The sequence below is a fragment of the Nocardioides eburneus genome, assembly GCF_040838215.1.
GTDB classification, from domain to species: domain Bacteria; phylum Actinomycetota; class Actinomycetes; order Propionibacteriales; family Nocardioidaceae; genus Nocardioides; species Nocardioides eburneus.
Genome location: NZ_JBFPJR010000015.1, coordinates 56,756 through 103,292, shown reverse-complemented (window position 1 = coordinate 103,292; position 46,537 = coordinate 56,756). Strand labels below are relative to the sequence as shown.

Annotated in this window: 44 protein-coding genes, 2 tRNA genes and 1 pseudogene (1 of these 47 only partly in view); 31 read left to right on the top strand and 16 right to left on the bottom strand. The window is 71.5% G+C overall.

The window, feature by feature from the left end:
- The 7 genes from AB3X52_RS10660 to AB3X52_RS10630 form a co-directional block, all read left to right on the top strand.
- Positions 1-472: NUDIX hydrolase (locus tag AB3X52_RS10660; protein ID WP_367994044.1), on the top strand; the 472-nt coding region annotated here is incomplete at its 5' end.
- A 79-nt stretch (positions 473-551) separates the two neighbouring features.
- On the top strand, positions 552-3,383 hold the full coding sequence (locus AB3X52_RS10655) for an FAD-binding and (Fe-S)-binding domain-containing protein (protein ID WP_367994043.1): 2,832 nt from the start codon (positions 552-554) through the stop codon (positions 3,381-3,383).
- 170 nt (positions 3,384-3,553) lie between these two features.
- Entirely contained in the window at positions 3,554-4,114 is a 561-nt protein-coding gene (locus AB3X52_RS10650; protein ID WP_367994042.1) for a Uma2 family endonuclease, read from the top strand.
- Positions 4,115-4,271: 157 nt separating this feature from the next.
- Positions 4,272-5,489, top strand: a complete 1,218-nt coding sequence (locus tag AB3X52_RS10645; RefSeq protein WP_367994041.1) for a class I SAM-dependent methyltransferase — start codon at positions 4,272-4,274, stop codon at positions 5,487-5,489.
- Positions 5,486-6,478 (top strand): hypothetical protein, encoded by a 993-nt coding sequence (locus tag AB3X52_RS10640; protein WP_367994040.1) that lies wholly within the window; start codon positions 5,486-5,488, stop codon positions 6,476-6,478. Before AB3X52_RS10645 ends, AB3X52_RS10640 begins: the two co-directional genes overlap by 4 nt.
- Positions 6,479-6,563: 85 nt before the next feature.
- Positions 6,564-7,571 carry a DNA topoisomerase IB gene (locus AB3X52_RS10635; RefSeq protein ID WP_367994039.1) on the top strand — a complete coding sequence of 336 codons (1,008 nt, stop codon included), beginning with the start codon at positions 6,564-6,566 and terminating at the stop codon, positions 7,569-7,571.
- 17 nt (positions 7,572-7,588) lie between these two features.
- The gene (locus AB3X52_RS10630; protein ID WP_367994038.1) at positions 7,589-8,080 is read left to right on the top strand and encodes an O-acetyl-ADP-ribose deacetylase; all 492 of its coding nucleotides are present in this window, start codon (positions 7,589-7,591) and stop codon (positions 8,078-8,080) included.
- A 73-nt stretch (positions 8,081-8,153) separates the two neighbouring features.
- On the opposite strand, the gene serC is transcribed toward AB3X52_RS10630, so the two are convergent.
- On the bottom strand, positions 8,154-9,269 hold the full coding sequence (gene serC, locus AB3X52_RS10625) for a phosphoserine transaminase (RefSeq protein ID WP_367994037.1): 1,116 nt from the start codon (positions 9,267-9,269) through the stop codon (positions 8,154-8,156).
- Positions 9,270-9,460: 191 nt separating this feature from the next.
- Positions 9,461-10,564 carry a citrate synthase 2 gene (locus AB3X52_RS10620; RefSeq protein WP_367994036.1) on the bottom strand — a complete coding sequence of 368 codons (1,104 nt, stop codon included), beginning with the start codon at positions 10,562-10,564 and terminating at the stop codon, positions 9,461-9,463.
- 67 nt (positions 10,565-10,631) lie between these two features.
- Between AB3X52_RS10620 and pdxH the strand changes: the two genes are divergently transcribed.
- From pdxH to AB3X52_RS10585, 7 genes are all read left to right on the top strand, one after another.
- Positions 10,632-11,288 carry a pyridoxamine 5'-phosphate oxidase gene (gene pdxH, locus AB3X52_RS10615; RefSeq protein WP_367994035.1) on the top strand — a complete coding sequence of 219 codons (657 nt, stop codon included), beginning with the start codon at positions 10,632-10,634 and terminating at the stop codon, positions 11,286-11,288.
- 29 nt (positions 11,289-11,317) lie between these two features.
- Positions 11,318-13,321 carry a beta-galactosidase gene (locus tag AB3X52_RS10610; RefSeq protein WP_367994034.1) on the top strand — a complete coding sequence of 668 codons (2,004 nt, stop codon included), beginning with the start codon at positions 11,318-11,320 and terminating at the stop codon, positions 13,319-13,321.
- Positions 13,322-13,490: 169 nt separating this feature from the next.
- Complete coding sequence (locus tag AB3X52_RS10605; RefSeq protein ID WP_367994033.1) at positions 13,491-14,108, top strand: TetR/AcrR family transcriptional regulator; 618 nt, start codon at positions 13,491-13,493, stop codon at positions 14,106-14,108.
- A complete protein-coding gene (locus AB3X52_RS10600) occupies positions 14,108-15,853 on the top strand; it encodes an ABC transporter ATP-binding protein (protein WP_367994032.1) in 1,746 nt (581 codons plus the stop codon). The genes AB3X52_RS10605 and AB3X52_RS10600 overlap by 1 nt, the downstream gene beginning before the upstream one ends.
- A complete protein-coding gene (locus AB3X52_RS10595) occupies positions 15,850-17,892 on the top strand; it encodes an ABC transporter ATP-binding protein (protein WP_367994031.1) in 2,043 nt (680 codons plus the stop codon). The genes AB3X52_RS10600 and AB3X52_RS10595 overlap by 4 nt, the downstream gene beginning before the upstream one ends.
- Positions 17,893-18,424: 532 nt before the next feature.
- Entirely contained in the window at positions 18,425-20,065 is a 1,641-nt protein-coding gene (locus tag AB3X52_RS10590) for an MFS transporter (protein ID WP_367994030.1), read from the top strand.
- Positions 20,062-20,502 (top strand): MarR family winged helix-turn-helix transcriptional regulator, encoded by a 441-nt coding sequence (locus tag AB3X52_RS10585; RefSeq protein WP_367994028.1) that lies wholly within the window; start codon positions 20,062-20,064, stop codon positions 20,500-20,502. Before AB3X52_RS10590 ends, AB3X52_RS10585 begins: the two co-directional genes overlap by 4 nt.
- A gap of 6 nt (positions 20,503-20,508) precedes the next feature.
- On the opposite strand, the gene AB3X52_RS10580 is transcribed toward AB3X52_RS10585, so the two are convergent.
- A complete protein-coding gene (locus tag AB3X52_RS10580) occupies positions 20,509-22,338 on the bottom strand; it encodes a glycoside hydrolase family 13 protein (RefSeq protein WP_367994026.1) in 1,830 nt (609 codons plus the stop codon).
- Between the two features lie 22 nt (positions 22,339-22,360).
- Between AB3X52_RS10580 and AB3X52_RS10575 the strand changes: the two genes are divergently transcribed.
- Positions 22,361-23,047, top strand: coding sequence for an iron-dependent transcriptional repressor DtxR (locus AB3X52_RS10575; RefSeq protein ID WP_367994024.1), 687 nt, complete (start codon positions 22,361-22,363; stop codon positions 23,045-23,047).
- 7 nt (positions 23,048-23,054) lie between these two features.
- Here the strand turns inward: AB3X52_RS10575 and AB3X52_RS10570 are convergent, their stop codons facing one another.
- From AB3X52_RS10570 to AB3X52_RS10555, 4 genes are all read right to left on the bottom strand, one after another.
- Positions 23,055-23,903: a Sir2 family NAD-dependent protein deacetylase gene (locus AB3X52_RS10570; RefSeq protein WP_367994022.1), complete on the bottom strand. Its 849-nt coding sequence runs from the start codon at positions 23,901-23,903 to the stop codon at positions 23,055-23,057.
- On the bottom strand, positions 23,900-24,169 hold the full coding sequence (locus tag AB3X52_RS10565) for a DUF2277 domain-containing protein (RefSeq protein ID WP_367994020.1): 270 nt from the start codon (positions 24,167-24,169) through the stop codon (positions 23,900-23,902). The genes AB3X52_RS10570 and AB3X52_RS10565 overlap by 4 nt, the downstream gene beginning before the upstream one ends.
- 69 nt (positions 24,170-24,238) lie before the next feature.
- Complete coding sequence (locus tag AB3X52_RS10560; protein ID WP_367994018.1) at positions 24,239-26,236, bottom strand: beta-propeller domain-containing protein; 1,998 nt, start codon at positions 26,234-26,236, stop codon at positions 24,239-24,241.
- Positions 26,233-26,757 (bottom strand): SigE family RNA polymerase sigma factor, encoded by a 525-nt coding sequence (locus AB3X52_RS10555; RefSeq protein ID WP_367994016.1) that lies wholly within the window; start codon positions 26,755-26,757, stop codon positions 26,233-26,235. Before AB3X52_RS10555 ends, AB3X52_RS10560 begins: the two co-directional genes overlap by 4 nt.
- A gap of 153 nt (positions 26,758-26,910) precedes the next feature.
- Between AB3X52_RS10555 and AB3X52_RS10550 the strand changes: the two genes are divergently transcribed.
- Positions 26,911-27,810: a sensor histidine kinase gene (locus tag AB3X52_RS10550; RefSeq protein ID WP_367994014.1), complete on the top strand. Its 900-nt coding sequence runs from the start codon at positions 26,911-26,913 to the stop codon at positions 27,808-27,810.
- Between the two features lie 107 nt (positions 27,811-27,917).
- Here AB3X52_RS10550 and AB3X52_RS10545 read toward each other — a convergent pair whose 3' ends face one another.
- Both AB3X52_RS10545 and AB3X52_RS10540 read right to left on the bottom strand, forming a co-directional pair.
- Positions 27,918-28,724 carry a glycerophosphodiester phosphodiesterase gene (locus tag AB3X52_RS10545; protein WP_367994012.1) on the bottom strand — a complete coding sequence of 269 codons (807 nt, stop codon included), beginning with the start codon at positions 28,722-28,724 and terminating at the stop codon, positions 27,918-27,920.
- A 52-nt stretch (positions 28,725-28,776) separates the two neighbouring features.
- Positions 28,777-29,511: a response regulator gene (locus AB3X52_RS10540; protein ID WP_367994010.1), complete on the bottom strand. Its 735-nt coding sequence runs from the start codon at positions 29,509-29,511 to the stop codon at positions 28,777-28,779.
- A gap of 72 nt (positions 29,512-29,583) precedes the next feature.
- On the opposite strand from AB3X52_RS10540, the gene AB3X52_RS10535 reads away from it, so the two are divergent.
- From AB3X52_RS10535 to AB3X52_RS10520, 4 genes and pseudogenes are all read left to right on the top strand, one after another.
- Positions 29,584-30,789 (top strand): saccharopine dehydrogenase family protein, encoded by a 1,206-nt coding sequence (locus AB3X52_RS10535; protein WP_367994008.1) that lies wholly within the window; start codon positions 29,584-29,586, stop codon positions 30,787-30,789.
- 57 nt (positions 30,790-30,846) lie between these two features.
- Positions 30,847-31,038, top strand: a pseudogene (locus tag AB3X52_RS10530) (DUF3099 domain-containing protein); the annotation flags it as partial.
- A gap of 21 nt (positions 31,039-31,059) precedes the next feature.
- Positions 31,060-32,049 carry a TIGR03557 family F420-dependent LLM class oxidoreductase gene (locus AB3X52_RS10525; protein WP_367994006.1) on the top strand — a complete coding sequence of 330 codons (990 nt, stop codon included), beginning with the start codon at positions 31,060-31,062 and terminating at the stop codon, positions 32,047-32,049.
- Positions 32,046-32,234, top strand: coding sequence for a hypothetical protein (locus AB3X52_RS10520; protein WP_367994004.1), 189 nt, complete (start codon positions 32,046-32,048; stop codon positions 32,232-32,234). The genes AB3X52_RS10525 and AB3X52_RS10520 overlap by 4 nt, the downstream gene beginning before the upstream one ends.
- Positions 32,235-32,256: 22 nt before the next feature.
- On the opposite strand, the gene AB3X52_RS10515 is transcribed toward AB3X52_RS10520, so the two are convergent.
- Both AB3X52_RS10515 and AB3X52_RS10510 read right to left on the bottom strand, forming a co-directional pair.
- Complete coding sequence (locus AB3X52_RS10515) at positions 32,257-33,150, bottom strand: SGNH/GDSL hydrolase family protein (protein WP_367994002.1); 894 nt, start codon at positions 33,148-33,150, stop codon at positions 32,257-32,259.
- Positions 33,151-33,319: 169 nt separating this feature from the next.
- Positions 33,320-33,395, bottom strand: a tRNA-Arg gene (locus AB3X52_RS10510).
- Between the two features lie 226 nt (positions 33,396-33,621).
- Here AB3X52_RS10510 and AB3X52_RS10505 point away from each other — a divergent pair.
- Both AB3X52_RS10505 and AB3X52_RS10500 read left to right on the top strand, forming a co-directional pair.
- On the top strand, positions 33,622-34,884 hold the full coding sequence (locus AB3X52_RS10505) for an LCP family protein (RefSeq protein WP_367994000.1): 1,263 nt from the start codon (positions 33,622-33,624) through the stop codon (positions 34,882-34,884).
- Positions 34,881-35,129, top strand: coding sequence for a hypothetical protein (locus AB3X52_RS10500; protein ID WP_367993998.1), 249 nt, complete (start codon positions 34,881-34,883; stop codon positions 35,127-35,129). The genes AB3X52_RS10505 and AB3X52_RS10500 overlap by 4 nt, the downstream gene beginning before the upstream one ends.
- A gap of 27 nt (positions 35,130-35,156) precedes the next feature.
- On the opposite strand, the gene AB3X52_RS10495 is transcribed toward AB3X52_RS10500, so the two are convergent.
- From AB3X52_RS10495 to AB3X52_RS10480, 4 genes are all read right to left on the bottom strand, one after another.
- Positions 35,157-35,525 (bottom strand): MscL family protein, encoded by a 369-nt coding sequence (locus tag AB3X52_RS10495; protein WP_367993996.1) that lies wholly within the window; start codon positions 35,523-35,525, stop codon positions 35,157-35,159.
- A gap of 66 nt (positions 35,526-35,591) precedes the next feature.
- Positions 35,592-36,233: an SAF domain-containing protein gene (locus tag AB3X52_RS10490; RefSeq protein ID WP_367993994.1), complete on the bottom strand. Its 642-nt coding sequence runs from the start codon at positions 36,231-36,233 to the stop codon at positions 35,592-35,594.
- A 75-nt stretch (positions 36,234-36,308) separates the two neighbouring features.
- Positions 36,309-36,572 (bottom strand): FmdB family zinc ribbon protein, encoded by a 264-nt coding sequence (locus AB3X52_RS10485; RefSeq protein ID WP_367993992.1) that lies wholly within the window; start codon positions 36,570-36,572, stop codon positions 36,309-36,311.
- Positions 36,573-36,631: 59 nt separating this feature from the next.
- Entirely contained in the window at positions 36,632-37,234 is a 603-nt protein-coding gene (locus tag AB3X52_RS10480; RefSeq protein WP_367993990.1) for a 5-formyltetrahydrofolate cyclo-ligase, read from the bottom strand.
- 23 nt (positions 37,235-37,257) lie between these two features.
- On the opposite strand from AB3X52_RS10480, the gene AB3X52_RS10475 reads away from it, so the two are divergent.
- The 7 genes from AB3X52_RS10475 to AB3X52_RS10445 all read left to right on the top strand — a co-directional run bounded on the left by AB3X52_RS10475 (position 37,258) and on the right by AB3X52_RS10445 (position 42,701).
- Complete coding sequence (locus tag AB3X52_RS10475; RefSeq protein WP_367993988.1) at positions 37,258-38,652, top strand: UTP--glucose-1-phosphate uridylyltransferase; 1,395 nt, start codon at positions 37,258-37,260, stop codon at positions 38,650-38,652.
- Positions 38,653-38,701: 49 nt separating this feature from the next.
- Complete coding sequence (gene glp, locus AB3X52_RS10470; protein ID WP_437440547.1) at positions 38,702-39,922, top strand: molybdotransferase-like divisome protein Glp; 1,221 nt, start codon at positions 38,702-38,704, stop codon at positions 39,920-39,922.
- Positions 39,922-40,413 (top strand): cyclic pyranopterin monophosphate synthase MoaC, encoded by a 492-nt coding sequence (gene moaC, locus AB3X52_RS10465; RefSeq protein WP_367993984.1) that lies wholly within the window; start codon positions 39,922-39,924, stop codon positions 40,411-40,413. The genes glp and moaC overlap by 1 nt, the downstream gene beginning before the upstream one ends.
- A 65-nt stretch (positions 40,414-40,478) precedes the next feature.
- The gene (locus AB3X52_RS10460; RefSeq protein ID WP_367993982.1) at positions 40,479-40,985 is read left to right on the top strand and encodes a MogA/MoaB family molybdenum cofactor biosynthesis protein; all 507 of its coding nucleotides are present in this window, start codon (positions 40,479-40,481) and stop codon (positions 40,983-40,985) included.
- A gap of 46 nt (positions 40,986-41,031) precedes the next feature.
- The gene (locus AB3X52_RS10455; protein ID WP_367993980.1) at positions 41,032-41,592 is read left to right on the top strand and encodes a GNAT family N-acetyltransferase; all 561 of its coding nucleotides are present in this window, start codon (positions 41,032-41,034) and stop codon (positions 41,590-41,592) included.
- A gap of 92 nt (positions 41,593-41,684) precedes the next feature.
- A complete protein-coding gene (gene sepX / locus AB3X52_RS10450; protein ID WP_367993978.1) occupies positions 41,685-42,560 on the top strand; it encodes a divisome protein SepX/GlpR in 876 nt (291 codons plus the stop codon).
- 68 nt (positions 42,561-42,628) lie between these two features.
- Positions 42,629-42,701 (top strand) — tRNA-Ala (locus AB3X52_RS10445).
- Positions 42,702-42,762: 61 nt separating this feature from the next.
- Here the strand turns inward: AB3X52_RS10445 and AB3X52_RS10440 are convergent.
- A complete protein-coding gene (locus AB3X52_RS10440) occupies positions 42,763-43,845 on the bottom strand; it encodes a tyrosine-type recombinase/integrase (RefSeq protein ID WP_367993976.1) in 1,083 nt (360 codons plus the stop codon).
- 352 nt (positions 43,846-44,197) lie between these two features.
- On the opposite strand from AB3X52_RS10440, the gene AB3X52_RS10430 reads away from it, so the two are divergent.
- Complete coding sequence (locus AB3X52_RS10430; protein WP_367993974.1) at positions 44,198-44,914, top strand: hypothetical protein; 717 nt, start codon at positions 44,198-44,200, stop codon at positions 44,912-44,914.
- 182 nt (positions 44,915-45,096) lie between these two features.
- Positions 45,097-46,537 carry the beginning of a MobF family relaxase gene (gene mobF / locus AB3X52_RS10425; RefSeq protein ID WP_367993972.1) on the top strand. It continues 2,183 nt past the right edge of the window, so the window shows 1,441 of its 3,624 coding nt (coding positions 1-1,441); the start codon lies at positions 45,097-45,099; its stop codon lies beyond the right edge, outside the window.

The window sequence follows — 46,537 nt, the reverse complement described above, 5'->3', positions numbered from 1 at the left end:
GGGGCACCGGCCGGCGCGGATGCAGCGGTTGGCGGCGTACGCACTCATCACCCGGCCGACTGCGGAGCACACCGCGCAGGGGGAGGAGCAGGTGCTGCTGACCAGGATCTCGGCGCGCGGCTTCCACTCCGGCTCCTGGACGCTGCCCGGCGGCGGGGTCGACTTCGGGGAGCATCCGCGGGCGGCGCTCGTCCGGGAGGTGCGTGAGGAGTGCGGCCTGGACTGCGAGGTGGGGACGATTCTCGAGGTCGACGACGTCGCGGTGACCGGGACGGCGCCGAACGGGCGCCACGAGGAGTTCCACGGCGTCCACCTCGTCTTCGCGGCCACGGTCCCCGCGGGGGCCGAGCCGCAGGTCACCGAGGTGGACGGCACCACCGACGCGGTGGCGTGGGTGCCGGTCGCGCGGGTGCTCGGCGGTGAGCTGCCGGTCCTCCCGGTGGTGCGGGCCGCGCTCGCCGCTCGGCGGTGACGGGTCGAGCGGGCCTTCCCGGCCGACCTGTCTGGGACGGCCGCTCGACGCGGATGAAGCGTCTGGGAGAATCGCCCGCGTGACGGTGACTGCGGTGGATGTTGCGGCGGAGCTCAGGTCGCGCGGGATCGGTGGCGTCGACGACTCGGCTCTCGCGCGGGCGATGTACGCCGGCGACGCGAGCCTCTACCGGATCCTTCCGCAGGTCGTGGTGCGCCCGCAGCGCACCGAGGAGCTCCTGGCGATCCATGCGGCCTCGCGTGAGCTGCGCGTCCCGGTGACGATGCGCGGCGCAGGCACCTCGATCGCCGGCAACGCGGTCGGGCCCGGCATCATCGTCGACACCCGGGACCTGAAGCGGATCATCAGCATCGACCCCGAGGCGCGCACTGCCACCGTCGAGCCGGGGGTGGTCCACGCCGACCTGCAGCGAGCGGCGGCGTCGTACGGCCTGCGTTTCGGGCCTGACCCCTCGACCCACACCCGCTGCACGATCGGCGGGATGATCGGCAACAACGCCTGCGGCTCGCGCGCGCTCGGATACGGGCGGACCGTCGACAACGTCGAGGCCATGACCGTCCTGTTCGGCAACGGCGAGCAGGCGACGTTCGGCGGCGCTCACGGCGCGACCGACGTGGCGGGGGCGACCGCGGAGCGGCTGCACCAGCTCGGGCAGGCCAACCTGGCCCACCTGCGGACGGAGTTCGGCCGGTTCGGGCGGCAGGTGAGCGGCTACAGCCTCGAACACCTGCTGCCGGAGAACGGCGGTCGGATCGAGCGCTTCCTGGTCGGCAGCGAGGGAACGCTCGCGACCGTGCTGGAGGCCACCGTGCGGCTCGTCACCGACGAGCCCGGTCGGCTCCTGCTCGTGCTGGGCTACCCGACGATGGCGGAGGCGGCCGACGCCGTCCCGGCTCTGCTGGCGGCGGCTCCCGGACGCCTCATCGCCTGCGAGGGGATGGATGCGCGGATCGTCGAGCTGGTCCGCGCCAAGGGCAAGCCGGTGCCCGACCTCCCGAAGGGGGCCGGCTGGCTCTTCGCCGAGGTCGCCGGCGCCGACGCGCGCGACCTGACGGACCGGCTCGCCGCCGTCTCGGGGGCGTTGGAGTCGCGCCTGGTCACCGATGCCGGTGAGGCGGCCGCGCTGTGGCGGATCCGCGAGGACGGCGCCGGTCTGGCGGGCGTGAGCCTGCCGACCCCCGCCCACTCCGGCTGGGAGGACGCGGCCGTCCCGCCCGAGCACCTCGGCTCCTGGCTGCGCGACTTCGATGAGATCCTCGGCTCCTACGGGCTGCACGGCTATCCCTACGGCCACTTCGGCGACGGGTGCATCCACTGCCGCATCGACTTCCCGTTCGAGGCCGGGAAGCCGGAGAGCGCCCAGGTCTTCCGCGAGTTCATGACGCAGTGCGCGACCACGCTGAAGAAGTACGGCGGCTCGCTCTCCGGCGAGCACGGCGACGGCCGGGTCCGCTCCGAGCTGCTGCCGATGATGTACGACGCCACCTCGATCGGGCTGTTCGAGCAGGTCAAGACGGTCTGCGACCCCGACGACCTGCTCAACCCCGGCAACATCGTGCGGCCGGCCTCCCTCACCGACGACCTGCGGCCGGTGCGGCCGCGTGCGACGCTCACACGCCCGGGCCTGCGGATGATCCACGACGGGGGCGACCTCGGCGCGGCCGTCCACCGCTGCACCGGGGTCGGCAAGTGTGTCGCGCCCAAGACCACCGGGGTGATGTGCCCGTCCTATCTCGCCACCCGTGACGAGAAGGACTCCACCCGCGGCCGCGCCCGCGTGCTCCAGGAGGCCATGGACGGGTCGCTGGTCGGGGGCCTCGGCCACGACGCGGTCGGCGAGGCGCTCGACCTGTGCCTGGCCTGCAAGGGTTGCGCCTCCGACTGCCCGACCGGCATCGACATGGCGACGTACAAGTCCGAGGCGCTCTACCAGACCTATGACGGTCCCGGCGCCACCAAGCGGCGTCCGCGTTCCCACTACCTGCTGGGCCGGCTGCCGAAGTGGGCCCGTCTGGCGGCCCCGATGGCCGGGATGGCCAACGCGTCGATGAGGCTCGGGCCGGTCGCGAGGCTGGCCAAGAGGACCGCCGGCATCGACCAGCGGCGCTCGATCCCGACCTTCGCCACGAAGACTCTCAAGCGCTCCGCGAAGGCGGCGGCCGCCGGTGCGCCGGCCGTCGAGCGGCCCGACGTCTGGGTGTGGGCGGACTCGTTCACCGACCACTTCTTCCCGCAATCGGGATCCGCTGCGATTCGTTTCCTGGAGAGCCAGGGGCTGACGGTCCGGGTCATCTCCGACGACGCCTGCTGCGGCCTGACCTGGATCACGACGGGACAGCTCGACCAGGCCCGGGCGATCATGGACCGGACGGTGAGGACGCTGGCGCCGTACGTCGCCTCGGGTGTCCCGGTCATCGGGCTGGAGCCGTCCTGCCTGGCCACGCTGCGCAGCGACTCGCTCGAGCTCACGGACGCGCCCGAGGCGAAGACCGTGGCCGACCAGATGCTCACCTTCGCCGAGCTGGTGACGCGGCTGGTGGGGGAGGGGCGGCTCGCGCTGCCCGACCTGCACGGCGTCGAGGTCGTCGCGCAGCCGCACTGCCACCAGAGCGCCGTCCTCGGCTGGGCCGCCGACCAACGGCTCCTCGAGCAGGCCGGCGCCACCGTCACCAAGGTGGCCGGCTGCTGCGGCTTGGCCGGCAACTTCGGCGTCGAGGAAGGGCACTACGAGGTCTCGGTCGCGATCGCGGAGACGAACCTGCTTCCCGCCGTGCGGGAGCACCCCGACGCCGTCGTCCTCGCCGACGGCATGTCGTGTCGCGTCCAGCTCGACGACCTCGCCTCGGTGCCGACGATGCACCTCGCCGAGCTGTTCGCCTCGCGCGTCTGAGGTTGTTTCAGGCCACCTGCTCTTCACAGGCGGTGTCGGTGGCCCGCTCATGCACAGGCCGGGCCGGCGGCGGCCGAGGCGGTCGGCGAGTTGCGCGAGCCTTCCTTCCACGCCCGCGAGAGGCGAGACTGGGAAGGAGCCCGAATGTGTCAGCACCCTCAGGAGCAGCCATGGTCACCGAGACCGCCGAGCCGAGCCTGCGGTACGTGCCGATGTCGTGGGAGGACTACCTCGCGCTCCCGGAGGGCACCCGCGCGGAGTGGGTCGACGGGGTGGCGGTGATGTCTCCTCCTCCGGTCGCTGGCCGCTGGCGGGCTCAGGTTCGGTTGACCGCGCTCTTCGAGGCGCACCTGCCTGGGCTCGATGTCATCGGTGAGGTCGCGATCCGTCTGCCGCGCAACCGGGTGCGGGTTCCGGACCTGTCGGCCTACTCCGAGACCATGTCGGAGGATGACTGGCTGATGCCGGCAACCCCCGTGCTCGTCGTCGAGGTTCTCTCGCCCTCGACCAGGCGTGAGGATCTTCTTCGGAAGGCACCGGAGTATCTCGAGGCAGGGATCTCGCAGTACTGGGTCGTGGATCGGCAGGCGCGGACGATCGAGGTCCTGACGAACGCCGGTGACCGCTGGGAGACGGTCGCGGTCGCGGACGACGCACATCCGGCTGCCGAAGTCGGTGTCGGCGAGTGGGGAAGCGTCCCGGTGGAGCTCTCGGCGCTCCTGGGGAGCTGAGGCGACACTCGTGAGGTCGGCGAGCGAGCGCCGATGCGGACGGGGCGCGGTGGCCCTCCTAGAATCGAGGGGTGAATCCCCACCACCGTCGCCTGATCATCCCGACGGCGTTGGTGGTCCTGCTCCTGATCGTCATCATCGCCTCGGTGGTCAACCGATGAGCCGTACGTCCGAGCCGCTGCTGCGGGCACTCAACCGGCTGCGCTCGGTGATCCTCGACCCCGACCAGCTGGTCAAGGCGGTCGCGTCCGGCAAGCAGCGTGGCACGACCCCGCCATGGCGGCGGGCGGAGCTGCGCTACGTCGACCTCAAGGCAGGCCGTCACCTGCAGATCACGACCTACGACGCCACCCAGGCTTTCACCGCGAACCACCCGGTCGGGTCGACCGACGCGCTCGATGCGCTGCTCGACCTGCCCTTCGCGAACTGGACCGTGACCACGCCGACCGAGCAGATCAGGGTGCAGGCCAAGACGTCGCTCACCGCGTTCGTCACGACCACCGAGCAGCAGGCGGCGCCGACCCCGCGCACCCACGACCAGGCCAAGGAGCGCCTGCTCCCCGAGGATGACGAGCTCTTCCGGGTCCTCGGTCTCTCCGACAAGGAGGGGCGGCTCAAGCCGAGCCGGCAGGCGAAGTTCCGTCAGGTCGAGGAGTTCCTGCGCCAGCTCGACGCGGCGATCACCGACGCCTCGAAGTCCGGCAAGCTGCGCACGCCGACCTCCGAGGAGCCGCTGCGGATCGTCGACCTCGGCTGCGGCAACGGCTACCTCACCTTCGCTGCGCAGCGCTACCTCACCGAGGTCAAGGACCTGCCCGTCGTCGTCACCGGCGTCGACGTCAAGCAGCAGTCCCGGGATCACAACAGCTCGGTGGCGGCGGAGCTCGGCATCAACGCGGAGTTCGTCGTCGGCACCATCGGGGGCGTCCAGCTCGCGGAGCGGCCCGACGTCGTCCTCGCATTGCACGCCTGCGACACCGCCACCGACGACGCGCTGGCCCGCGCGGTCGAGTGGGAGACGCCGCTCGTTCTCGCCGCCCCGTGCTGCCACCACGACATCGCGGCGCAGCTGCGCAAGGCGCCGACCCCGGCGCCGTACGCCATGCTCACCCGACACGGCATCCTCCGCGAGCGCTTCGCCGACACCCTCACCGACGCGCTGCGCGCGTCGCTGCTGCGGCTCGCGGGCTACCGCGTCGAGGTCGTCGAGTTCGTCGAGAGCCAGCACACCCCGCGCAACACCATGCTCCGCGCCGTCCGTACCGGCGGCCCCGTGAAGGGGGGCGCCGTCCGGAAGGAGTACGACGACCTGGTGACCGCCTGGGGCGTCCGGCCGCAGCTCGGCGAGCTGCTCGGGGTGAGTCCCCAGCAGTGAGCCCGGCGGTGGTCGTGCGGATCCTGGCGGGGCTGGCCGTGGTGCCCTTCCTCCTCGGGGCGGCCGCCGCCCCGACCGGCCGCGAGCACATCGCCTTCACCTTCGCGGATCCTCGGATCGACGAGGCCAGCGCGCTCGTCGCGCTGCCGGACGGCCTGTTCGCGACCACCAACGACTCGGGGGACACCGGGCGGGTCTTCGTCGTCGATCCGTCCGGTCGGACGGTCGGCGTCACGCGCTGGGGCAGCGCGCGCGACGTCGAGGCGCTGGCGCTGGCCCCTGACGGGGACGTCTGGGTCGGTGACATCGGCGACAACCGTTCCGCGCGCGACACGGTCCGGGTCGCGAAGGTGCCCGTGGGCCGCGGCGACCGGACGGTGGCGCCGACGGTCTATGACCTGGTCTACCCGGACGGAGCCCACGACGCCGAGACGCTGCTCTGCGATCCCGGGAGCGGCCGGCTCTATGTCGCCAGCAAGGGCTGGCTGGGCGGCACGCTCTACGCCGCGCCGGCCCGTCTCTCCACCGCTCATCCGAACCGCCTCCGGTCCGTCGCGCCGGTGCTGCCGATCGCGACCGATGGCGCGTTCTTCCCCGACCGGCGGCACGTGATCGTCCGCGGCTACGTCTCCGCGGACGTCTACACCTGGCCGGCGATGACGAAGGTCGCGTCCTTCCCGCTGCCGTCCCAGCCGCAGGGCGAGGGCATCGGTGTCGCGGCCGACGGCACCGTCTATGCCAGCAGCGAGGGGCTGCACTCCGCCGTCGTCACCGTCCCGCTCCCGGCCGCCGTCCGCACCGCGCTCACGTCGACCAGCCCGTCGTCCGGTCCGTCGCCCGCGCCCGCCGCGGCGAGTCCGGTCACCCGTCCGGCGCAGGAGCAGTCGGCGCACGAACGGACCGGGCGCTCGTGGTGGCCCTGGGCGCTCGGCGGCCTCGTGGGGACCGCGGCGGTCGTCGTCCTGCTTCGCTCCCTGCGGCCGCGCTGACCGGCCTGCCGACGGTGTGACACCCAGCGTGCGCCTGGGCGCACGCTGGGTGTCACACCGCGGCCCATTGGCTACTTGATGCGGCATGGTCCGGCTGCGACGCACCTCTCCCGACCAGCCGGGCTGGACGCGACGACGGTCCGGCAGGGGCTTCGTCTACCTCGACGAGCACGGTGAACGGCTCCCGCCCGACGCCGTCGAACGGATCACGGGACTGGCGATCCCGCCGGCGTGGACGGACGTCTGGATCACGCCGTACGACAACGGTCATCTGCAGGCGGTCGGGACCGATGACGCGGGGCGGCGACAGTACCTCTACCACCCGGACTGGCGGACCCGCCGGGACGCCGCGAAGTTCGACCGGGTCCTACTCTTCGGCCAGGCGCTGGCGCAGGCCCGGGAGCAGGTCCTCGCCGACCTCGGCCGGGACGGCATGCCCCTCGAGCGGGCATGTGCGGTCGCCGTACGCCTGCTCGACCTCGGCTGCTTCCGGATCGGCAACGACGTGTACGCCGACCGGCACGGCTCGTTCGGGCTGACGACTCTCCAGCGGCAACACGTCCGGCGCCGCCAGGACCGCCTGGTCTTCACCTTCACCGGCAAGTCGGGCGTCGAGCACCACGTCGAGATCGACGACGCGACCGTCACGGAGGCGATCGACGTGATGCGCCGGCGCCGTGCGGACGACCCGACCCTGCTCGCCTACCGCGAGGGTCGGCACTGGCGGGCGATGCTGCCCCAGTTGGTCAACGACTACGTGCGGGAGACGACCGGCGCGGAGGCGACGGCGAAGGACTTCCGGACCTGGCACGCCACGGTGCTGGCGGCGGCCGCGCTGGCGGAGACCGAGGAGCCCGGCCGGTCGAAGGCCTCACGGAAGCGCGCGATCAGCGCCGCGATGCGCGAGGTCGCGGAGTTCCTCGGCAATACCCCGACGATGGCGCGCACCTCCTACGTCGATCCACGGGTGGTGTCGGCGTACGAGGAGGGCCGCACGATCGCGGACGCGACGCGGCGTAGGTTCGACACCGTCGACGAGCGCCAGGCCGCCCTCGAGCGGGCGACGCTGCGGCTCATCCGCCAAGAGGACTGACTCCGCCAGGAGGACTCATGCAGATCACCGTCATCGAGGGTGACATCACCACCCAGGACGTGGACGCCGTCGTCAACGCCGCCAACAACGCCATGCGTGGGGGCGGAGGGGTCGATGGTGCCATCCACCGCGCGGGCGGGCCGGCGATCCTGGCGGACTGCGTACGCCGGTTCCCCGACGGACTCGCCACCGGCGACGCCGGCTGGACGACCGCCGGAGACCTGCCCGCCCGCTGGGTGATCCATGTCGTGGGGCCGGTCCACGGGGTCGGAGGCCGAGAGTTGCTCACCTCGTGCTACGTGCGCGCCCTCGAGGTGGCCGACGAGCTCGGCGCCGGTTCGGTCGCGTTCCCGCTCGTCAGCGCGGGCGTCTACGGCTGGCCCAAGGACGACGCGATCGCGGCAGCGCTCGAGGTCTTCCGCTCCGCGTCGACCGCGGTCGAGGAGGCCCGTCTGGTGGCCTTCGGCCGCACGACGTACGACGCCATCCGGGTGCAGCTCGAGAATTGACCGCCTTGGAGTCGGCGCCTGCCTGTCCCGTGGGGTTGTGAGTGTCAGCGAGGGCCATGGTCCTCGCTGACACTCACAACCGCTCGACGACCCAGTCGAGGCAGGCGGTCAGCGCGGCGACGTCGGCGGCGTCGACCGAGGGATACATCGCGATGCGCAGCTGGTTGGTGCCGATCCCGCGGTAGGCGTCGAGGTCGACGACACCGTTGGCGGCCAGCGTCGCCCGGACGGCGTCCTTGTCGATCGCGGGGTCGAGCTCCACCGTCCCGACCACGAGCGAGCGGTGGGCCGGATCGGGCACGAAGGGCGTGGCGTAGTCCGACTTCTCCGCCCAGGTGTAGAGCGCCTCCGCGGACGCGGTCGTGCGCGCGACCATCCCGGCGAGGCCACCCTGCGCGTTCATCCAGTCGAGCTGCTCGGCCATGAGGAAGAGCGTCGCGACCGCCGGGGTGTTGACCGTCTGCCCGGCGCGCGACTGCTTGATCGCAGCGGTCAACCCGAAGAAGGAGGGGATGTGACGCCCCGACGCGGCGATCTCCTCGGCGCGCGCGAGCGCGGCGGGGGAGAGCAGCGCCAGCCACAGGCCGCCGTCGGAGGCGAACGACTTCTGCGGCGCGAAGAAGTAGACGTCGGCCTGGATGGGGTCCAGCGGCAGCCCGCCCGCTGCCGAGGTGGCGTCGACGATCGTGAGCTGGTCGGCCGAGGCGCCCTCCGGACGCGCGACCGGCGCCATGACACCGGTCGAGGTCTCGTTGTGGGTCCAGGCGTAGACATCCACCCCGGCGTCGTACGACGGCACGGCGAGCGCCCCGGGCGCCGCCTCGACCATCACGGGATCGGCCAGCCACGGCGCGGCCTTCGTGGCCTTGGCGAACTTCTTGCCGAACTCGCCGAAGACGGCGTGCTGGCTGCGCTCGCGGACGAGGGCGTAGGTGACGAGGTCGAAGAACGCGACCGAGCCGCCGTTGCCGAGGACGACCTCATAGCCGTCGGGCAGCGCGAAGAGCTCGGCCAGCCCGGACCGGACCCGCTGGACCAGGTCCTTGACCGGCTGCTGCCGGTGAGAGGTGCCCATGAGCGAGACCCCGGTCGCGGCGAGCGCCTCGAGGCGCCCGGCCGGCACCTTGGACGGTCCGGAGCCGAACCGCCCGTCGGCGGGCAGGAGGTCGGCGGGGATCTGCAGGGTCATCGGGCACCTCGGGTCGTGCTGCGGCGGTCGGGCCCATTCTCCCAGGCCCGCCCTCACGACGCTGCGGGTGTCCAGCGGAGTCTGGTCAGCGGCGGGGTAGTCCGGGACGTCCGGGTCGGTTACTCGCGAGTAGAACGACGCGAACGTCCCGGACTACCGCCGGGGGTCACAGGGTGATCCGGGCCTGATGCTCAGGCGCCCCAGGCCGGGTTCCAGCCCTCGACGGAGTCGGCCGGCCGCGCGGCGGGGCCGGTGTAGACCGCGGAGGGACGGATGAGACGGCCGGTCTTGACCTGCTCGAGGATGTGGGCCGACCACCCACCGGTGCGCGCACAGGTGAACATCGAGGTGAACATGTGGGCCGGGACCTGGGCGAAGTCGAGGACGATCGCCGCCCAGAACTCCACGTTCGTCTCGAGCACCCGGTCGGGGCGGCGCGCGCGCAGCTCGGCGAGCGCGGCCTTCTCGAGCGCCTCGGCCACCTCGTAGCGCGGTGCGCCGAGCTCCTTGGCCGTCCGTCGCAGCACCCGTGCCCGCGGGTCCTCGGCGCGGTAGACCCGGTGGCCGAAGCCCATCAGGCGCTCGCCGGAGTCGAGGAGGCCCTTGACGTAGGCCTCGGCGTCGCCGGACTGCTCGACCTCCTCGATCATGCCGAGCACGCGGGAGGGGGCGCCGCCGTGGAGCGGACCGCTCATCGCGCCGATGGCGCCGGAGAAGGCGGCAGCGACGTCGGCACCGGTCGAGGTGATGACCCGCGCGGTGAAGGTGGAGGCGTTCATGCCGTGCTCGGCGGCCGACGACCAGTAGGCGTCGATCGCGTGGGCGTGCTTGGGGTCGGCCTCGCCGCGCCAGCGGATGAGGAACTTCTCCGCGAGCGTCCGGCCCTCGTCGACGACCGACTGGGGCACGACCGGCTGGTGGAGGCCGCGGGCCGACTGGCCGGCGTACGACAGCACCATGACCGCGACGCGGGCGAGGTCCTCGCGGGCCTGCTCGGGGGTGATGTCGTAGGTCGCGCGGAAGCCGAACGTCGGCGCGAGCATCGCGATGGCGGCCTGCACGTCGACGCGGACGTCACCGGTGTGGACCGGCAGGTTGAACGCCTCGGCCGGCGGCAGCCCCGGCGTGTAGGCGCCGTCGATCAGCAGCCCCCAGACGTTCTCGAACGGGACCCGGCCGACGATGTCCTCGATGTCCACTCCGCGATAGCGGAGGGCGGAGCCTTCCTTGTCGGGCTCGGCGATCTCGGTCTCGAACGCGACGACGCCCTCGAGTCCGTGGTGTACCTCGGTCATCCCTGCTCCTTCTCGTCATTCGTCGTCCGGCATTCTGCACCACCTCGCGCGTCAGTAGGGTCGGGGCATGGAGCAGGTCACGCTGACCGAGGAGCTCGCGGCAGCCCGCGAGAACTACACCCGCGGCGGCCTCACCGAGGCCGACCTGGCGCCGGACCCGATCACGATGTTCGGGCGGTGGTACGCCGAGGCGCGCGACGCCGGGATCCACGAGCCCAACGCGATGGTGGTGGCCACGGTCTCGGCCGCGGGCGCGCCGTCGTCGCGGATGGTGCTGCTCAAGGGCGTCGGTGCCGACGGCTTCCGCTTCTTCACCAACCTCGGCTCCCGCAAGGGCCACGACCTCGCCGCCGAGCCGCGGTGCGCGCTGCTCTTCCCCTGGCATCCGCTGGAGCGGCAGGTGCGGATCGAGGGCGTCGCGCAGCCGCTGCCGCGTCCCGACGTGGACGCCTACTTCGCCACCCGTCCGCGCGGCTCCCAGCTCGGAGCCTGGGCGTCGCCCCAGTCGACGGCCGTCGCCGGCCGGGACGAGTTGGCGGCGTCGTACGCCGAGATCGAGGCCCGCTTCGCGGACCAGGACGTCCCGGTGCCGCCGACCTGGGGTGGGTACGTCGTCCGGCCGGACGTGGTCGAGTTCTGGCAGGGCCGGCCGGGCCGGATGCACGACCGGCTGGTCTACCGCCGTGCGCGGTCGGGGTGGGCGACCGAGCGGCTCGCGCCGTGACCAGAAACGCTGTGACCCGAAACGAGGGGATGGCCGCCGTGACGGCCGCGCTCGGGGGCCGGCTGGCGTTCGGCGCCGACTACAACCCCGAGCAGTGGCCGGAGGAGGTCTGGGCCGAGGACGTCGCGCTGATGCGGGAGGCGGGCGTGACGATGGTCAGCCTCGGGATCTTCTCCTGGGCGCTGCTGGAGCCGGAGCCCGGTCGGTTCGACCTCGGCTGGCTCGACCGGGTCCTCACGCTCCTTCACGAGGGCGGCATCGCCGTCGACCTCGCGACGGCGACCGCCTCCCCGCCGCCGTGGTTCCTCCAGGCGCATCCCGAGGCCGCCTTGGTCGACCGCGCCGGCGTACGACGGGCGTTCGGCAGCCGGCAGGCCTACTGCGCCTCGTCGCCGGCGTTCCGTGAGGCGGCGACCCGGCTCGCCGGCGTGATGGCCCAGCGGTACGCCGACCATCCCGCCGTCGTCATGTGGCACGTCTCCAACGAGTACGCCGACCACAACTGGCACTGCTACTGCGACGTGTCCGCCGCCGCGTTCCGGGACTGGCTCCAGGCGCGCTACGGCACCCTCGACGCCCTCAACGCAGCCTGGGCGACGGCGTTCTGGAGTCAGCGCTACACCGCGTGGGAGCAGCTTCAGCCGCCGCGGGAGGTCTCCTACAACTCCTTCGCCAACCCCGGCCAGCAGCTCGACTGGTGGCGGTTCTCCTCCGACGCCCAGTTGGACCTCTTCCGCGCTGAGGCGGCGGCGGTCCGGTCCCACTCCGACAAGCCGCTGACCACCAACTTCATGGGCTTCTTCAAGCCGTTGGACTACCGCTCCTGGGCGGCCGACCACGGCATCGACGACTACGTCGTCTCCAACGACCACTACCTGATCGCGGCCGAGCCGGACCGCACCCAGCACCTCGCGATGACGGCCGATCTGCTGCGATCGCTCGCGGGCGGGCGACCGTGGCTGCTGATGGAGCACTCCACGTCGGCGGTCAACTGGCAGCCGCGCAACCTCGCGAAGTCCCCCGGGGAGATGCGGCGCAACTCCTTCCAGCACCTCGCCCGTGGCGCCGACGGCGCGATGTTCTTCCAGTGGCGTGCCTCCCGCGGCGGTGCGGAGAAGTTCCACTCCGCGATGGTGCCCCACGCCGGCACCGACAGCCGGCTCTGGCGCGACGTCGTCCGGCTCGGCGAGGACGTCGCCGCGATCGCCGAGGTCGCCGGGACGCGCGTCGAGCCGGCGTCGGTGGCGCTCCTCTTCGACTGGCCGTCGTGGTGGGCCGCGACCCACGACTCCCACCCCTCGGTCGACGTCGACCCGCTCCGGACCGCGCGTGCCTGGCACCACGTCTGCTGGTCGCGCAACATCGGCGTCGACGTCGTCGGCACGACCGACCCGCTCGACGGCTACCGCGTCGTGGTGCTCCCGGTGCAGTACCTCCTCGACGACCCGACCGTCGCACGGCTGCGGGCCTTCGCCGAGGCCGGCGGCACCCTGGTCGTCACCTACTTCTCCGGCATCGTCGACGAGCACGACCAGGTCCGGCTCGGGGGCTATCCCGGGGCGCTCCGCGACCTGCTCGGCGTCCGGATCGAGGAGTTCCACCCGCTCCTCGAGGGTGAGCACGTCGCGCTCACGCGCACCGGGGAGGGCCGGATCTGGAGCGAGCTCGGCCGCACCACCGGCGCCGAGGCCTGGGCGACGTACGCCGTCGGCCCCTGCGCCGGGTCACCGGCGATCACCCGGCACGCGGTGGGGGAGGGCACGGCGTGGTACGTCGGCACCGAGCTGACCGCCGAGTCACTCGCGGAGCTGGCCGAGGAGGTCCTCGCCGACGTCGAGCCGGTCACTGCCGGGCTGCCCGAGGGCGTCGAGGCTGTCCGCCGGGTCGGCGAGCAGGCGTCGTACCTCTTCGTCGTCAACCACACCCACGAGGCCGTGATCCTGCCGGTCGACGGCGTCGACCTGCTCAACGGCAACGACGGCGCGCCCCACCTGGTCAAGGCCGGGGACGTCGCCGTCATCCGCGAGTCCTGAGCGGCAGGCGCGGGCGCCGGGGTCGAGCGCACACCGCCGCCAAAGTGTCACCGTGACAGTTGGCGCCACGGGAGACACTTCGTAACTGTCACCCGACGCGCAAAGGGTCACGGTGACACTTCGCGAATCCGCTTGTGAGTGAGTGCTCACTCACTTAGGCTGGGTCGACGTGGAGACCCGTCGGACCCGAGCAACCCCGCTCGCCCCCGAGGAGCGCCGCGCGGCGATCGTCGCCGCCACCCGGCCGCTCCTCATCGAGCACGGCAGCGCGGTGACGACGCGCCTGATCGCGGAGGCGGCCGGCATCGCGGAAGGCACCATCTTTCGGGTGTTCGCCGACAAGCGCGAGCTGTTCCACGCGGTCGCCGAGGCGTCCGTGAACCCGCCCGGTGCCCAGGAGCAGATGGCGCGGGAGCTCGCGGCGCTGCCCGACCTGCCGAGCAAGCTCCGTCACGTCATCGACCGCCTCGCCGCCCGGTTGCAGGAGAGCCTGCTCGTGCTGATGGCGGTCCGCTCCGCGCTGCTGAACGAGCCTCATCAGCCGGCGTCGGGTCCGCCGACCTTCCTCCTCGAGGCCAACAAGGCGCTCGTCGACAACCTCACCGATCTGCTCTTCACGCCTCACGCGGAGGAGCTGAGGCTGCCTCCGCGCAAGGCCGCGCTCGTGCTGCGCAGCCTCACCGTCGGCACGTGGATGCCCGGGCTCAACCGGGGCCAGCAGCCCCTGTCCACCGACGACGTCATCGACATCCTGCTCTCCGGCATCCTGCGGAAGGACGACCACTGATGCTGCTGAGACTCCTGCGGGAGTACCTCCGCCCCTACCGACGCCTGTTGGCGGCCATCGTCGCGCTCCAGTTCCTCTCGACCGCGGCGATGCTCTACCTGCCCAACCTCAACGCCGACATCATCGACCACGGTGTCTCCACGGGGGACACGGACTACATCGTCCGCATCGGCGGTGTCATGCTCGCCGTCAGCCTGCTCCAGATCGTGTGCTCGCTGGGCTCGGTGTGGTTCTCCGCCCGCACGGCGATGGCGTTCGGGCGTGACCTGCGCGCCGCCGTGTTCCACCGGGTCGGCTCGTTCAGCGGCCGGGAGGTCGCTCGCTTCGGCGCCCCGTCGCTCATCACCCGCAACACCAACGACGTGCAGCAGGTGCAGATGCTGGCCTACCTCAGCTGCACGCTCGCGGCGACCGTCCCGATCATGATGGTCGGCAGCGCGCTGATGGCGCTGCACCAGGATGTCCACCTGTCCTGGCTGCTGCTCGTCGTCGTCCCCGTTCTGGTGTGCTGCGTCAGTCTGGTCGTGTGGCGGCTCGTCCCCAACTTCCGGCTCGTGCAGAAGCGGATCGACGTGGTCAACCGGGTCCTGCGCGAGCAGATCACCGGAATCCGCGTGGTGCGCGCCTTCGTGCGGGAGAAGGTCGAGAGCGACCGCTTCGGCCGCGCGAACGACGACCTGACCGCGGTCTCCCTGGCGGCCGGGCGATGGCTCGCCACGCTGTTCCCGCTGGTCATGCTCGTCGTCAACGTGTCCAGCGTCGCGGTCATCTGGTTCGGCGGTCACCGGGTCGACTCCGGCCAGATGCTGGTCGGTCCGCTCACGGCGTTCCTCTCCTACCTGCTGCAGATCCTCATGAGCGTGATGATGGGGACCTTCATGCTGATGCAGGTCCCGCGCAGCGCCGTCTGCGCCGACCGCATCGCCGAGGTGCTCGACACCGAGTCGAGCGTCGTCCCGCCGGCGTACGGCGTCCGGGACCTGCCGGTGCGTGGCCATCTCGACCTCGAGCGGGTCGGGTTCACCTATCCCGGTGCCGAGCAGCCCGTGCTCCGGGACGTGTCGTTCCGGGCGCGGCCGGGGCAGACGGTGGCGATCATCGGCTCGACGGGCGCAGGGAAGAGCACGCTCCTCAACCTGGTGCCGCGGCTCTTCGACGCGACGGCCGGGCGCGTGCTGGTCGACGGGGTCGACGTCCGCGAGCTCGACCCGGACGCGCTCCACGCGCGGCTCGGGCTGGTCCCGCAGAAGGCGTTCCTCTTCACCGGCACGGTCCGCTCGAACCTGCTCCACGGCAAGCCGGACGCCACCGACGAGGAGCTCTGGCACGCGCTCGAGATCGCCCAAGCGCGCGACTTCGTCGAGACGATGGGCACCGAGGGGGCCCGCGGTCTGGACGCCCCGATCGCGCAGGGCGGCACGAACGTCTCCGGTGGCCAGCGGCAGCGGCTCGCGATCGCGCGCGCCCTCGTACGCCGGCCCGAGATCTACCTCTTCGACGACTCCTTCTCGGCGCTCGACGTCGCGACGGACGCCCGTCTCCGGGCGGCGCTGCGCCCCGAGACCGCCGATGCCACGGTCGTGGTCGTCGCCCAGCGCGTCTCCACGATCCGCGACGCCGACCTGATCGTCGTGCTCGAGGACGGCGTCGTGGTCGGCGCCGGCACCCACGAGGAGCTGCTCGCCGACAACGAGACCTACCAGGAGATCGTCGCGTCCCAGCTCAGCGCGGAGGAGGCAGCATGAGCCAGTCCGAGAGCGGCCGGAGCGCCGCGCAGAAGCCTGGCACGATGAAGGAGACCGAGCGCATCCAGCAGACCGGCGGCGGCCCCGGCCGTGGCCCGATGGGCGGCGCGATGGTCGGCCAGAAGGCGATGCAGTTCGGCCCGTCGGCGCGCCGCCTGGTGCGACGCATGGCGCCGTACCGTCTCCAGGTGCTCGCCGTGCTCGTCCTCGCGATCGGCAGCGTCGTCCTCACGACGCTGGGGCCGCGCCTGCTCGGCCACGCGACCAACCTGATCTTCGAGGGCTCCTTCGGCAAGCAGCTGCCAGAGGGGATGACGACCGGTCAGGCGGAGGAGTGGCTGCGCCAGCACGACCACGGCCAGCTCGCCGACATGCTCGCAGGCATGGACCACGTCGTGCCCGGGCATGGCGTCGACTTCGCAGCCCTGCGGAACGCGCTGCTGCTCGTCCTCGTGGTCTATCTCGCCGGCTCGCTCCTCGCCTGGCTCCAGGGGTTCGTCCTCAACGGCGTCGTCCAGGGGACGGTCCGCCGGCTGCGCTCGGACGTCGAGGCGAAGGTCCACCGGCTGCCGTTGGAGTACTTCGACCGGCAGCCGCGCGGCGAGCTGCTCTCGCGCGTCACCAACGACATCGACAACATCAGCCAGACGCTGCAGCAGACGATGAGCCAGCTCCTCACCTCGCTGCTGACCGTCGTCTCGGTGCTCGCGATGATGCTGTGGATCAGCCCGCTCCTGGCGCTGATCGCGCTCGTGTCGGTGCCGATCGCGATGGTGATCAGCGGTCAGGTCATGAAGCGGTCGCAGGGGCAGTTCGTGACGCAGTGGCGGCGTACGGGCGCGCTCAACGCGCACATCGAGGAGACCTTCTCCGGCCAGGACCTGGTGACGGTCTTCGGTCGGCAGCAGGAGGTCGAGCGGACCTTCGACGAGCAGAACACGGGCCTCTACGACGCGGCCTTCAAGGCGCAGTTCATCAGCGGGCTCATCATGCCGCTGATGATGTTCGTCGGGAACCTCAACTTCGTCGCCGTGGCCGTCGTGGGCTGTCTCCGCGTCGCGAACGGCCAGCTCTCGCTCGGTGACCTGCAGGCCTTCATCCAGTACTCCCGCCAGTTCACCCAGCCGCTCACCACCGTCGCGTCGATGATGAACCTGCTGCAGTCCGGGGTCGCCTCCGCCGAGCGCGTCTTCGAGCTGCTCGACGCGGAGGAACAGGTCCCGGACCGAGCCGGCGTGCATGGACGCCGACTCGACGGAGCAGCCGGTGCCGAGTCGGCGCAGATGGCGGGCGAGGTCCGCTTCGAGCACGTCACATTCCGGTACGACGCCGACAAGCCGCTCATCGAGGACCTCTCCCTCGTCGCGCGGCCGGGGCAGACCGTGGCCATCGTCGGGCCCACGGGCGCCGGCAAGACCACGCTGGTCAACCTCGTCATGCGGTTCTACGAGCTCCGCGGCGGTCGCATCCTGCTCGACGGGGTGGACATCACCGACATGCCGCGCGCGGCACTGCGTGCGCGCACGGGCATGGTGCTGCAGGACACCTGGCTCTTCGAGGGCACGATCCGCGACAACATCGCCTACGGTCGGCCCGGCGCGACGGAGGAGGAGATCCTCGAGGCGGCGCGGGCGACCTTCGTCGACCGCTTCGTCCACTCCCTGCCGGACGGCTACGACACCGTCATCACCGGTGACGGCGGCCAGCTCTCCGCGGGGGAGCGGCAACTCGTCACGATCGCGCGCGCGTTCCTCGCCGAGCCGGACCTGCTGATCCTCGACGAGGCGACCTCCTCGGTCGACACCCGGACCGAGCTGCTGCTCCAGCACGCGATGGCGGCGCTGCGCACCGACCGGACCAGCTTCGTCATCGCCCACCGGCTCTCGACGATCCGCGACGCGGACCTCATCCTCGTCATGGAAGCCGGCTCGATCGTGGAGCAGGGCACCCACGCCGAGCTGCTCGCCGCCGACGGCGCCTACGCCCGGCTCTACCGGTCGCAGTTCTCCGCCCCGATCGAGGCGGAGGAGGTCGCCTGAGTGCGGCACCGGCTGCTCGGCGAAAATCCGTTGGCCGACCGTGCGGCCCGGCCTACCGTGGTGGCACACGGGAAAGGAGGTGATCCGAGGAATGAATTCTGATCGGACGCGTGAGGTGGCTGCTCGCTAGGCGACCACGCGAGCGCCAGCGCCGAGTGAGGCACGAGCTCGAAGCGCTGCGCGAGCGCGGGAGCCAGGTGCGAAGCACCTTGCAGCCCCGGCAGTGCTGAGGAGGGGTGGAGCCACCCCTGACGCTGCTGGCGAATCCTCTGGCGGCAGCGTGGCGCCCGCCGCGAAGCGGCACGGGCGAAGCCCGTTTGCGACACGCTCGGCGAGAAGGACATCGCAGCTCACCCGACCCGCAGGCGAACCGGGCACGTCCCCCGGTGCGGTCCTCCCGGACCACGCCTGCGGGTCGCTTCATTGCGGCGCGATGTGAGGCAGACCGCATCGGGGGAAAGTTGTTGCCGTCAACCAATTGGCGATATAGTTGACCGCAACAACCAGTCTTTGCATCCCTGAATCGAGTCACATGGCCAACCTCTCCACCACGCTGCCGGACGAGCGGGCGCCGATGAGTCACCGCGAGATCCTGCAGGCCATGTCGGGCCTCATGCTCGCGATGTTCGTCGCGATCATGTCCAGCACGATCGTCTCCAACGCGCTCCCGCGCATCGTCGCCGAGCTCCACGGCACCCAGACCGGCTACACCTGGGTCGCTGCGTCGACGCTGCTGACCATGACGGCGTCGACCCCGATCTGGGGCAAGCTCGCCGACCTGTTCTCCAAGAAGCTCCTCATGCAGCTCGCCCTCGGCATCTATGTCGCCGCCTCGCTGGTGGCAGGTCTGAGCCCGTCGATGGGAATGCTGATCGGCTCCCGCGCGGTGCAAGGCGTCGGCGTCGGCGGTGTCATGGCGATGGTCCAGATCGTGATGGCCTCGATCGTCAGCCCGCGCGAGCGGGGGAAGTACTCCGGCTACATCGGCGCGACCTTCGCGCTCGCGACCGTGCTCGGCCCGCTCATCGGCGGCGTGATCGTCGACTCGAGCGTCGGCTGGCGCGGCTGCTTCTACGTCGGCGCGCCGATCGCCGTGATCGCGTTCCTCCTGCTTCAGCGGACCCTGCACGTGCCGACCATCAAGCGTGAGGTCCACATCGACTACCTCGGCGCGTTCTTCATCGTCGCCGGCGTCTCCGTGCTCCTCATCTGGGTCAGCCTCGCCGGCCAGCAGTTCGCGTGGGGGTCGTGGCAGACCGGCGCCATGGTCGTCGGCGGGCTCGTCCTGCTCGCCATCGCGATCTTCGTCGAGGCCACAGTGGCCCGCGAGCCGATCATCCCGCTGCCGCTCTTCAAGGACCGCACGGTCGCCCTCTCCACGACCGCCTCGATCTTCATCGGCTTCGCCATGATGGGCGCGACCTACTACACCTCGGAGTACTTCCAGCAGTCGCGGGGCCTGTCGCCGACGAAGGCCGGCCTGATGTCGATCTTCATGGTCGGCGGGCTCTCCTTCTCCAGCATCGTGGTCGGGCGCATGATCACCAAGACCGGCCGCTGGCGGAAGTGGCTCATCTCCGGTGGCGTCCTCGTCGTCGTCGGGCTGGGCCTCCTCGGCACCATCGACGGTGAGACCGGCAAGCTCTGGATCGGTCTGTTCATGATCCTGCTCGGCATGGGGCTGGGGGCGACCAACCAGAATCTCGTCCTGGCCGTTCAGAACAACGCCAAGCAGGAGGCCGTCGGCGCGGCCACGGCGGTCGTCTCGTTCTTCCGCTCGATGGGCGGCGCGATCGGCGTCTCCGCGCTTGGCGCGGTGCTCAACAGCCAGACGACCAGCGGCTTCCTCCACCACGTCGACGTCCTTGCGGCCGCCAAGCAGCTGACCCCCGCGGACCAGAGCGCACTGGCGAAGATGGCGAGCGGCGGTGTTCCGGAGGTCAGCACCATGCCCGACCATCTGCGGGCCGCCTTCGAGTCGGCCTTCGGAGCCGCGACCGGCCACCTGTTCCTCATCGCCGCGCCGTTCGCCCTGGCCGCGCTGGTCTGCATCCTCTTCATCAAGGAGCAGCGTCTGCGCACCTCGCTCAAGGACCTCAGCGACGAGCGGATCGACCCCGAGGTCGCCGTCGAGCTCGAGCTCGGAGAGCTCAGCGAGCGTGTGCGGTCATGAGCCAGACCCGGGCAGCCGCCCTGCACGACCTCGAGGGTGAGGTCGGCGTCCTGCTCCGTCGGATCAAGCGCGTGATCGCCGACCGCGCGGCGTGCGTGCACCCCGACCTCCAGCCGGGTGCCTTCCACATGCTCATCTGGATCGCCGAGCACGGGCCCGTGCGGTCGAGCGCACTGGTCGAGGAGTTCCACGTCGACAAGGGCGCAGTCAGCCGCACGCTCCAGCACCTCTGCGAGCTGGGTCTGATCGACCGTGCACCCGACCCGGCCGACGGGCGCGCCGCGCTCATGTCCGCCAGCCCGGACGCCGTACGCCGGCTGCGGGAGGCCGACGACCAGCGCCGAGCCTGGGTGCAGGAACGGCTCAAGGGCTGGAGCGCCACCGAGCTCGCCGAGCTCGCCGCCCAGCTCGGCCGCTACAACGACGCGCTCACCTGAGCCCGGTCACCCGAGCCACACGCAGGTGTTCGGCGGGAGGGCACCCGCCTCGAGCTCCCCGCTCGCGATCAGGACGTCGCGAGCGGGGAGCCTCGTCGTCTCCTCGCCGGCGTTGAGCACGACCGTGAGCGGCCCGCGGCGGAAGGCGAAGAGGTCCTCCCCGAGGTCGAGCAGCTCGACCTCGTCGCCGGCGCTCAGGGCATGGGTACGCCGGGCGGCCAGCGCCCTGCGGTAGAACTCCAGCGTCGAGGCCGGCGCACCCGTCTGGGCCTCGACGGTGAGGGCGGCCCACGCGGCCGGCTGGGGTAGCCACGGCTGGCCGGCCACCGCGCTGAAGCCGTACGGCGGCGTGGTCCCCGACCAGGGCAGCGGGACCCGGCACCCGTCCCTGCCCGGGTCCGGCGTCTGGGTGTGGCGGGTGCGGAGCCAGGCGGGGTCCTCGCGGGCGTGGTCGGGGACGTCGACCTGCTCGAGGCCGAGCTCCTCGCCCTGGTAGAGGTAGGCCGAGCCGGGCAGGCCCAGCATCGCGAGGGTCGCGGCGCGAGCCCGGTCGAGTCCGACCCGACCGCCGCCGTACCTCGTCGGATGACGGACGACGTCGTGGTTCGAGAGGACCCAGGTGGGGGAGGCGCCGACCGGGGCCAGGGCTTCGAGGGTGCCGCGGACGACCTCCTCGAACTCCTTCGCCGACCAGTCGGCGAGCAGCCAGGCGAAGTTGAACGCCTGCTGCATCTCGTCGGGGCGGACATAGCGGGCCAGCGACTCCGGGGTCTGCGTCCACGCCTCGGCCACCAGCATCCGGTCGTGGCCGTCGGTGGAGTAGGAGTCGAGCAGCCGCCGCCAGGAGCGGTAGATGTCATGGACCTCCGGCTGGTCCCACATCGGCTCGTCCTTCGCGGTCCGCTCGACCATCGCGTGAGGCTCGTCGTTCTGCGCGGGCGACGGCGCCTCCCCGGGCGACTCGGCCTCCGAGACGATCTGGTCGCGCAGCGACGCCTCCTTGACCAGCCCGTGGGCCACGTCGATCCGGAAGCCGTCGACGCCGCGGTCGAGCCAGAACCGCAGCACGCCCTCGAACATCGCCTCGACCTCGGGGTTGCGCCAGTCGAGGTCGGGCTGTGAGGAGTCGAAGAGGTGCAAGAACCATTGCGCCGTTCTCTGGGGCGAGCGTGTCGGCTCCGCGGCCACGCTGTCGTGCTCGCCGGATCTTGCGCCGGTGGGCTCCGCCGCCACGCTGCCGCCCGCGGCGACGTCGCCTTCCGCCGCCACGCTGCCACCCTGTGGTGTGCCATCGGGCTCGTCCACGCGCGTCCAGGCCGGTCCGCCGAAGACCGAGCGCCAGTTGTTGGGCGGCTCGGCGCCGTGCGGGCCGCGCCCGTCGCGGAAGAGGTAGCGGGCCCGCTCCGGGCTCCCGGGCGCGGCGGCCAGCGCCGCCCGGAACCACGGATGCGCCGACGAGGTGTGGTTGGGCACCAGGTCGACGATGACACGGAGGCCGAGCCGGTGCGCCTCGGCGACGAGGGCATCGGCGTCGGTCAGCCGCCCGAACAGCGGGTCCACGTCGGTGTAGTCCGCGACGTCGTACCCGTGGTCCTTCTGCGGCGAGGTGTAGAACGGCGTCAGCCACACGGCGTCGACACCCAGGTCCCGGAGATAGGGCAGCCGCGACGTGATGCCGGGCAGGTCGCCGATCCCATCGCCGTCGCCGTCGGCGAAGCTGCGGACGTAGACCTGGTAGGTCACCGCCTCGCGCCACCAGTCCGGGCGAGTGCCGTCGGACGTGCTGTCGAACACAGGCACGGCGGGGGTGCGCTCCGCGGGATCGGGGAGGCTCATCCCTTCACCCTAGAATGTGGGTGTGAGCGACCTGATCGACACCACCGAGATGTACCTCCGGACCATCTATGAGCTGGTCGAGGAGGGGATCGTGCCGCTGCGCGCGCGGATCGCCGAGCGGCTGCACCAGAGTGGTCCGACCGTGTCGCAGACCGTCGCGCGGATGGAGCGCGACGGGCTCCTGACCGTCGAGGGCGACCGCCACCTGCAGCTCACCGACGAGGGCCTCCGACTGGCTACCCGGGTGATGCGCAAGCACCGCCTCGCCGAGCGCCTCCTCACCGACGTCATCGGGCTCGACTGGGAGCTCGTGCACGAGGAGGCGTGCCGCTGGGAGCACGTCATGTCCGAGACGGTCGAGAGGCGGCTGCTGGCCCTGCTCGACCACCCGACCGAGTCGCCGTACGGCAACCCGATCCCGGGCCTCGGCGAGCTCGGTGGTGACGCCGCCGAGGAGGACTTCATGACGGGCGTCGAGCCGCTGTCGAAGGCGGCGATGACCGAGAAGGGTACGGTCCTCGTCCGGCGCATCTCCGAGGAGATGCAGAAGGACGAGACCCTGATGAGCGCGCTGCGGCGTGTCGGCGCACTGCCGGACAAGACCGTCGCCGTCCAGGCCACGCCCGACGGCGTCCTGCTCGGCTCCTCCGGCGAGACCGCCGAGATCGTCCCCGAGGCGGCCGACCACATCTTCGTCCGCCGGATGTGACCCGGACCTACCGCCCGTCGCGTCTCGCCGCGGCGAGGTCGGTGAGGAACTCGCTCGTCCCGCTCCAGAGCGTGTACGTCGCCAGCTCGTCGCCCCGGGTCGTGCCGCGGTTGACGATGACGACCGGCGTCGCGGCCTTGGCGGCGCGGCGTACGAACCTCAGGCCGCTCATGACCGCGAGGCTGCTGCCGGCGACGAGGAGGGCGCCGCCGTTCTCCCGCAGCCGGTCGACGGCGGCATAGCTCCGCTCGACTCGGTCCTTCGGGACGTTCTCCCCGAAGAACACGACGTGCGGCTTCAGGATGCCGCCGCACACGTCACAGTCGGGGACCACGAAGCCGGCGGTCTCCTCGAGCGCCACGTCGCCGTCGGGGCGGACCTCCACGTCGGCGTGGGCCGCGACCCAGCCCGGGTTGAGCTCCTCGAGCCGACGATGGAGATCGGCGCGTCGGCTGACCGTGCGGCACGCCAGGCAGACGACCTCGTCGATCCGGCCGTGCAGGTCGACGACCCGTCGCGACCCGGCGGCCTCGTGGAGCCCGTCGACGTTCTGCGTGATGAGCAGGTCGGGATCGATCGCGGCCAGTGCGCGGTGGCCCTCGTTCGGCTCCGCCGCCGTCATCCGGCCCCAGCCGACGTGGCTGCGGGCCCAGTAGCGCTGGCGCGCCGCCGGACCCGAGACGAACTCCTGGTAGGTCATCGGCTGGCGGTTCGGGCTCCCAGGCCCGCGATAGTCGGGGATACCGGAGTCGGTCGACAGGCCGGCGCCGGTCAGCACCACGAGGGGCCGTCGCGTGAGCAGCGCGAGCGCGGCGTCGTACGCCTCATCGGCCCGCTCGACCGGCGGCGCCGTCATCGGGCGTAGCGCGCTTCAGCGCGCGCCCGGGCCTTGGCGGCCTCCACCTCACGGCTCTTCTTCGGCGCGGTGCTCACGAGGTCGTCGAGCAGGTGCTGCGTCACGTGGGCGATCTCGGCGACGGCCCGCTCGAAGGCCGCCTGGTTGGCCTGGGAGGGCCGGGTGGTGCCGCTGACCTTGCGGACATACTGCAGCGCCGCCGCCGTCACCTCGTCGGTCGTGGCCGGGGGCTCGAAGTTGTGGAGCGGGCGGATGTTGCGGCACATGCCTTTACGGTACGTCGCTGTGCCGCATCGCGGCGCGCAGCAGGCGGGATCGATCAGTGGTTCCCTAGGTCAGGGATGCGGTGGCAGGTCGAAGAAGCGGACGCTCTCGCCCGTCACCAGCAGGACTCGGCCGTCGGCGGTGCCGATCGTGCGCACGGCCGCCACGTCGTCGCCGTACTCCACCAGCGTGCGGCTCGTGTGGAAGCGGCCGTGATGGAGCCACAGCGTGACGAGGTAGCCCTTGCGGCCGTGCTGGACGACCGTGAGGACGGTGCGGTGGTCGGGGAGCCAGGTGAACGAGCGCGCGTCCTCGGCCGCGAGCGCGGTGGCGCCCGGGGCGAAGTGAGCGACGTCCATCCGCCGGACGTGGGTCAGGTCGCGGACGTTGAAGAGGCCGATCTGCGGTGACCAGCGGCCGCGGCCGTCGGGACCGCTGCCCACGCCGATCATGCGCCAGCCGCCGAGCGGGTGGAGGTAGGCGGAGAAGCCCGGGATCTTCAGGCTGGAGACCAGCCGCGGCCGGCGCAGGTCGCGCAGGTCGACGACGTAGAGCGGGTCGACCTGGCGGTACGTCGTCAGGATGGCGAGGTCGTCGAACCAGCGGACGGACGCGATGTCCTCGCCGACGCCAAGATGGCCGATCCGGCCGAGGGGCACGAGGCGCGTGCCGTGCCGCCGGAGGGTGACGACGGCGTTGAAGTTCCCGGTCTCGCTGGAGCGCCCGAGGGCGACCCGGAGCACCCCGTCGGCGGAGTCCATCGACCACCGGTCGGCGAGGGTGCCCTCGACCTCGCCGGAGGCGACGTGGGTGGCGCGGACGCCGTCGAGGGCGAAGTCGAAGACGTACGTCGTGCCGCCGGTCGGGGCGATCGTGTCGCCGAGGCAGGCCGGACACCACGCCTGCGTCACGAATCCGGGGGACGCCGTCGGCGAGGCGGCGAGGTAGAGGTCGTCGACGGACTCGTAGGCGACGTTCGTGGCGCCGGCGAGGCCGATCGCCTGCGGCTCGGTCGGCGTCGCGGCGTCGAAGCCGACGACGCTGACGGTGTCGAGCCCGAGCCTGTCCGGCGGGATCGCCACGTCACGGCAGTCGAGCAGCCGGTGGGCGCCCGCCCCGGCGTCGTACGTCGGCAGCCAGGCGGTCACGGGGGCGTTGCGGACCAGGCGGCGGTTGATGGCGAGCGCCTGCTTCTGCGTGCGCTTGTTGGTGGGCCGCATGAAGCCGAGGTCGGGGAGCCCGGCGGAGAGCACGAGCCGGACGGTGCTGCCGTGCTGGCGCGCCGACATGAGCCGAGCGGTGTAGCTGACGTCATTGGTGATCGTCGGCGTCGCGCGGTCGGCGAGCGAGACGGTCAGGACGCGGGTGCCGCGGCGGGCGCCGTAGCCGGCCGGAGAGCGGGGGGCGGTCGCGTCCGTTCCGAGCGCGACGACGGTGTCACCGGTGAGGAGCAGCTCGCCGTCCTCGAGCCCGGGGAGGGCGACCTGACCGAGCCGGTGGACGCGCGGCCCGCTCACGTCGTAGACGAGCAGCTCGTCGTCACGCAGCCGCACCAGCGTCGTGCCGTCGGTCTTCACCGTGTCGGGCTCGTCGACCGCCTCCTCCTGCACGTTGGTGCCGGTCGCGCTCGCGGTCTGGCGGGAGGTCTCCAACGGGGTGTGCGCCGGCGTCCTGACCTTGGCGCTCGCCAGGGGAGAGAAGTCCTTCGCGAGCGCCTCGCCGCTCTCGTCCGCCCAACCCCAGGCGGTGACATGACCGAGGGCGCGGTCGACGTAGGCCGCCCTGAGCTGCGTGCAGGACTGCGCGGGGGGCAGGTCGGCCTGGAATGCGACCGGCCGCGGCGCCTGCCCCCCCGGCGCCTCCGGGCGTCCCGGCGTGGAGCCGCCGCCGACCAGGATGCCGGTCACGAAGGCGGCCCCGACGGCGGCGACCGTGCCGGTGGCGACGAGCGGACGTAGGAGCCGCCGCCGACGGCGTACGACGGTCTGCCGGCGTCCCTCGCGGAGGATGTCGGCCACCGGAGCCGGTGGGGTGGGAAGGTCGTCCCAGAGACGTTCGAGATCGGTCACGGTGTCCGCCCGGAGAGGTCGAGGAGGTGCTGGTCGGTGGCGAGCCGCGCGAGCGAGCGGGAGAGCCGGCTCTTCACGGTCCCGGGGGCGATGCCAAGCACCGCCGCGGTCTGGGCCTCGGTGAGCTGCACGAAATAGCGGAGCACCACCACCTCGCGGTTCGGCTTCGTCAGTCCGTCGAGGGCGCGGTGGACGGCGTCGGCCACGGCGAGCGCCTCGGTCGCGTCGGCGACGGCGCTGACCGGGCTGTCCGGCGCGGCGGGGTCGTGGTCGATGCGACCGCGCCACCAGCGCGTGCGGCGTACGTCGCGGAGGCAGTTGAGCAGCATCCGGTAGACGTAGGCGTCGCGGTTGTCGGCGCCGCTGACCCGGGTCCAGTCCGCATAGCAGCGCACCAGCGTCTGCTGCGCGACGTCCTCGGCCTCGTGTGCGCCGGCGCCGAGGAACACCGCGGCGCGCACGAGGTCGCGCCAGCGCTCCGCGACGTACGCGGTGTACGCCGACTCTGCCTTCTCGTCCACCCAGCCTCCCGGTCCGGCCTGCCGACGATATGACGGCGCGGGAGCCGCCGCAGGTTCCGTGCGGTGCCGATTTTCTGACGCCGTCCCGCCGGCAGCCCCAGACGGCCGCCGGCGGAGATGGTGCCGACACGGACACGACCTAGAATCCCCCGCGTGCAGGGAGTTGCTCGGGGACGTCACCGCGCAGAGGACGTGGGTGCGCCCGACCCTGCCACCCGCCGTGGGCCGGGGGAGCAGCGCTTCGCGGTCGACGACACCCTGGTCCGGCCGGGCCGTCGGGGCGGCGAGTCGACGCTGCTGGCGCTCGCCGTTCGCGCCATCGGCGAGGACCTCGACGTCGAGGAGGTCCTGCGCCGGACGGTCGAGCTCAGTTGCGCGATCACCGGCGCCGAGCACGCGATGCTCGGGATGACCGACGACGACGGTGATGTCGGCGCCGTGGTGACCCACGGTGATCCCGCCCAGCTCGAGCACGGCCACTCGCTGTCGCTCCCGCTCCAGGTCGACGGCCGCCTCTTCGCGACGCTCCACCTCGGTGGCCGCGCGCGGCCGTTCGCGGGCTACGACACCCAGCGCGTCGGCGTACTCCTCGGCGCCGCTGGCACGGCCATCCGCCACGGCCGCGCTCGGGAGGCGTACGCCGCCGGCCAGGTCGCCCGCGAACGCGCGCGCGTCGCGGACGCGCTCAGAGAGCTTGACCAGGCGGCGCGCGAGATCGTCGAGCAGGGCACCGCCGCGCTGGGCTTCGCGCCCCAGCTGCGGCTCTCCGGCGCGGTCGCGCTGCTGCCCGTAGGGCTCCGCGCCGAGCTGCTCTCGGCGCTGGGCGAGGCGCTTGCCGGCCTGGGGCGGCATCCCGGTGCGCGCAGCGTCTCGGTCGAGGTCGACACCTCCGGGCGGTGGCTGCTGCTGACCGTCACCGATGACGGGGCCCGGCGCAGCACCGCGGGGGCCGGGGAGCTGCGCGCTCGTGCCGAACGGCTCGGTGGTGTCCTCCGGCTCGTCTCGGTCGGTCCCGTCGGCACGCGCTTGTCCTGGATCGTGCCGATCCGCTGATCCCGGCTGATCCGCTCACCCGGCTGATCCGCTCACGCCGGGCTGACTCCGCCGGGACCGGCACGGCGACGCCGGCACGTGGCGCGGCGAAGCGAAGCGCTGCCGGGTCAGGCGACGGCCTCGTCCAGGACGTCCTCGTCGACGGCGGCGCGACCGGGGTGGTTGCTGGTCACCATCCACACCCGCTGGTCGTCCATGAACCGGCGCAGCTTGCGCGGCTTGTCGACGGTCCAGACGAGGACCGGGAGCTTCTTGCGCGCAGCCCACCGCAGCACACGCAGGTCGGCGAGCTGGTGCTGGACGACGACGAGATTCGCGCGGCAGCGCTCGAGGCGTCGGGCCGGGAACAGCTCCGACGCCCGGAGCCGGACCTGCTGCACCAGGCCGAGCCGCCACTCGCCGAGACCGAGCGACAGGCCGACGAGAGTGCCGGGCGCGCGCAGGTCGGCCCAGTCGCGGAGCAGCCGGACCGACTCGTCGACGAGGCTGGTGAGGATGAACGACTCGGGTTCCGTCATGACCCGCAGCGCGATCTCCGCGGCCTCCTCCTCATAGGAGACCCAGGGCGGCAGGTTCAGCGGCCAGGGGGAGGCGAACTTGAAGTCGATGTGGGCCTTCTTGCCGTGGGCGCGCAGGAGGCCGAGCGCCTCCTCATAGCGCACCAGGCGGTGGCCGGCGAGCGCGTCGAGCTCGGCCGCAGCATGGGTGGCGATGGGCCGCTGGCGGCCCTCGGCGTCACGCAGGTGGGAAAGATGGTGGAGGAGGAACTCTCCGTCCGCGGTGCGGTGCACGTCGAACTCGACGTAGTCGACCGGCAGCGCGACAGCGGCCTCCAGCGACTCCCAGGAGTTGTCGCGCAACCCCAGCTGAGCAGCGGCCCCTCGGTGGGCCGACAGCAGGGCGCGCGGCTGCATCAGTCTCTCCTCGTCACCGAGCGCTCCACGGCTCGGCAGAACACATGAGAGCTCATCGGGGCCGCTGAGGAGAAATCGGTGCTTCGCGCCGTGAGCCGCCGGTGGCACGCCGCGGCGCGGGTACGCCGGGGCTCTCCCGCAGTCGGAGCGCCAGCAGGGCCGCCTGGGTCCGGTGGCTGACGCCGAGCTTGGCGAGCAGTCCGGTGACGTGGTTCTTCACCGTCTTCTCGGCGAGGAAGAGCCGGTCGGCGATCTGCTTGTTGGTGAGCCCCTCGGCGATGAGGAAGAGGATCCGGGCCTGCTGGGGCGTCAGGTCGCGCAGCACGTCGGCCGCCGTACGCCGGAACTGGACCTCCTGCACGACGCGGGCGGCCGCCTCGGGGTCGATGAGGGTGTGGCCGCTGGCGACGAGGCGGATGCCGGAGACCAGGCTGTGGCTCTCGATCTGCTTCAGCACGTAGCCCGCGGCACCGGCGAGGATCGCCGCCGCCATCGCCTCGTCCTCGTCATAGCTGGTGAGGATGAGGCACTGGATCCGGTCGTCCACGGCCCGCACGTCACGACAGACCTCGATCCCCGAGCCGTCGGGCAGCCGCGCGTCCAGGACGCAGACGTCGGGCCGGAGGTCGAGGATCCGCTCGGCCGCCTCGGTGGCGGTCCGCGCCTCGCCGACGACCTCGATGTCGCCGGAGAGCTCGAGCAGGGTACGCACACCCAGCCGGACGATGTCGTGATCGTCCAGCAGGAACACCCGGATCGGCAGACCCCTCCCCACAGGAACGATCATGGGGGTCAGCGGCCCTCGATGGGAACAGAACCGCAGAACTCGTCCGAGGCGGGATGTGTCACAGTGCGACCCATGACCGACCGCGATCTCGACCTGGTCCTGCTCGGAGCCACCGGCTTCACGGGCGGACTGACCGCCGACTACCTCGCCCGGCATGCTCCCGACGGGCTCCGCTGGGGGATCGCCGGACGCGACCCCGAGAAGCTGGCGGCGGTGCGCGACCGCCTGGTCGCCGCCGTGCCGGACAGGCCCGGCCTGGCCGACCTGGCGCTGGTGACCGCGGACGTCACCGACGCGGACCGGTCCGGCTCCCTTGCGGCCCTCGCCGGGCGCACCCGCGTCCTGGTCTCGACCGTCGGTCCCTACCTGACCCATGGCGAGCCGGTCGTCGCGGCCTGCGCCGAGGCCGGGACCGACTACGTCGACCTCACCGGTGAGCCGGAGTTCGTCGACACGATGTACGTCCGCTACGACGCGGTCGCGCGCGCCACCGGCGCCCGGATCGTCCACGCCTGCGGCTTCGACTCGGTGCCGCACGACCTCGGCGCCTTCTACACCGTCCACCAGTTGGCGGCGGTCGGTCCGGTCACGCTGCGCGGCGTCGTACGGGCCAAGGCGGGCCTCTCCGGGGGCACGTTCCACTCCGCGCTCGGCCAGCTCTCCCGGCCGCGGCAGTTGCGCGCGGCCGCCGCCGCGCGCCGTCGGATCGAGCGGGAGCGGCCCGCCGGCGTACCCGGCGAGCCGCGGTCGTCGCGGGCCGTCGCCGGCCGGCCGCACCGCGACCCCGAGCTCGGCTACTGGCTCGTGCCGCTCCCGACGATCGATCCGCAGATCGTCGCGCGGAGCGGGGCGGCGCTCGCGGCGTACGGGCCGGAGTTCCGCTACTCGCACTACGCCGGCACGAGGACCCTGCGGTACGCCGCCGGCGGGATCGCCGGGGTCGGGGCGCTGGCGCTCGGGGCGCAGGTCGGGCCGGTCCGGGAGTGGCTCGGTCGCCGACTCCCGCAGGGTGCAGGACCGGGCGCGGGTCGCCGCGACGGCTCCTGGTTCACCGTCGACTTCGTCGGCGAGGGCGACGGCCGGACCATCCACACCCGGGTCTCCGGCGGGGACCCGGGCTACACCGAGACCTCCCGGATGCTGGCGGAGTCGGCGCTGTGCCTGGCCCTCGACGACAACCCTCCGACCGCGGGGTCCGTCACCACCGCCCAGGCGATGGGGGAGAACCTGCTCCGCAGGCTCGTCGCGGCCGGGATCCGCTTCGAGGTCGTGTCGTGACGCGGCTGCGGCCTCCCGCGGGCGGACGGACCGTGTCCTGACCGCCGCCCCGGGTACCGGGTCGCCATGAGGGACCGACAGAAGGCGGCGTACTTCTGGATCATGGGGACCTGCGTCGTCCTCATCGTGCTGGCCTGGAACGTCGTCCGACTCTTCTCCGTCCCGGCCGCGGTCGGGATGTCGGTGGTGGCGGCGTTGCTGCCGCCCGTGGCGGTGATCATCGCCAACCGCGGTCGCATGGGCGGATAGCGCACGGGTACTGCACCCGACATGAGCGCACCGACGATCGGCTACTTCCTCTCGACGGAGGAGTACGCCCCGGACCAGCTCCTGGAGCAGGCCGTCCTCGCCGAGGAGGCGGGGTTCGAGGCGCTGTGGATCAGTGACCACTTCCACCCGTGGAACGACGCACAGGGTCAGAGCGCCTTCGTCTGGTCCGTGATCGGCGCGCTCTCGCAGGTGTGCCGGCTCCCGGTCATGACCGCGGTCACCTGCCCCACGATGCGGATCAGCCCCGTCGTGACCGCGCAGGCCGCGGCGACGGCGTCGGTCATGCACGAGGGCCGGTTCCGGCTCGGCGTGGGCAGCGGGGAGGCGCTCAACGAGCACATCCACGGTGACGCGTGGCCGCGTGCCGACGTACGCCTCGACATGCTGCGCGAGGCGGTGGACGTCATGCGGCGGTTGTGGACGGGAGAGGTCGTCGACCACGACGGCCGGCATTACACCGTCGACAACGCCCGCATCTACACCCTTCCCGAGCAGCGCCCGGAGGTATGGGTCTCGGGGTTCGGCCCGGCGGCGACACGCCTCGCGGGAGAGATCGGCGACGGCTACGTCACGACCTCACCGGACACCGACCTGCTCGCGACGTTCCGTCAGGCCTCCGGCGGCAAGCCCGCCTGCGCGGGCTTCAAGGCGGCGTACGCGCCGACGGAGGAGGAGGGTGTCGAGCACGCCCACCGGCTGTGGGGCACGTCGGGGCTGCCGGGCGAGCTCGCCCAGGTGCTGCCGACGCCGCGCCACTTCGAACAGGCCGCGCAGCTGGTCACGCCCGAGATGACCCGCGAGAGCCTGGTCTGTGGACCCGACCTGGATCGCCACATCGCGTCATTCCGGCCCTACCTGGAGGCCGGGTTCGAGGAGGTGTACGTCGCGGCGATCGGCCCGCACTACCGCGACATGATCGAGAGCTTCGGCAAGGACGTCCTCCCCGCCGTGCGGAGCGAGGCGACGACGAGCGAAGGGACGAAAGCATGACGAGCGTCTGGGTGAGCACCTGGTGGATCTGGATCTTCGGGGCCTTCATCGTGCTCGCGATCCTCGCCGGCGGCGTCCAGATCTGGGCGGCGTTCATGGACCGGCGCGTGGGCCGCAAGGTGGAGAACGACACCGACCGCCTCCACCCCCACGGCGACGGCGACCTGCACGAGCCGCGAGAGTGAGGCGGGCCGGTCAACCTCGTGATCAGTGCAGCGTGTCGAGAACGAGCCCGGCGACAGCCTGCTGCTCCTCGGCGAACGGGTGGTAGCTCTGCGCCCGCGAGGGGTCGGTGTACTGGCCGTTGATCCACGGGTCGGCCGAGCAGATGTCGTGGCCCTTCGAGGGGCCCCAGACATCGACGTACGACGACCTCGTCACCGCCGCCGCGTGGCGGAGCGCTTGGTCGAGCCGCTCGGCGACCTGGTTGGCATAGCGGTAGTCACCGTCGGCCAGCGGCAGCAGGTCGGGGCAGGTGCCGTGCCGCGGACCGATCTGGGGATATCCGACGACGAGCACGCGGGCGTACGGCGCGAGCCGGTGCACCTCGCGGACGACCGTCGCGACCCGCACGGAGGTCTGCGCGACATCGGCGAGCAGCGCGTCGCGCCCGCCCTGGCGCATCGCGTCCCGACAGGGAGCGCCCGTCGGGTCGGAGGCGCGCAGCGTCGGGCAGTAGGACACGAGCGTCCCGAAGACGGAGAAGTCGTTGCCGCCGATGCTCACCGTCACGAGGTCGGTGTCCGCGGATAGGGCATCGAACTGGGGCGCGATGCCGGGCAGCTGGCTGACGGTCATGTCCTTGGTCTGCGCGCCGCTGCAGCTGCGGTCGGTCAGGTCGGCCCCGAGGGCGCGCGCGACCAGCGCCGGGTAGTTCTGGGTGGAGCGGTAGCAGCCACCGGCCACGTCGAGCGTCGGCACGAAGGGCGCCGCTGTGTAGGAGTCGCCCAGAGCGACGTACTGCGCGCCGGCCCAGCTGGCCGGTGACGTCGGCCGGTCCGCCGCTGCCGGGTCCGTGGGGCCGGTCAGCGAGCCGGTGAGGAAGAACGAGAGAACCGCGGTGGCGGCCGCCGCCAGGCGGAGCGAGACCCGAGAAGACATGTGACCTCCTTCACAGTCGATCCGAATCTAGCGGCGTTCGACCGTGAGTGACAGCCCCCGCGTGAAGCTGTGGGAGGGGAGTCGGCTGCTCTGTTCGTGGTGGTGCCCCAGGCCGGAGTCGAACTGGCGGGCCTTTCGCCGTCGGGGGAGTCGGCTGCTCTGTTCGTGGTGGTGCCCCAGGCCAGAGTCGAACTGGCGACCTTTCGCTTAGGAGGCGGCTGCTCTATCCACTGAGCTACTGGGGCGCGCCTCCATCCTTTCACGACGCCCTCGTGCCCGTGGTTTGGGGTTATCCGCTGGTGGCGGTCACACTTGAGCGTCACACGTAAGGTCTGTCAGCGTCGACGGCCCCATTCCCTCTGACGCGAAGTGACGGTGATCCATGCGCCCGCCCGCTCTGCCCCTGCCCGCTCGGGACACGCAGACGGGTTCGCTGACCCGGAAGGGCGATGCCGCCCCGGTGACCCTCCGGTGAGCCGCCACCTCGACTCCGCCGCTCCGCCCGCGAGCGGCGGGAAGCGCCGGGCGCAGCCGCCGCGCAAGCACACCATCTGGAAGGTGCTCGGGTCGACGCTCCTGGCGCTCGTCCTCCTGACGGGCTTGGGCACGGTCTACCTGTACCGCCACCTCAACGGGAACCTCACCGTCCTCGACGTCAACGGCGACATCCTCGGCGACCGTCCGGACAAGCTCGCGGTCGAGGGCCCCCACGAGCCGCTCAACATCCTCGTCATGGGCGACGACACCCGCGACTGCGCCGGCTGCAAGATCGACAACGAGGCGGGAGCGGGCGGATCGGACACCACGATCCTGCTCCACCTCTCCGCGGACCGGAAGCACGCGTACGGCGTCAGCATCCCGCGGGACTCGATCGTCGACCGGCCGGAGTGCAAGGGCAAGGACGGCGAGGTCATCCCGGCGGCGGACGACCAGATGTGGAACGCCGCCTACTCCGTCGGCGGTCCGGCGTGCACGATCGCCCAGCTCGAGCACTTGACCGGCATCCGGGTCGACCACTTCGTCGTCGTGGACTTCGCCAGCTTCAAGTCCATGGTCGACGCGATCGGCGGCGTCGAGGTCTGCATTCCGCAGACCTGGGACGACCGTGCGCACGGCATCTATCTCCCGGCGGGGACCCGTCGCATCTCGGGCGACCAGGCGTTGAAGTACGTCCGCATCCGGCACGGCATCGGCGACGGCTCCGACATCGGCCGGGTCAAGCGCCAGCAGGCGTTCATCGGCTCGATGGCGGCTCAGGTGCTCTCCTCGAACACCCTCGCCAACCCGGTGAAGATCGTGAAGTTCCTCGACGCTGCGACCAAGGGACTCTCGATCGACAAGGGCATGGGGAACCTGAAGAAGATGGCCGAGATCGCCTACGGCTTCAAGGACATCGGGCTCGACAAGATCCAGTTCATCACGATCCCGTGGGAGTACGACCCCGAGAACCCGAACCGCGTCGTCTGGCTGCCGGAGGCGAAGCGGGTGTGGAATCGGCTCCGGCTGGACAAGCCGCTCACCAAGCACCTCACCGAGGGTGCGATCGACGCCAGCAGCGTCCCGGGAGCCAAGTCGTCGCAGGGCGACAAGGCGAAGGACGGCGGTACGTCGAGCGACACGCCCAGCGAGACTCCGAGCTCGTCGCCGAGCAAGGGTGTCGACGGCGAGAGCCCGAGCACCCCGCAGGACGAGCAGCAGAAGGCTGCTCTCGAGCAGGCCGGTCTGTGCGCATGACGTCGTCCGAGGAGCCGGTGACCGGCGGCCCGGCGGCGGATCGCCCGGCGCACGACGGTCGCCCGGCGCGCAGGCCCGCAGAACCGGAGTGGAAGCGCCGGCAGCGCCTGGCGCGGATCTTCGGCGACGTACTCCCCGACACCACCCGCGACGAGCGTGATGCTGACTCGAGGTCGCGCGACGGAGGGGAGTCGGCGAGCGACGCCTGGCTGAAATCGCAGGTGCCGCCCCACCACGGAGGGTGAGACGGCACCTGTCGAGGTCGCGCCGGGTCAGAGCGTCTTGCCCTGCTGGGCCGCGAGCAGGTCGCGGATCTCCTTGAGGTAGTCCACCTCGGCCGGGCCCGGCTCGGGGCTCGGGAAGAAGCGCTCCTTGGCCTTGGTATAGGGCACCACGACCAGGAAGTAGACGACCGCGGCGATGATCACGAAGGTGATCACGGCGATGATGAAGGCGCCGACGTGGACCCCGCCCGGGATCCAGTTGGCGAAACCGTTCTGCAGGCCGCCGGCCTTGCCGACGATGTCCATGATGATCGTGACGAAGGCGCCGACGACGGTCGCGAAGGCGCCGCCGATGACGACCGCTACGGCGAGCGAGACCAGGTCGCCCTGGAGAAGGAACTTCTTGAAGCCGCTCATGTGTCTGTTTATCTCCTGACTCGTGTGAGGTAGTGGGAGACCCCCGAGAGCGCCACGACCTTAGTGTCAGAACGCGAAGGTGAGAACCCCTCCGACACCGGCGGACGTCGCGGTCTCCACGCTGGAGGCGGGGACTCCGACGACTACTAAACGGCCGCCGAGCGTGTTCGTGACGCGGGTTTGGCCGGTGGATGTGGCCTCGGCAGCGTCGTCGGCGGGGAGGGCCAGCACGAGCACGTCCGTGGCGACGGGCGAGGTGTGGCCGTCGGTCGGGTCGGTGACGTAGAGGTCGATCGCGTCGCCGACGTGGAGCAGCCCGGCCATCCCGGCGTCCGGGAACCGGAGAGGTACGGCGACGAGACCGGGATGTCCCTCGGCGAGGCGGGGGCCCACGAGCCGGAGGTCGGTGACCGCCTCGCCGCGTCGCAGCGGCGCGGCGAGCGTCGCCCCGACGGGATGGGCGAGGGCGCCCGCGGGCGCGGTGCCGGGCGGCACGCGCACGGTCGTCAGGTCGGCGGGTGCGAGCGTCGTACCCGCGGGGAGGTCACGGGCCGTGACCGTGAGCGCGACCGTCGCCGGTGGCGTCGGTCGGGCCGCGTGGAGGCCGACGGCGACGGCCGAGGCGGTCAGCAGGAAGGCGAGCAGGCGGCGGTGCGCGAGCAACCGGCGGCGCACGCGCCGGAGAAGGGAGCCGAGACGTGGGAGCACGTCACGACGGTAGGCCGGATCACGCGGTCGTGCGTCCGGCTCTCCACAGCCCCGGGGTTCCGGGCACCGCGTGGGTCAGTCGCTGCTCGACGAGCTCGCCGTGGCGGTCGCGGTCGTCGAGCTGCTGCTCGACGAGGACGAGGAGGACGACGAGGACGACGACGAGCGGCTGTCCGTGCGGTAGAAGCCGGATCCCTTGAAGACGACTCCGGCGGCGCTGAAGACCTTGCGGAGCTTGCCCTGGCACTCGGGGCAGACGGTCAGGGACTCCTCGCTGAAACTCTGGAACTGCTCGAAGGCGTGGCCGCACTCGGTGCAGGCGTACTGATAGGTGGGCACGGGTCTCCTCAGGGTCTGACTGGCACTCGTCGGGTGCGACTGCCAATCCTAACGAACGCTCAGCGGAGCGTGACGATTCCCTGCGCAGTCGCGGCAGCGCTCACCCGACGGTCGTGCGGCTCGACGGGCACCGGCACGCCGACCTCCTCGGGATAGAGGAGGAGGCAGGTGAACGTGCCGACCGGCACCCGGGCGAGCGCGCGGTCGTAGGAGCCGCCGCCGCGGCCGAGCCGGTGACCGGCGTGGTCGACGGCCAGTCCGGGGACCAGGACGACGTCGGCGGTGGCGACGGCGTCGACGCCGAGCCGCTCGCCCGCCGGCTCGAGCAGCCCGCGGCGCGCGGAGACCAGCCGGCCGTCGTACGCCGCCCAGTCGAGATCGTTGTCGGGCAGCAGGCAGGGCAGGAGCACCCGCTTCCCAGTGGCCCGGAGCCGATCGAGGAGCGGCCCGGTGCCGGGCTCGCTGCCGATCGAGACGTACGCCGCGACCGTCGCCGCCCGCCGGAGCTCGGGGGCTGCGGCCAGGACGTCGGCCAGAGCCCGGGCCGTCTCGCCGATCTCGGCGAGGGTGCGACGGTTGCGGGCGGTGACGAGCTGGTCACGAACGGCCGTCTTGGCTGCTGAGGTGGGGGGAGGAACCCCAGGTGTTTGTGGATCCGCCACGCACTCAGCCTACGATCGACAGCATGGGTAGCCCAGGCTTGACCAAGGCGGTCGCGAAGATGCGCGACGCCGGCGTGGACGAGGTCGCCGTACAGACCTTCGCCCACTACTACCGGCAGCTTGAACGCGGTGAGACCGGAATGATCCCGGAGTCGACGATCGACCCCGTGGACATCCCGTCCATCCAGGACGTCGAGGTGTCCGAGGGCGAGGCACACGCCGCCATCGGCGCCACGGCCGTCATCAAGCTCAACGGCGGCCTCGGGACCTCGATGGGCATGGACCGCGCGAAGTCGCTCCTGTGCGTCCGCGGCGGCCTGAGCTTCCTCGACGTGATCGCGCGCCAGGTCCTCCACCTGCGTCAGAAGTACGACGTCGCGCTGCCGCTCCTGTTCATGAACTCGTTCCGCACCTCGGGCGACACCCTCGACGCGCTCGCGCGCTACACCGACCTGCCGGTCGAGGGGCTGCCGCTGGAGTTCCGCCAGAACATGGAGCCGCGGCTGCTGGCCGCCGACCTCTCGCCAGTGACGTGGCCGAAGGAGCCCTCCCTGGAGTGGTGTCCGCCGGGCCACGGCGACATCTACACCGCGCTGCGCGGCACGGGCCTGCTCGACACCCTCATCGAGCAGGGCTACCGCTACGTCTTCGTGTCCAACTCCGACAACCTCGGCGCAGTGCCCGACGAGCGTGTCGCCGGGTGGTTCGCGGCGAGCGGCGCCCCGTTCGCGATCGAGGCGGTGCGGCGTACGCCCTCGGACCGCAAGGGCGGCCACTTCGCGACCCGCAAGGCCGACGGGCGGATCATCCTGCGCGAGACCGCGCAGACGCCGCCCGAGGACCAGGAGGCGCTCCAGGACCTCAGCCGCCACCGCTACTGCTCGACCAACAACATCTGGTTCGACCTGCAGGCGATGAAGGACGCCCTCGACGCCCGCGACGGCATCCTCGGCCTCCCGCTCATCCGCAACGAGAAGACCGTGGACCCCGGCGACCCCTCCACGCCGAAGGTCATCCAGATCGAGACCGCCATGGGGGCGGCCGTCGAGGTCTTCGAGGGTGCGGCGCTGATCGAGGTGGGCCGTGAGCGGTTCGTCCCGGTCAAGACGACCAACGACCTGCTCGTCCTGCGCTCGGACGTCTACGAGATCGGGAGCGACTTCGTCCTCGACCAGGTCGCGGCCGACATCCCCTTCATCGACCTCGACAGCGACTACTACAAGCTGGTCGGGGAGTTCGACAAGCGGTTCCCCGAGGGCGCTCCGTCGCTGCGCAAGGCCTCGTCGCTGCGCGTCGCCGGCGACTGGACCTTCGGTCACGGCGTCCAGGTGATCGGCGACGTCGAGCTGGAGGCGGACGGCGCCGAGCGGGTCTCGCCCGACGCGGTGCTCGCCGACGGCTCGTCCGCGTCCCGGTGAGCCCCCGCGTCGGGGCGGTGGCGGCCGTCGTAGGCTCTGGCCGGTGACCATCAGCCCCGACGAGTTCCGCGAGCGCATCCTCGCCGACATCGAGCCCATGACGGCCTCGCCGCAGCCGCTCATGGAGTGCCTCGGCCTGGCCTGCGCCGAGGACGTCCACGCCGAGGTCGCGCTGCCGGGCTTCGACAACTCCGCGATGGACGGCTACGCGGTCCGATACGCGGACGTGGCCGAAGCCTCGAAGGACGCGCCCGTGCGGCTGCCGGTGGTCGGTGAGATCGGCGCCGGACAGGCCAGCCTCCTCGCGCTGCCGGCCGGCACGGCGGCCAAGATCATGACCGGAGCGCCGCTACCGTCGGGTGCCGACGCCGTCGTGCCCTACGAGTGGACCGACCGGGGCGTGGCCCAGGTGGTCATCAGCGAGCGTCCCGAGGAGGGCCAGCACGTCCGGTACGCCGGCGAGGACGTCGCCGTGGGCGACCCGGTCGTCGCGCGGGGGACCGTGCTCGGTCCCCGCCACCTCGGCCTGCTGGCCTCGGTCGGGCGCTCTCACGTCGTGTCGCGGCCCCGTCCGCGGGTGGTCATCCTCTCGACGGGGTCCGAGCTGCGTGAGCCCGGCACCCCGTTGGGGCACGACTCGATCTACGACGGCAACTCGTTCCTGCTCGCAGCCGCCGTACGCCAGGCCGGTGCCATCGCCTACCGCGTGGGCATCGTCCCGGACTCCCCGCGGGAGTTCCTCACCGCGCTCGACGACCAACTGGTCCGTGCGGACCTCGTCATCACCTCCGGCGGCGTCTCCATGGGGGACTACGACGTCGTGAAGGAGGCACTGTCGCCCCTCGGCGTGTGGTTCGGCGGAATCTCGATGCAGCCCGGGAAGCCACAGGGCTTCGGCCGGGTCGGCGAGGAGCGGATCCCGATCTTCTGCCTGCCCGGCAACCCGGTCTCGTCGTTCGTCTCGTTCGAGAACTTCGTGCTCCCGGCGCTGCGGCGCCTGATGGGGAAGACCCCGGAGATGCGGCCGGCGGTGACCGCCAAGCTGACCCACGACGTCCGCTCGCCGGCGGGGCGACGCCAGTTCCTCCGCGGTGACGTCCAGTTCCGTCCCGACGGCACCCACGCCACCGTCTCGCCGGTCGGTGGCCCCGGGTCCCATCTCATCGGTGACCTGGCCTCGGCCAACTGCCTGCTCGTCATCCCCGAGGAGACGACGGCGCTCGCGGCCGGGTCGGAGGTCGACGTACTCGTCCTGGACCGGGAGTTCTGATGGCCGACCGGCTCACGCACGTCGACGAGACGGGTGCCGCACGGATGGTCGACGTCTCCGGCAAGGAGGTCACCGCCCGCGTCGCGACCGCCTCCGGACGGGTGCTGGTCTCGGCCGAGGTGGTCGCGCTCCTCCGCGGCGAGGGCGTCCCGAAGGGCGACGCGCTCGCGGTCGCGCGGATCGCCGGGATCATGGGCGCCAAGCGGACCCCCGAGCTCATCCCGCTGTGCCACCCGCTGGCGATCTCGGGCGTGACCCTCGACCTCGCCGTCGTCGACCTCGCGGACGGTGGCGCAGTGGAGATCAGCGCCACCGTGAAGACCACGGACCGCACCGGCGTCGAGATGGAGGCGCTCACCGCCGTCTCCGTCGCCGCGCTCACCGTCGTCGACATGGTGAAGGCGGTCGACAAGGGCGCGGTCATCAGCGACGTCCGCGTCGAGGCCAAGTCGGGCGGCAAGTCGGGCGACTGGACGCGGGAGCACCGATGAAACGCCGCGATCGATTCTCGGCCTCCTCCTTCGCTCCTCCGCCCGACGATCGATCGGAGACCCCGATGAATCGCCCGATCCGATCATCGGGCGGACGGCTCAAGGGCGTCGTCGTGGTGGCGTCCAACCGCGCGGCGGCGGGTGTCTATGAGGACGCGACCGGACCGCTGCTCGTCGCCTTCCTCGAGGAGCTCGGCTTCGCGGCCGAGCCGCCGATCGTCGTCCCCGACGGCGACCCCGTCGGCGCCGCCATCGCAGCGGCCGTGGACGAGGGCGCCCGCGTCGTCCTCACGACCGGGGGCACGGGCCTCACGCCCACCGACCTCACCCCCGAGGTGACGCGCCCGCTGCTCGACCGCGAGATCCCCGGCATCGCCGAGGCCGTCCGAGCCGCCGGCGTCGCCAAGGGTGTGCCGACGGCCACGCTGTCGCGAGGTCTCGCCGGGCTTGTGAGAGCGTGCGTCGTCGTCAACCTGCCCGGGTCGCGTGGCGGGGTGAAGGATGCGATCGAGGTCCTGCGCCCGATCCTGCCGCACGCGGTGGAGCAGTCGGTCGGGAGCGATCACCGGTGAGCCGTCGATGAGCCCGGGCTGGCCCGCGGTCCTCACGCACGGTGACGTGACCGTCCGACCTCTGACGCGCACGGATGCCCATGCCTGGGCTGAAGCCCGGCGTCGCTCGGCGGCCTGGCTGCACCCGTGGGACGCGACCGTCCCGCCCGGGGTCACGGCGCGACCGAGCAGCTTCCCCGTCCTCGTCCGCCGGTTGCGCCGCCAGGCCCGCGCCGGCCTCACCTACCCCTTCGCGATCGAGGTGCTCGACGACGGGGTGGGGCGGTTCGCCGGCCAGGTGACCGTCAACAACATCGTCCGTGGGTCGGCGCAGTTCGCCTCGATCGGCTATTGGATCGACCAGAAGTACGCCGGCCGGGGCATCACCCCGCTGGCGGTCGCGATGGTGATCGACCACTGCTTCACGACCGCCGGCCTGCATCGGGTCGAGATCTGCATCCGTCCGGAGAACTCCAACTCGCTCCGGGTCGTCGAGAAGCTCGGGATCAACGAGATCGGCTATGCCCCGCGCTTCCTCCACATCGACGGCGCCTGGCGCGATCACCGGATCTTCGCGATCACGGTCGAGGAGTGTCCGGAGGGGATGGTCGCTCGACTGGGGCGCTGAACGAGCGAAATCACTCCAGTCACAGAAGTTGTCTTGCGACACACCTAGGTTCTTGCCCGGCGGTCCACGTCCACGCTCCTAGGCTTCCATGCGTGGACCCGAGCTCACTGATCTTCGTCGCCCTCATCGTGGCGTGGGCCGTCTATCTCATCCCGAAGGCGCTCGAGCATCATGACGAGAGCCTCCGGAGCCGCGCCGTGTCCACCTTCTCCAGGTCGATGCGGGTCCTCGCGCGTCGCGAGGCGTCGGACGGCTCGGGCAAGGGCACCGGCCTCGTCCGCCGCCCGGGTCGCCAGGCCGGCCAGACGGTTGCGTCCGGTGACGTCGAGAAGGCCGCCGACGTCGAGTACGACGAGGTGCCGGTGCGTCTCACGCCGGCGCAGGTGCGCGCTCGGCGGGCTGCCGCCAAGCGGGCCACCAAGCGTCGTCGCAACGTCCTCTCGGTGCTGCTGCTCGTGCTCGCCGGCGTCGCGGCGCTGGTGATCACCGGTGTGCTCGACCGGCTCTGGCTCGCCGCTCCCACCGTGCTGCTCGCTGCCTGGCTGACTGCCTGCCGCCTCATGGTCAAGAAGGAGCGCGCCGTCGTCACCAGGCGGGTTCCGCGCGCCGCCTCCGGCCCCGTCCCCGTCGCGGTCGAGATCGACGACGAGACGGGTGAGATCGTCGCCGTCCACGAGGAGGAGCCCGCGGCGCAGGCCGAGCCCGCCACGGCGGACGTCGAGGAGCCGGCCGCGGCCGACACCTCGCACGGCCGTTGGGACCCGGTCGAGGCGCCGCTTCCGACGTACGTCTCCAAGCCGGCGGCACCGCGCCGTACGGTCCGCACCATCGACCTCGACTCCACCGGTGTCTGGAGCTCGGGCCGCAAGGCCTCCGACTCCGCGCTCGCCCGCGAGGCCGAGGAGTCCGAGCGCGAGGCCAAGGCCGCGCAGGCCGCACGCGAACGCCGTCGCGCTGCGGGTTCGTGACCTCGTCCGCGGGGCGGTGGCCTGATTTCAGGTCCGAGCGGCCGGGGTGCTAACGTTTCACCTCGCTTGGGGCTGTGGCGCAGTTGGTAGCGCGTCTCGTTCGCAATGAGAAGGCCAGGGGTTCGAATCCCCTCAGCTCCACCGAGTGAAGCCCCTGGATGACCTGCGGAAACGCACGGATCATCTGGGGGCTTCGTCGCTGTTATTCGCCTGTGCGTCCGGCGGATGGCCCCCCGGTGGCCCCCGGCGCCCTGTTGAGGCGCTCCAGCCCGGCCAGGTCGGCGCCGGTGCCGAGGTGGTGCAGGTAGAGATTCGTCGTCGCGATCGACGCGTGGCCCATCCAGCTCTGGACCGTGCTGACATCGACACCGCGCGCCAACCAGAGGCAGGCGGCGGTGTGTCGCAGGTCGTGGATGCGGCGGCCCTTCCCGGTCCGCTCCCACCTCATCGTGCGCAGCACCGCGGAGCGGTGGAGGCGGGAGCCGGCCTCGGTGGTGAAGAGCAGGTCGCCCGGCTTCTTGCCGACCTTGAGCCGCTCGACGATCGGGAGCACGCGGTTGGCGATCGGGACGCGGCGTGATCGCCCGCTCTTGGTGGCCTTGGTGGCGATGCCTTCGGGTGCTGATCGGCGAACGATCAAGCCCGGTGCCGGCACCTCCATCACGTCGCCCACGGTCATCGCGCGGGCCTCGCCCCAGCGCAGACCGGTCCAGCCGAGGATGAGCAGGATGTCCGCGAGCCGGGCGTTCTGCTCGCGCCAGGCCCGGTAGGCAGTCTCGAGCTCGTCCTCGGTGAACGGGTTCATCTCCGTGCGCTCCTCGGAGCTCTTCGGGACGGGCACTGCGGTGACGGGATTGGTCGCGATCAGCTTCTCTCGCACGCACCAGCCGAAGAAGGAGGACAGGCTCGCTCGGTAGCGCACGACCGACGACTCGACCAGCCCGGAGGCGAGCAGATGCTCGAAGACGCGGGCGACCTCCCGGCCCGAGACGGCCGAGAGGTGGAGATTGAGGACGCTGGCCGTGGTCAGCCGCTCGACATCCTGGTCGGCGCGGTAGGTCTTCTGGGCGACCGTCGTCGACCGGATGAGGAGCCAGCGCTGCACCGCGTCTCTGACCCGCTCCTTCCCGGCTCGGGGATCGACTCCGCCGACCAACGCGGCGCGCTCGCGAGCGAGCCAGGCCGTAGCCTCGCGCTTGGTATCGAAGACCTTGCTGGCCACATTGACCCGCCCGCTCTTCAGTCGGGCGCGGAAGCGGCCGTTCGGAGTCTTCGAGACGCTCACGCCGAGGCCTTCTCCAACCAGCTCTCGACGTCAGAGCGCCGATAGCGCGGGCAGGTCCTCGACATCCACGTCACCCGTGGCCCGCAGCCGGACTGACGCCACCGACACAGCGTCGCTTGGGAGACCCGAAGCCACTGCGCGACCTCGTCGGACATCAGGAACTCCGCGCCGCTCGTCCCGTAGTCCTCCGGTGCTACCGCGCTGCTCGCCTTCCCGCGCTTCCTCATCATGTTGCTGCCCACCGTCATCGCCGCCCTTGCGCGTGGTTTTGCCGAACCATTCGATTCTGCGCTTCCTCGCGTGGAAATGCAAGCACCTGACATCGGCGTTGATTCTCGGTAGGTTCGGGGCCATGAGACTGCCCCAGGACCCGCCGTACGCCCGGCAGGACGCTGATGACTTGCTGACGCCTGCGGACATGCCTCCGGGGTGGCATCTACCGACGATGTTCCCGGGGCATCGCTCGAGTGATGAGAGTGCACGGATCGACGAGATCCTCGGGTACGACGACTCCTCGCGGGCGTCGACGGCACCCGATGCCGATGGAGACGCGGTGGCGAACGAGCCGGAAGGCGGGCTGTGGCGCTACCTGGAGCACGCCGACTCGGGGACCCGTGTGTACCTCCGACTCCAACGCCAGGCGTTCGCGGTCCCTGAGGAGGTGCGCATCACCGGCGTGGTGTATCTGCCGCGGGTCCCGGGTGATCCGATCACCTCGCGCCTGCTGCGAGAGCTGCCGACCGCGCACATCGAGACCTCGATCAACAAGCGCCTCTTCGCGATGAAGTCCACCGAGACTCTGACCGGCAACAAGATCGTCCTGCCCTCAGGCGCGAAGGTCGCCCGCCGCGACCTGCTCAAGCCGCTGGCCGGCACCGGCAAGACCGACCCGGACTTCTATGAGCGCGTCGCGCTCCAGCACGGGCAGCTGGTCAAACAGGGTGATCGCAACCCGACGGCGACGATGGCCGAGATCAACGGGGTCGCGCTGACAACCGCGCAGGGATGGGTGGCAAAGGCCCGGAACCGTGGCCTGCTCCCGCCGGGACGCCGCGGCCGCGCCGGCTGACCGCCCCTTCGCTCCGCCTCACCTCTCACCCTCCTCGCCTACCTCCTTCTTCTCACTGCCCACTCTCCCTTCCTCCCTCCTCTGCGCTCCTCGACTCATCCTCCTTCCCCACCTCGCACTTCCTTCCTCCCTTCCTTGCCATCCTCAACCCAATGGACGTATGTTACCTTCGGTATTAGCGCATGCACGCGCAGATACACGCGATGCGGGATCTGTTGGGAGGCTCGGGCGTGAAGGGTGGCGTCATCCTGTTCCGTGGCACCGGTGGTGCCGCACGCCGCTACTTGGAGTCGGACCGCTCGACCGCTGATGAGTACTACTTGGGAGCGGGGACCGCGGTGGCGGAGTTCGCCGTCCTTGATCGTGACGGCAACGTGACGGCGGAGGGGGTGTTCACGCCGGAGCAGTACGCGGACTGGGTGGACTGGCGCAATCCGTTCACCGGTGCGACCCGGGGCACCCCTCGGCTTCCCAGTCACGGCGAGGCGACGATGCCGGGGGAGCGGAGGCATGCGAGCGCGAGACTGGGGTCGCCGCGGTTCGCCGAGATGGTGATCAACGCTCCGAAGTCGCTCTCGATCGCCGCCGCGTTGCATCCCGGTGTCTCCGAAGCGCTCGATCGTGCACAGGCGGACGCGGTCGCTGAGATCCGTTTCTGGTTGGCCCAGCACTCGGTGACCCGTGTCGGTCCGCGTGGGCTCCAAGAGGTCGTCGGTGTGCACCGACTCGAGACCGTGGCGGTCGTCCACAAGACCTCCCGGGCGGGGGACCCGCATCGCCACATCCACTTCCAGATCGGCACCCGTGTCTTCGCGGCCGGGAAGTGGCGCGGCCTCGACACGGCGGCGCTGTTCAAACAGCAGGGCGCGGTCCGGGCGCTCGGAACGGCAGTCATCGCCGCCCACCCCGAGCTGACGCGTGTGCTCGCCGCCCATGGGTTGAGCCTTGACCACGTCACCGGCGAGGTCGCCGAACTCGAGCCGTACAACGCGGTGCTGTCGAAGCGCGCCGCCCAGGTCGAGCACAACCTCGCCGCTCTGGTTGCCGCGTGGGAGGACGCGCACCCCGGCGAGGAGCCCGGGCCGGTCGTGCGTGCCAGGTTGCTCGCCCGTGCCTGGGATCATCAAAGACCGCACAAGAAGCCGGCCCCTGAGGGGCTCGGTTGTGAGGAGGGCTGGCGCCGCGAACTTGCGGCCGCTGGCTACCGGACAGGTCCACGGTCCCACCCAGCCCGCGCGCCAGCGCCCGTCGGTATCGATGACCTGGATGTGGAAGAGCTCGCAGCGCGGGCGCTCGACCGCTGCGCCGCGAGTGCGTCGACGTGGACGATCCACGACATCCAGATGCACGTCACGCACGCGATCACCGAGGCCGGCATCACCGCGACCGGCGGCGATCTGCGCGACCTGATCACCCTCGCGACGAACCTCGCCGCGTCGGACTGCCTCTCGGTGCTGCCGCCCACGATGGCCCGCCCCGAGCAGGTCGCCCACCTCACCACGATCAGCGTCGTCGCGGCAGAGGAGACCCTGCGCGACCTGATCGGCGCCGGTGTCGAAGCGAGCGGGCCGGCCGAGGGCGAGGTGGATGCGATGGCGCCCGCGGAGGCGGAGGCCATCGAGC

Bases quoted from the DNA above. Each gene is read 5' to 3' on its own strand.
- AB3X52_RS10535 (WP_367994008.1), top strand. From the start codon at position 29,584: ATGACCGACCGCGATCTCGACCTGGTCCTGCTCGGAGCCACCGGCTTC.
- AB3X52_RS10595 (WP_367994031.1), top strand. From the start codon at position 15,850: ATGAGCCAGTCCGAGAGCGGCCGGAGCGCCGCGCAGAAGCCTGGCACG.
- AB3X52_RS10570 (WP_367994022.1), bottom strand. From the start codon at position 23,903: ATGACGGCGCCGCCGGTCGAGCGGGCCGATGAGGCGTACGACGCCGCG.
- AB3X52_RS10650 (WP_367994042.1), top strand. From the start codon at position 3,554: ATGGTCACCGAGACCGCCGAGCCGAGCCTGCGGTACGTGCCGATGTCG.
- AB3X52_RS10585 (WP_367994028.1), top strand. From the start codon at position 20,062: ATGAGCCAGACCCGGGCAGCCGCCCTGCACGACCTCGAGGGTGAGGTC.
- AB3X52_RS10545 (WP_367994012.1), bottom strand. From the start codon at position 28,724: ATGCAGCCGCGCGCCCTGCTGTCGGCCCACCGAGGGGCCGCTGCTCAG.
- AB3X52_RS10460 (WP_367993982.1), top strand. From the start codon at position 40,479: ATGAATCGCCCGATCCGATCATCGGGCGGACGGCTCAAGGGCGTCGTC.
- AB3X52_RS10635 (WP_367994039.1), top strand. From the start codon at position 6,564: ATGGTCCGGCTGCGACGCACCTCTCCCGACCAGCCGGGCTGGACGCGA.
- AB3X52_RS10495 (WP_367993996.1), bottom strand. From the start codon at position 35,525: ATGAGCGGCTTCAAGAAGTTCCTTCTCCAGGGCGACCTGGTCTCGCTC.
- AB3X52_RS10590 (WP_367994030.1), top strand. From the start codon at position 18,425: ATGGCCAACCTCTCCACCACGCTGCCGGACGAGCGGGCGCCGATGAGT.
- AB3X52_RS10540 (WP_367994010.1), bottom strand. From the start codon at position 29,511: ATGATCGTTCCTGTGGGGAGGGGTCTGCCGATCCGGGTGTTCCTGCTG.
- AB3X52_RS10610 (WP_367994034.1), top strand. From the start codon at position 11,318: ATGGCCGCCGTGACGGCCGCGCTCGGGGGCCGGCTGGCGTTCGGCGCC.
- AB3X52_RS10600 (WP_367994032.1), top strand. From the start codon at position 14,108: ATGCTGCTGAGACTCCTGCGGGAGTACCTCCGCCCCTACCGACGCCTG.
- AB3X52_RS10620 (WP_367994036.1), bottom strand. From the start codon at position 10,564: ATGACCGAGGTACACCACGGACTCGAGGGCGTCGTCGCGTTCGAGACC.
- AB3X52_RS10475 (WP_367993988.1), top strand. From the start codon at position 37,258: ATGGGTAGCCCAGGCTTGACCAAGGCGGTCGCGAAGATGCGCGACGCC.
- AB3X52_RS10515 (WP_367994002.1), bottom strand. From the start codon at position 33,150: ATGTCTTCTCGGGTCTCGCTCCGCCTGGCGGCGGCCGCCACCGCGGTT.
- AB3X52_RS10525 (WP_367994006.1), top strand. From the start codon at position 31,060: ATGAGCGCACCGACGATCGGCTACTTCCTCTCGACGGAGGAGTACGCC.
- AB3X52_RS10500 (WP_367993998.1), top strand. From the start codon at position 34,881: ATGACGTCGTCCGAGGAGCCGGTGACCGGCGGCCCGGCGGCGGATCGC.
- AB3X52_RS10630 (WP_367994038.1), top strand. From the start codon at position 7,589: ATGCAGATCACCGTCATCGAGGGTGACATCACCACCCAGGACGTGGAC.
- AB3X52_RS10520 (WP_367994004.1), top strand. From the start codon at position 32,046: ATGACGAGCGTCTGGGTGAGCACCTGGTGGATCTGGATCTTCGGGGCC.
- AB3X52_RS10580 (WP_367994026.1), bottom strand. From the start codon at position 22,338: ATGAGCCTCCCCGATCCCGCGGAGCGCACCCCCGCCGTGCCTGTGTTC.
- pdxH (WP_367994035.1), top strand. From the start codon at position 10,632: ATGGAGCAGGTCACGCTGACCGAGGAGCTCGCGGCAGCCCGCGAGAAC.
- AB3X52_RS10645 (WP_367994041.1), top strand. From the start codon at position 4,272: ATGAGCCGTACGTCCGAGCCGCTGCTGCGGGCACTCAACCGGCTGCGC.
- moaC (WP_367993984.1), top strand. From the start codon at position 39,922: ATGGCCGACCGGCTCACGCACGTCGACGAGACGGGTGCCGCACGGATG.
- serC (WP_367994037.1), bottom strand. From the start codon at position 9,269: ATGACCCTGCAGATCCCCGCCGACCTCCTGCCCGCCGACGGGCGGTTC.
- AB3X52_RS10430 (WP_367993974.1), top strand. From the start codon at position 44,198: ATGAGACTGCCCCAGGACCCGCCGTACGCCCGGCAGGACGCTGATGAC.
- AB3X52_RS10565 (WP_367994020.1), bottom strand. From the start codon at position 24,169: ATGTGCCGCAACATCCGCCCGCTCCACAACTTCGAGCCCCCGGCCACG.